The following is a 55,728-nucleotide window of genomic DNA, read 5'->3' on the forward strand; positions in this document are numbered from 1 at the left end:
TGATTAAGGTCCAGTGTAATTGTTTCACTGTATGCATACATAGATAAGGACGTTATCAATATCACAATTAAAAAATTTTTCATCTTTATCTCTCCTCACATAAAAATAAAATATACTATAAATTAATTTACCATCTCCTTCAAAAACTTCTTTTTAAAATTCTCAATTAAATTTTTACATATATATTGTAAAAAAAATATACATAATGGTTCTTAACCGTTAAAATTTGTGATACAATATTATAAGATTAAATCTAAAGGAGTGAAAAAATGGATAAAAAATACAGAATGATAGAAACAAATGATTTAGGAAAAGAGATCTCTATAGAGTATCCTGATGCATTTATTGTAGAAAAATTTACACCTCTTATAGAGAGAATAGAAGCAAATAAGCCGAAATTATTAGAACCTTTAAAAAATCTCAGAAATGAAATAGGAGAAGACGATTTCGAAAAATATTTTAATACCCTTCTTGATATTAAAAAATTTGAAAATAAAATGATGATAACAACAGACAGAAATATCAACAGAAGTATTATCACAAGACAATTTATGGATAATATACACAGATGTTTTGATGTTGATTCTGTAAGAATAATAGTTCAGTAATAAAGATTTACTTTCTTTAAGTTTTAAAAATTGATCTAGTTTACAATCTCATTATAAATAAATTTAAATTTTCTCATGGTTGTTGATCAAAATAAGAGTAAAAAAACCGGAAATCCGGTTTTTTTTTTACTTCAAGAAGCCGCCGATTGTTACCTGTTCCATCAAATCGGTTATTTCATCTAGTTTAAACATTTTTATGTTTTTTCTGAGTTCATCATTAGACTTTAGTTTTGTCTCACCGAAATACTCTTCTCCAGTAAGAAAAGTATATATAAAAATTCTAAGGTGATTTGACAGACCTCGTGCAGAAAGTTTTATCTTCTCCTGCATAGATTCATGCAGCTCATCTTTATGCATTTCAAAAAGTTTCTCGAAATACTGGGTAGATGTATAGCAAAGATTGTACTTTAATGCCTTTATTTCTTCACTGTCCTTTAAATTATTTGAAAATAATACTTTCAATCTGTAAAGAGACATATCCGGGGCTTCAAAACAATCTTTTAAATATTCCCTGCATATATATCTGTATTTCTTTTTCAGCGAAAGATCCAGATTAAGGATTTTTTCAAACTTTTCACGCCGCTCTCTAACGTCTAAATTCAGTATGTGTACAAAAATTTCTTCCTTGGATTTAAAATAATTATAAAAAGTTCCTTTAGAAATATTGCCTGATCTGGATATATCTTCTATTGTTGTCGCTGTGTATCCTTTATCGACAAAGGTTTTTCTTGCTGCCTCTACTATAAGATCTCTTTTAACTCCATTTTCAACAGTTTCCATGACTTTCTCCCTTTTACATGAAATAAAGATTTTCCTGTTAAACATTTCTTTGATATTAATATACCATTAAAATTTTTTAATGTAAAGAGGCTGTTCATTCACTAAAGGACTATATTATAATTTAAACCAATCTTCCATGACATCAATAATATGATCCATTTCTTCTTCTGTAGCTATATAAGGAGGCATAGTATAGAGGTGTCTGTAAAATGGTCTGAGCCACACTCCTCTATCAGAAGCAAATTTTGCGAACCCTTTAAGACTCTTCGATTCTTTTACCTCTATAACTCCAGTTACTCCAAGGATTCTAACATCCTTAATTTTATCAGATTTTATGTTCCCTAGTCTTCTTCTCAGCTGTTTCTCAATTGCTGCTATTTTTTCCAGGTAGTTTTCTCTTTCAAATATCTCCATACTTTTCAGTCCAATTGCACAAGTAAGTGCATTTCCCATATATGTAGGTCCGTGCATAAAGGCATCTCTTCCTTTGTCTGAGTAAAAAGCCTCAAATACCTTTGTACTTGCAATTGTTGCTGCATGGCCTAAATAACCTCCAGTAAGTGCTTTTCCAAGTATAACTATATCAGGTGCTATGTTGGTATGATTCATAGCAAAGAGTTTTCCAGTTCTTCCGAAACCTGTTGCAACCTCGTCAAAAATCAGCAGTACATCATATTTATCGCAGATCTCTCTGGCTCTTTCTAGATACTTAGGACTGTAAAAATTAAATCCTCCTGCTGCCTGTATTAGCGGTTCCACTATAAAGGCCGCTACCTCACTGTGTTTTTCCTTTAGAAATTCCTCTAGTTTAGCTATATCTCTTTCAACGTTTTCCTCTGAAGCATCATAGCCTCCTGTTGGTCTGTCTATATGATAGGTGTCTCTAAATAAGTTTGAAAAAGCTCCGTGGTAAGCAGGATCATCTCCTACCTCCATTGTTTTAAATGTATCTCCGTGATATCCACCTTTAAGACCTACTATTTTTATCTTATTTTCATACCCCTTATTTGAAAAATATTGGATAGCCATCTTTAAGGCCACTTCCACTCCGACAGATCCACTGTCTGAAAAGAATACGTGATTTAATCCTTCTGGAGTTATCTCCACCAGTTTTTTTGCCAAATTTTTTACAGGATCATGAGTCAGTCCCCCCAGCATTACATGGGAAAACTTTTCCATTTGCTCCACAGCTGCCTTATTCAGCTCATCATTACTGTAGCCATGACACGCACACCACCAAGATGCTACACCGTCTAGCAGTTCTTTCCCGTCTTTTACCTTTATCTTCATTCCCTTAGCCCATTCTACATGAAGATTTTCATCTTTTGTTTTCATTTGAGCATAAGGATACCATAAGCTCATATCTTCCATTTTGACCATTAAAATTTTCCCTCCCTAGATCTAGATTAAAATTATCAATTTGATATTAGATTAAATACATCATTCATTGTTATAAAAAGTATAAGACCTATGAGCACTATCATCCCTGCCATATGAAGTCTTTCTTCAAGTTTTTTATTGACTGTTACTCCTATAAGCTCCAATACCACAAATACTATCCTTCCCCCGTCAAGAGCTGGAAATGGAAGTAAATTAAATATTCCTATATTTACCGAAAGTAAGGCAGTCAGCCATACAAGAAGTGAAGCTCCGCCCTTTGAGGCCTCACCCACGACTTTTATCATCCCAACTGGACCGGTTATATCGTCAGCCTTTACCCTACCTGTAACAAGGAGTTTTAGTCCGCTTATTATTTGAATAAATAAATCCTTAAAAACTCCTCCTGCGACTTTAAAACTTTCTATAATCCCATATTTTTCAACACTGTATTCAGGCAGTATTCCTAGTAGCGGCTGGTCTCTACCAGGTTCATATATAGGTTCTACCAAAAAGCTCTTCTCTTCTCCGTCCCTAATAACTTCTATCTTTAAAGGGGTCTCCCCAGCTTCTTCCTTAATTATCGTACTTATATCATCCCAGTCAACAATCTCCCTGTCATTTATTTCAAAGATTCTATCTCCCTCAAGAATAAGCTCATAAGCATTAGAGGTCTCCATTATGCCCCCTATTACTGCCTCCTCACTTTGAATCATCTTCCCAGTGGAAACCACCATAAAATATATTATAACCAAGGCAAGAGAGAAGTTCATAAATACCCCTGCAAAAAGAACTATGAAACGTGAAAAAGGGGATTTAGTGTTGAAGCCGTCTTCGACTTCACTATCCACTTCCATCCCCTCTATATTCACAAACCCACCTACCGGAATCGCTCTCACCGAATAAGTAGTTTCAATCCCCTCGTAAGAATAGAGCTTTGGCCCCATCCCTATGGAAAACTCCGAAACAGGCATCTTAAAAAACTTTGCAGCCATAAAATGACCTAGCTCATGGATAAATATTATAATCCCTAGTATAATTATTGTTATCAAAACATTCATAAATCCTCCAGAATAAAACGTCCTAAGCAATAAAAGTATTTCATTTATTTATTTAAATTTTCAAGCATGAAATCGTCGCTCTTTGTCTCTGGTTTGTAGTCATATTGAGGTACAAACTGTTCTTTGTAAAGAGGTTCTACTCCCTCTTCAAGGTTGACTTCCGAATAAATAACTTTTTCTTCATTTGCAGGCCTTCTTGAAAATCTTTCTTCATCCCCAGCTGATTCTTTTATCTCGATAGAACCACAGGCCACTAATAACAAAGTCATAAATAAAACAGTCAATTTTTTCATCTATAACACCTCCCTTTAGAAGATTATTATAGTATCTCTTTTACAGCTTCAAAAATCTCCTCTGAAATTTCATCTATTTTTTTTAGTCTGCCTTTTTCAACACACATTATCTCTTTCCATTTGTATGTCTTTGCTATATCACATGCATTTTGATGGGACATCTTGAGATATTCCACATCTTTTTCATGTATATCCTTAGCATCATCACCTGTTATCTTATTTTTTCTATCAGACATTAGTTTCTGAGCCACATCCACTGGCATATTTAAGAAAAATACAAGGTCTGGCTTCGGTATTTCCATCTTATCATATTCAAGATCTTCAAGCCAATCTAGATATTTTACTTTTTCATGTGGATCTGTAAATTTAGAAGCCTGATGAACCATATTTGATGTAGTATATCTGTCTGTTATCACCACTCCAGCCTCCAAATAAAAATCTTCCCAGTCTTTTTTAAAAGAAGCATATCTGTCCACTGCATACATTGTAGATACAGGATAAGGATTTACCTCATTGGCCTTTTTTCCAAACTCCCCTGCCAGATACATCTTTACTGGTGCTGAAGCAGGGCTGTCATAATTTGGAAATGATATCTTTTTTACCTTTATCCCTTGCGATTTTAATTTTTCATATAAAATCTCAGTTTGAGTCTGTTTCCCGCTAGAGTCAGTCCCCTCTATTACTATCAGTTTTCCCATCTATTATCCTTTCTGATTTTATTAAACCTCCACGAGTGTATTCTACTATATTTGAATTAAATTACTATTAAAATAATTTAATAATTTTATGCAAAATTAGCCATCACCCAGTTTCTGGTTTCTACATCTACTTTTTTTATAGTATCAAAATTAAGTGTTTCAACAGGAATATGCCTGTCCATTGCTTTTCTCAGTATATTATATATTTCTAAAAATTTAATTTTTCCTTCTAAAAAAAGCTCTACTGCAACTTCATTGGCAGCATTAAAAACCGTAGGCATAGATTTTCCTATTTTTCCTGCCTCAAAGGCATATTCAATCCCCTTAAATACTTCGTGATCTGGTTTTTCAAAAGTAAGCTGTGCCATTTTTTCCAAATCCAAACTGCCAAAACAAGAGTTTGCTTCTCTCTCTGGATAGGTAAAAGCATATTGTATCGGAACCTTCATATCAGGTGCTCCAAGTTGTGCCATAACCGTTGTGTCACGAAATTCAACCATAGAGTGAATTATACTCTGAGGATGCACCAGTACCTCTATACTCTCATAAGGTACCTTAAAAAGCTGATGTGCCTCTATAACTTCTAGTCCTTTATTTACAAGGGTAGATGAATCTATTGTTATCTTTTTTCCCATAGACCAGTTGGGATGTTTAAGAGCCTCTTCCACAGTGACATTTTTTAGATCCTCTATGCTTTTACCTCTGAAGGTTCCTCCGCTGGCTGTTATTATCACTTTTTTTAGCTCTTCTTTTCTCCCACCGAGCATAGACTGAAATATAGCCGAATGTTCACTGTCTACAGGTATTATCTCTGCTTTTCTATACTCTTCTAATAGTTTGTTTATGAGGTCTCCTGCTGCTACCATTGTTTCTTTGTTGGCAAGAGCTATTCTTTTTTCTTTTTTTATAGCTTCTATTGTAGCCTCTATACCTACTGCGCCACTTACTGCAGTCAAGACTGTGTCTGCTTCCTCTAGTCCTCCTAAGATTTTTAATCCCTCTTCCCCTCTATAAGTCAACAGGTCAGGATATCTTTCTCTTATGGCCTCAAAGCCTTTTTCAGTTCCTACAGACACATACTTAGGGGAAAACTCCTCTATCTGTTCTAATAAAAGCTCGTGGTTCCTGTGGGCACTCATTGCCAGTACCTTAAATTTTCCTTTGCTGTTTCTTATTACTTCAAGGGCATTTCTTCCTATACTGCCTGTAGATCCAAGAATTGTTATCATTTTCATTAATTTACCCCCTAATGAAGAAAATAGGCAGCTTTGGCTGCCTTTGGTTTTTAAACAAATAATATTTTAAGTAGATAAAACATCGTAGGCACAACAAATATCATACTGTCAAATCTATCCAATATTCCTCCGTGTCCTCCCAAAAGATTCCCTGAATCTTTTATCTTGAAGTCACGTTTAAAAAGTGACTCTCCGAGATCACCTATTTGTGCTGTCACACTTACAAAAACGCCTATTGCCACAACCCCTGCAAAAGGAAGTGTACTGTCTTTGAGATACAAAAAATATCTTATTATTACAAGAGTTAAAACTGTAAAAAATATTCCTCCGATCGTACCCTCTATAGATTTTTTCGGACTTATTTCACTGAGGCCTCTCTTAAAGAACTTTCTTCCTGTGGAAAGTCCTACAAAATAAGCCGAAGAGTCACAGACCCATACCATAAGCTGGGCAGTCAGTATCCATAAGTTTCCCTGTGGCAAAAAGCTCATGGCAATTATATGAGAAAAAAGAAAGGATATATACATAACTCCTAGAAGCGTCCCCCCTATATCTCTGCTTGCTTCTTCAGAGGAATTTTCAAATACTCTGCTTATTATAAGAAGCATTACTCCCACTGATATTATAAGTGGTAAAAGCTCTCCAAAAGGATGTCCCTTCATATGTAGATAAGTGAAATTAGGGATCAAAAGTCCTAGACCCATACCTAATTTTTTTAAAGGTCTTTTCCCTGATTTTTCCATCATATTAAAAAATTCATAAAGGGCAATTCCTATTATAACATTTGCAAAAAGTAGAAGAAGCAGCCCTCCACTCAATAGTATGTAGATCAAAATCGGTATTCCAAGTATAGCTACAATTAGTCTACTTTTCATTTTTTAATCCTCCAAATCTCCTATCTCTTTTCATATATGTATTGAGGGCTTTTTCCAATTCCGACTCATCAAAATCCGGCCAAGTTAGCTCTGTAATATAAAGTTCTGTATATGCTATCTGCCATAAAAGAAAATTTGATATTCTGATCTCTCCACTAGTTCTTATGAGCAGTTCAGGATCAGGTATATCCCTATACATATATTTAGAAAAACTTTCCTCGGTCACTTCAGTTACTCCATCTTTTAGTATTTTATTAACTGCATCTACTATTTCTGATCTTCCTCCATAATTGAAGGCTATGTTTAGGGTTATTTTGTCATTCCCCTCAGTCAGCTTTTCTGTCTTTTCTATCTCCTCAATAAGCTCTTTGTTTACTCCCTCTTTTTTACCTGAAACCATGAGACGTACACCATTTTTCATCATAGTTTTTTTTTCGTTCTTCAGATATTCCTTAAAGAGTTTCATAAGGGTATCTACCTCATTTTGAGGCCTCTTCCAGTTTTCTGTAGAAAATGCATATACTGTGAGATATTTTACACCTAGTTCCCCTGCATGAGTCAGAATTTTTTTTAGGGTCTTAGCTCCTGCTCTGTGACCCATCGTTCTTGGAAGACCTCTTTTTTTAGCCCATCTCCCATTTCCGTCCATTATTATAGCTATATGTTTTGGTATTTTTTTTTCCGAACCTGACACAAAATTACCGCCTTTTTTTTAAATTACATTATATTCTATCATATTTAGAGGGTTTTTTCCACAGGCATTAGCCTTTGACAAATACAAGATACCATACCCTTTATCTGTTCTGTATCTTTTTCACTTTTTCTGCTGAAACTTTACCTTAAACAATATTAGCATTATAAACTCAATTCAATAAATTTTATAACAAAAAGAAAAAGAAGTCTGGCTTTGCAGGCTAGACTTCTGATTATTTACAAACTCAATATTTTTTAAAAAACTGTGTCTTTTTATACAGTAGTTATCTCTTTTTCTTTCTTTTTAAGTAACTCGTCTACTAGTTTGATGTGATTATCAGTTATTTTCTGAGTATCATCTTCAAATGATTTTAACTCATCCTGAGTTATGTCTCCATCCTTTTCTAATCTTCTGAGGTGGTTGTTGGCATCTTTCCTTATATTTCTTATGGCAATCTTACCATTTTCAGCTTCTGTTTTTGCCAATTTAACATACTCTTTTCTTCTTTCAGCTGTTAATTCAGGTATTTGAAGTCTTATTACTTTACCATCGTTATTAGGAGTAAGCCCTAGATTTGATAGCATAATTGTTTTCTCTATCTTTTGGATTATGGATTTATCCCAAGGATCGATTACTAAAAGTCTGGCTTCTGGAGCTGATACATTGGCCACCTGATTTAAAGGCATCTCAGATCCATACTGCTCTACTTTTATTCCGTCTAACATTGATACGTTTGCTCTTCCTGCTCTGATTGAAGCAAACTTGTGTTTTGTAGATTCAATAGCCTTATCCATTTTTTCTCTACAGTCATTCATGATTTCTTGTGCAGACATTTATTACCTCCCATATAATATCAACTATTTATTTTCAATTTTTTTTACAGATATATCAAGGTTTATCCCTCTATTACTGTTGTTCCTATATCTTCACCAGTTATAACTCTTCTTATATTCCCTTCTAATAAGGAATTAAATACAATAATTGGAAGACTATTTTCTCTGCAAAGGGATATTGCAGTGGCATCCATTACCTTGAGATCTTTATTTAAAACCTCTGTATAAGTAACAGTTTCATATTTCATGGCGTCACTATGTTTTACAGGGTCTTTATCATAGATTCCGTCTACTTTTGTGGCTTTTATTACCACGTCAGCATTTATCTCTATGGCTCTTAATGCAGCTGCCGTATCTGTTGTAAAATAAGGGTTTCCAGTTCCCGCTCCAAAGATTACAACTCTTCCCTTTTCCATATGTCTTTGGGCTTTTCTTTTTATAAAAGGCTCAGCAATTTTAGGCATCTCTATTGCTGTCTGCACCCTTGTTTGTACACCTATTTTTTCAATGGAGTTTTGAAGTGCCAAAGAGTTTATAACAGTGGCAAGCATTCCCATGTGGTCTCCCGTTACTCTGTCTACACCTTGTTCTGCACCTGAAAGTCCTCTGAAAATATTTCCTCCGCCAATTACAATAGCTACTTCCACTCCGAGGTCTACGACTTCTTTTATCTGTCTTGCATAAGATCCTATTACTTCTGAAGAAATTCCAAATTCCTGATCTCCCATCAATGCTTCTCCACTAAGCTTTAAGAGAACTCTCTCGTATACAGGTTTCATCTGTTAACCTCCCAGTTATTTTAAAAAAAGGGGATGCAGCAGCATCCCCTATAATTTTTAACTATTATCCGTTAATTTGAGCTGCAACTTCTGCTGCGAAATCAGATTCTTCTTTCTCGATTCCCTCTCCAACTTTCATTCTCTTAAATGAAAGTACAGAGATATCTCCTGCAAATTTCTCAACAGTTTCTTTATTTTCTGCTCTTACATATATTTGTTTAACTAGACAGTTTTCCTCGTAGAATTTATTCATTTTACCTATAAGGATTTTTTCTATAATTTGAGCTGGTTTTCCTTCAGCTTCAAGTTGCTTTCTAGCAATCTCTTTTTCTTTTTCAAGGTCAGTTGTAGTTACTTCAGATGAAGTTAAGTACTTTGGATCAAGTGCAGCTACGTGCATAGCGATTCCGTTAGCCTTATCTTTGTTTGTATCTGTAGCCTCTCCTGACATCTCTACGATTACTGCTAATTTTCCACCTAAGTGGCTGTATGTAGCAACAAATCCATCAGTAGTAACCTTTTCGATTCTTCTAAGGTTCATGTTTTCACCGATTTTAGCGATTAATTCAGTTATTAAAGTTTCTACAGTTTTTCCATCTATTTCTACAGCCTTAAGCTCTTCCACAGTATTTACATCACTGTTAAGAGAGATCTCAACAAGTTTATTTCCAAAGTTTATGAAAGATTCGTTTTTCGCAACGAAGTCAGTCTCAGAATTGAATTCTATCAATACAGCAGTTTTGTTATCATCTGAAACACCGTCAAAAACAAGTCCTTCTGCTGCTGTTCTTCCAGATTTTTTAGCTGCTTTAGCCATACCTTTTTCTCTTAGGTAGTCGATAGACGCTTCCATGTTTCCATCTTTTTCTATAAGTGCTTTCTTACAATCCATCATTCCAGCACCAGTTTTTTCTCTTAGCTCTTTTACCATCTTAGCTGTGATAGCTGCCATTTAATTTTCCTCCCTAGTGAGTTTTATTTCTTTTTGATTATATAAATCAATACAAGAATTGAGTACCGATTTCAAGTACTCAATCCGTTATTTTATATATTGAGTCAGCTATTACTCAGCTGATCCTTCTTCTATTACAGTTTTCTCTGCAGCTTTTGCTCTTTCAGCTTCAGCTCCTTGATTCCCTTCGATAACTGCGTTTGCAACGATTGTAGACATAAGTTTTACAGATCTGATTGCATCATCATTTGCTGGGATAGGATATGTAATTGGCTCAGGGTCTACATTTGAGTCAACCATAGCGATTACAGGTATTCCTAGCTTAACCGCTTCTGTGATTGCAAGAGCTTCTTTCTTTACATCAACTACAAATATAGCTGCTGGAAGTTTTTTCATGTTCTTGATTCCAGAAAGGTTTTTAGAAAGTTTAGCAAGCTCTTTTCTTAATTGAGCAGCTTCTTTTTTAGTATAAGAATCGTCTAAAGTTCCGTCTTTATCCATAGTTTCAAGCATTTTAAGTCTCTCTATTCTAGCTTTGATAGTTTCAAAGTTAGTTAGCATTCCACCTAGCCATCTATTATTGATATAGTACATTCCAGCTCTTTCAGCTTGCTCTCTGATAGAATCTTGAGCTTGCTTTTTTGTTCCTACGAAAAGTACCGATCCACCGTCAGCAGCTATTCCTCTTAATATTGAATAAGCCTCTTCGATTTTTTTAAGTGATTTGTGTAGATCGATTACGTGGATTCCATTTCTCTCTGTAAAGATGTACTTAGCCATCTTAGGGTTCCATCTTTTTGCTTGGTGACCGAAGTGTACTCCAGCCTCAAGTAGTTGCTTCATAGTTACTACTGCCATTTTTTTCCTCCTAGATAATTTGGTTTTTTCTTCCACTGACCTGAAAACTAGGACATCTGCTTTTGCAGACACCATCCCTAGAAATAACCAGTGTGTGTATTTAAACAACGCTTCAGTATACCATCAACTGTCTCTTTTGTCAATGATTCCAATAGATTTTCAAGTTAATTTCAATTAAAACTATTAATAAATTTGAATTTTTCAGGGATTTATAATATCCTATATAAAACTGGAAAATTTATGATAAATAAAAAAATAATTTCTTATCTGTTTTTCAAGGAGGGGGATATGAATAAAGCACTTTTGATTGTTGACGTTCAAAATGATTTTTGTGAAGGAGGAAGTTTAGAGGTAAAGAACTCCTTAGATATTATTCCTGTTATAAATAAATTGATTGATAAATTTAAACAGCTGTCGTATCCGGTTATAGCCACAAAAGACTGGCACCCTTCTAACCACAAGAGCTTCGCTTCAGTTTCCGGAGGTAGAATCGGCGAATTGGGAGAACTAAATGGAATACCTCAGATATGGTGGCCTGATCACTGTATTCAGGGAACTAAAGGTGCAGAACTTCATCCTGATTTAAACACTGTTGATACAGTTATACATAAGGGATCCGATCCTGAAGTTGATTCTTACAGCGGGTTTTTCAGTGCTTCAGGTAAACCAACTCTTTTAGAAGAAGTTTTGAAAAAACAAAAAGTTGATACACTCTATATAGTGGGATTAGCTACTGATTATTGCGTTAAATTTACGGTTTTAGATGCCTTGTCTCTGGGATACAAAGTGATCGTCATAAAAGATGGCTGCCAAGGAGTAAATATAAATCCTGAAGATTCAAAGCTTGCTTTTTTTAAAATGAAGGAAAAAGGAGCAGAAATTATTTCCAGCACGAAACTCGAAATTTAAACAAAATAAATCCGGGTTAAAAAACCCGGATTTTTTAATACTTTACTATCTGTTTTTTCTTTTGAAAAAATGAGGTGAATCTCCCCACTCTCCGTAAGCTATTTCATCTCCTACAGACTTTACCCTTCCAGCAAGACACCCTTTACACTGATCTGCTGTGTCATCAATACACGGCTTATCATTATATAGTTGGTATTTTGCCCTGTACTCGTCCTTTGTGGTTATTGGCATCAGAACATTTGCCCCGGCCTTTAAGCCTTTTTCTCTGCCTAGGGGATCTAAACCTTGGAGTGCCGTTGTGGCAGCTATATTGATATCTTTTAAATATATTCTAGAAAGAGCTATCATTTTTAGTCCCAGAGAGACACGTTTTTCTTTGGACATAACCTTATCTCTATATTCTTCTCCCATTGGAGTTTCGTCAGAAATTATATAAGGTCCCATCCCTATCATATCTACGTCCAATTTTTCATAAAAGAGCAAATCTTCCACTAGATCTTCAGTGCTTTGACCAGGAAGACCTATCATTACCCCTGTACCAACCTGAAAACCTATATTACGTAATTCTTTTAGACATATAATTCTATTTTCAAAATTGTGTTTACCATCTTGAGGGTGCATTTTTTTATACAGTTCTTTATTGCTTGTTTCAACTCTCAATAAATATCTATGTGCCCCGGCATCAAACCATCTTTTATAGGTTTCTCTGTTTTGCTCTCCCAAGGAAAGGGTTATCCCCAGTTTTCCACCTGAAAGTTCTTTTATCTCTTTTATTACATCTTCTACAAATAATATGAACTCTTCATCTTGTCTTTCTCCAGACTGAAGGACTAACGAACCATAGTTATTTTCATATATCCACCTAGCACTTTCAAGTATATCTTTTTTATCCATAAAAAAACGCTCTACATTGCCGCTGCTTCTTCTTATACCACAGTAATTACAGTCTTTTATACAGTTATTACTAAACTCTATAAGCCCTCTATAAAAAACCTTTTTCCCGACCTCTTTTTCTTTAATTTCATAAGCCTTTTCATATATAAGATTGAGGTCCTTAGGATCTTCTGTATTCATTAGATACAAAAGGTCTTCTCTAGTGAGCTTTTCTTTATTTAAAATCTCAGCTGTCTTCATATTTCCTCCATATCTTTCATCGTTTAGTTTATTATATCACAATCTTTTTGATTTTTGACTAGTTTTATAAATAATTTTTTTATCACATACAAAAAAGAAAAAAAGAGAGACCTAAGTCTCTCTTTAAAAGCAATATTATACTAATTCAATAATTGCCATCTCTGCTGAATCGCCTCTTCTTACACTAGTTCTTATGATTCTAGTATATCCACCGTTTCTTTCAGCATATTTTGGTCCAAGTTCAGCAAATAATTTTGCTACAACAGCATCATCTCTTAAGAAAGCAAAAGCTCTTCTTCTAGCAGAAAGATCTCCTTTTTTACCAAGAGTTACCATTCTCTCAGCAAACTTTCTTAATTCTTTAGCTCTAGTAACTGTAGTTTCTAATCTTTCTTCTCTTAATAAAGATATAGTTAAGTTCATAAGCATAGCTTTTCTATGGTCTGCTCTTCTACCTAACTTTCTATATGACTTATTATGGTTCATTACTCAGCAATCCTCCTTATCCTTAATTATTCAGAAGATCCATTCTGCGATAAATCGAAGCCTAATTCCTTCATTTTATCGAGAATCTCATCTAGAGATTTTCTTCCAAGGTTCTTAATTTTTAGAAGTTCATTAAGAGATAGTATAGCTAGTTGCCCTACTTCCTCGATACCAGCTTTCTTTAGACAGTTAAATGATCTTACTGTCAAGTCAAGCTCTTCTATCTTTAAGTTAAGAACATCTTCATCTTTAGAAGAATCTACTTCTTCTACTTCTTCTTCCTCTAGATCTCCTCTTAAATTCTCCATTCCGTTTCCTATATCTAAGAATGGATCAAAGTGTAATCTCAGAAGTTCTACTGCATAAGAGATAGCATCTCTTATAACAATACTTCCATCAGTTTCAACATTTAGAGTAAGTTTGTCGAAATCAGTCATTCTTCCAACCATAGTATCTTCTACGCTGTAAGAAACTCTTTTTATCGGAGTATATATTGCATCTACAGTTATATAATCTACAGACCAATCTTTTCTCTCGATATCTTCTGCAACAACAAAACCTTCACCTGTATCCACAAGAAATTCCATGTTTATCTCTTTTTCTGTAGTTACAGTACAGATAACCTGGTCTGGATTTATGATTTCCAACTCAGAATCAGGATTGATATCTGCTGCTGTAACTATTTTTGGTCCTTGAACAGAAAGATTCATTCTCTTTTCACCAGAAGTTTCAGTTTTTACAATTACCTCTTTTACATTAAGTATTATATCGGTAACTGCTTCTTTTACTCCCTCTATGATAGAGAATTCATTTAATACTCCGTCTATTCTTAGGCCTTTTATAGCCGCTCCTGGAATCGAAGATAATAAAACTCTTCTCAGGGCATTTCCAATTGTGTGTCCATAACCTCTATATAGTGGCTCAACAATATATTGAGCCTTAAAGTCATTTTCTTTAACTTCGGAAATATTAATACTTCTTGAGTGTTTTTCAATTTTTAACATTTAATCAACTCCTATATAAAGGATTTATTATCTAGAGTAGAACTCAACGATCAAAGCTTCGTTTAATTCAAAATCTAAGTCGTCCTTTGTAGGGTTTTGTAATACTTTCCCTGTAAAACTAGCTTTATCTACTTCCAACCAAGATGGAGCATTTGAGGCTTCTACAGCACTCTTGATTATTTCAACATTTTTAGAGTTTTCAATTACAGATATAACGTCTCCAACTTTTACTCTGTAAGATGCGATGTTTACTTTTCTTCCATTTACAGCGATATGTCCGTGAGAAACTACTTGTCTAGCTTGTCTTCTAGTCTTAGCGATACCAAGTCTATAAACTACATTGTCAAGTCTTCTTTCAAGGTACTGTATCAGGTTAAGACCTGTAACCCCATCTCTTCTATTTGCTTCAGCATATAGTTTTCTGAACTGCTTTTCCATTACACTATATATGAATTTTGCTTTCTGTTTTTCTCTCAACTGAATAGCATACTCAGTTGGTTTTCTATTTGCATTTGGTCTAGGTCCTCTCTTAGAAGATTTGTTTACTCCTAAAACAACTGGATCTATACCAAGAGCTCTACATTTCTTTAAAACGGGCTGTCTATTTCTTGCCATTTCTCTAATATTCCTCCTTTATAAAATTCTACACAAAAATGAGCTTCTACCTTTTACGATAACTCGATAAGTAGAGAAACTACACTCTTCTTCTTTTAGGTGGTCTGCAACCGTTGTGTGGAACTGGAGTTACGTCAGAAATTTTAGTAACCTCTAATCCCGCAGCCTGCATTGATCTTATACAAGCTTCTCTTCCTGAACCAGGACCTTTCGTTTTTACTTCGACTTTTTTCATTCCATTTTCAATAGCTACATTTGCAGCTTGCTCTGCTGCAATTTGTGCAGCAAATGGAGTTGATTTTTTAGTCCCCTTAAATCCTGATGTTCCACCTGATTTCCAAGTAATTACTTTTCCTTCAGTGTCAGTAATGGTAACAATAGTATTGTTGAAGTTTGAGTGTATATGAGCTATTCCATTAGGAATATTTTTTAATTTTTTCTTGATTTTAGCTACTCTTTTCTTAGCCAAGTTAAGCTACCTCCTTACTATTAAACTGTCTATCTGAATATAATCCACGTTTACTATCTCTTGATAGGTTTCTTTGGACCTTTTACTGTTCTAGCATTTGTCTTCGACTTTTGTCCTCTTACTGGAAGATTCATCTTATGTCTAAGACCTCTATAGCACCTGATGTCCATAAGTCTTTTTACTGAAAGTCTTACGTCCTTTCTAAGGTCCCCTTCTACTTTTACTGTGTCAATTATAGCTCTTACTTTGTTTAACTCTTCCTCAGTCAAGTCTTTTACTCTAGTGTTGAAATCTACTCCAGCTTCTTTTAAAACTTTCTGAGAAGTTGATTTTCCGATTCCATAAATATAAGTTAAAGCTATCTCGATTCTTTTGTTTCTAGGAATGTCTACTCCTGCTATTCTAGCCAACGTTTCTTCCTCCTATTCCGAAAATTTATATATTTGTTGATATAACAATCAACTAAACACTTTCTTCGGCATGCCCTGAAAAATCAGGTCGTGGCCCTACGGCTCAACATGCCTTTACAGTACCTGATATCAGTACTATAATTACCTTAAAAAAATTCAATCAAACAACAAATTATCCTTGAACTTGTTTATGCTTTGGATTTTCGCAGATACATCTGATTTTTCCATGTCTCTTGATAACTTTGCATTTTTCACAAATTTTCTTTATAGATGCTCTTACTTTCATTTCTTTCCCCCTTCCACATCCTGATTATGACTTCTTCCTGTATACTATTCTACCTCTTGATAAATCATAAGGTGAGATTTGTACTGTTACTTTGTCCCCAGGTAAGATTTTGATATAATGCATTCTCATCTTCCCAGAGATGTGACCTAGAATTACATGGCCGTTTTCTAACTCTATCTTAAACATGGCGTTTGGTAGAGATTCTAGAACCGTACCTTCTAATTCAATGACATCTTTTTTCGACATAATTCCTCCTACTAGACAGAATTTCATATTATTCTAACACTTTCACCATAAAAAGTCTAGTCTTTTTTGTTTTTTTAACTAGTCCAATTGACTCAAAATCACTGGTTTTCCTTCGATTATAGCAATAGAGTGTTCAAAGTGGGCTGATCTTTTTCCATCTTTGGTTACAGCTGTCCATCCGTCACCTAAAATATTCACTTTATACGAACCGCAGTTAACCATTGGCTCGATTGCCAGCACCATTCCATTTTCTATTTTCAAACCTCTGCCTTTCCTCCCAAAGTTAGGAATAGCAGGGTCTTCATGCATAGATTTTCCGATTCCGTGTCCACAAAAGTCCTTCACAACAGAAAAACCGTTGGACTCTACAAATTTTTGTATGGCGTTGCCTATATCTCCGAGTCTGTTTCCTACCACTGCCATCTCTATACCTATTTCTCTGGATTTTTTAGTAACTTCAAGCAACCTCTTGGACTCTTCATCTATATCGCCTACAGGAAAAGTTATTGCCGAGTCTCCGTAAAATCCATTTAATTCTGTAACAACGTCTATACTTACAATGTCTCCGTCCGTTAAAATCTTGTCTTCACGAGGTATCCCGTGTACGACTTCTTCATTTACCGATATACATGATCCTGCAGGAAATGGATTTTCAGGTCCTCCTACCCCTATACTGGCAGGAAAGGCTCCCTGAGATCGTATATAATCATCTATGATCTGATTTATCTCTAGTGTAGAAATACCAGCCTTTATATGCTTTGGAAGAATTTCTTCATATAGACGGGCTATTATTTGGTTAGCTTCTTTTATTTTTTTTATTTCATCTATAGTTTTATAAACAATCATATTTTAGTCCTTTCAATCCTAAGGGAACTAACCAAGGATAGAAACTATATCCTTCGTTACCTCAGCTACGTCCTTTGTACCGTCAAGTTCTGCAAGGACACCTTTTCCCTTGTAGAAGTCAAAAAGAGGAGCTGTTTGTGAGTGATACTCTCCTAGTCTTTTTTCCACAGTCTCTGCAGTATCATCTTTTCTGGTTATAAGTTCTCCGCCACAGAAGTCACATTTTCCTTCTTCTTTAGAAGGATTAAATTCCACATGAAATGATGCTCCGCAACTTTTACATACTCTTCTTCCTGTTATTCTTCCTACTATCATCTCGTCTGGTACATTTAAAGATATAACCTTATCTAGAGATATGCTCATCTCTTTCATAAGTTCTTCTAATGCCTCTGCCTGGGCAAGAGTTCTAGGAAATCCATCAAGAATAAATCCTTTTTTGCAATCTTCTTCTGCAAGTCTGTCTCTTATTATCCCTATAATTGTTGAATCTGGAACAAGTTTTCCTTCATCCATATATTTCTTAGCTTCTAGTCCCATTTTTGTTCCGTCTGCAATTGCAGATCTCAGTATATCTCCAGTGGAAATTTGAGGGATTCCGTATTTTTCGATTAAAAATTTAGCCTGGGTCCCTTTCCCTGCTCCTGGAGCACCAAATAACATAATGTTCATTCAGACACTCATCTCCTCTTTATTTTTATTTTTACACAGTTGTTATTATACTATAATTCCCTTTAAAATGCACTTTATTTAAAGCTTTTATGGGAATTACTGATTTTTTTTTTGATTTTTTTAAAAGCCAAGTTTTTCAACTTTAAAGCTTTATATTATATAAAAAAAGACACGGAACAAGCCGTGTCAGTGGTTTTATAAAAACCCTTTATATTCCTTCATTACAAGGTGAGCGTTTATCTGCTGTACAGTATCAAGTGCAACTCCCACAACGATTATGATCCCGGTTCCTCCGAAAAATACAGGAAGTCCCATTGAACTGAATATCGCTATAGGTAGTACTGACACCGTCGCAAGAAATGCTGCTCCTCCCCAGGTAATCTTTGTGACAACATTTTCCAAATATACAACTGTCTCTTCTCCAGGTCTTATTCCCGGAATAGTTCCTCCGCCCTGTTTCAAGTTGTCTGCAACTTTCTCAGGATCAAACATAATAGCCGTATAGAAAAATGAGAAAAACATAATCAAAGCTGCATAAGTTATTAAATAAACAGGATGAGTTTGAGTAAATAGTCTTCCTAACATTATTCTTCCAGGCATATCTGCTGGCAAGGAATTTACAATAAGAGATGGAATCATCATAAGCACTGAAGCAAAGATTACCGGCATTACACCAGCAGTATTTATTTTTAATGGAAGGTAAGTGCTTTGAGCCACTCCCCCTTTACCACTAAATCCTCTTCCTACATAGTGAACAGGTATATTTCTCTGTCCCAGTTGAATTATTACTATTCCTGCAACTGTTATAAGTGCAAAAGCTGCCACGATCACAAGTATCGGAATAAGGAACTTACTACCCTTCATATTTTGTACTGTTTGTACAACTGTTGATGGCATTCTAGATATTACATTTAAGAATATCAAGAGCGAGATTCCATTTCCTACACCTTTTAAAGATATCTGTTCTCCCACCCACATAAGAAACACTGTTCCTGCTGTAAGTGTTGTCACAGTTGTTGTTACAAATCCGAATCCAGGAGTTGTAACAAGACCTGCAGACTGAAGCCACATACATACACCAAATCCTTGTATCATTGCGACTACAATAGTCAGATATCTGGTCCACTGAGTGACCTTGTTTCTTCCTGATTCACCTTCTTTTTGAATCTCCTCGAGCTTAGGAATAATAACTGCCAGTAAACTCACCACGATGGATGCATTGATGTAAGGCATTACCCCAAGCGCAAAAATGGAGACTCTTTGAAAGGCTCCTCCTGAAAACATATTTATATAGCCAAGAAGGTCATTCTGAGCTGTCATTGATGATAACCTGTCAATGTCCACACCAGGAGCAGGGATGTGAGTCCCTACTCTGGCTATTAAGAACATCAACAGAGTGAAGATAATCTTTTGTTTCAGCTCAGGTATTTTGCCTATGGCATTTACCTTTTCATTGAATCTTTCTAACAAAGTCAAAACTCTTCACCCCGCCTTTTTACTAAAAATCATAACTATGGTGAATTTTTATTACTTGTTGTTTCCAGCGATGTCAGCAAAAGTCTTAACTTCTATGATTTCTACTACTCCACCTTGAGCTTCGATAGCTTCTTTAGCAGATGCAGAAATTTTGTGAGCTTTTACCGTAAGTTTTTTCTCTAAAGATCCTTTTCCAAGAACTTTTAGACCAGCCATCATTTTTTTAACGATTCCAGCTTCTTTTAAAGCTTCTGGAGTCACTACAGATCCTTCTTCGAATCTGTTTAATGTATCAAGATTAACAACTGCATAATCTTTTCTGAAAAGTGAGTTAGAGAATCCTCTCTTAGGCACTCTTCTGATTAAAGGCATTTGTCCACCTTCAAATCCAGGATGAACATAAGAACCTGATCTTGACTTTTGTCCGTTATGTCCTTTACCTCCAGTTTTACCAGTACCAGAAGACTCTCCTCTTCCGATTCTTTTTCTGTCTTTTCTAGGTACAGAAGGCTTTAATTCGTTTAACTTCATTCTTTTGTTACACCTCCTCTACATTGAGTAGGTAAGATACTAAATGAACTTTCCCTACGATATCAGGTGTTGCTTCTAGTTCTACAACGTTATTTATCTTCTTAAGCCCTAGCGACTTTACAGTTGCTATATGGTTAGGCTTTCTTCCGATCATGCTTTTTACAAGCTTAATTCTAAGCTTTGCCATTATACTTACCTCCTAGCTTAAGATATCCTTTACTTCTTTACCTCTTAAAGTAGCGATTTGCTCAGCTGTTCTAAGCTCTCTTAAACCTTCTATAGTTGCTCTAGCAACATTCCCCTTAGTTCTAGATCCTCTGATCTTTGTAAGGATGTTGTGTAGACCTGCCAACTCTAGAATTTCTCTACAAGCAGAACCTGCTATTACCCCTGTACCTTCATGAGCTGGAGCCATCCAGATTGAAGTAGCTCCCCATTTTCCAATGATTTCATGAGGAATAGTAGTTCCTTTAAGAGATACAGTGATCATATTTCTTTTTGCCGCAGCTATAGCCTTCTTGATTGCATCAGGTACGCCGTTAGCTTTTCCTAGTCCTATACCTACTTTACCGTTCTCATCTCCAACCGCAGCTAGAACTGAGAAAGATATAGTTCTTCCACCTTTTGTAGTTTTAGAAACTCTAGATATAGTTAGTATCTTTTCTTCAAATTGTTTTTCTTCTCTATTTACAAACTTAGACAAGTGATATCCTCCTCTCTACAAGAATTAGAATTTCAGACCTGCTTCTCTTGCAGCTTCAGCAAGAGCAGCAATCCTTCCTGTGTATACATATCCAGATCTGTCAAATACAATGTTAGTTATTCCTTTAGCCGTAGCTCTCTCAGCAATAGCTTTCCCTACTAACACAGCAGATTCAACATTTCCTCCGTGTTTAACATCTGATTTGATCTCTTTATCGATTGTTGATGCCGTTACTAATGTAGTTCCGTTAACGTCATCGATAAGTTGAGCAAAGATGTTATCGTTAGATCTATATACAGAAAGTCTTGGTCTCTCAGCTGTACCAGAAATTTTATTTCTGATAGATAATTGTTTTCTTTTTCTTACAGCTTGTCTGTCAACCTTTTTAAACAACTGACTTACCTCCTTTTTGTCAAGCTACCTTACGATTTTTTTCCTTCTTTTCTTCTAACAACCTCGTCCGAGTACTTAACACCTTTTCCTTTATACGGCTCAGGAGCTCTCTTTGATCTGATCTCAGAAGCAACCTGTCCGACTACCTGTTTCTCAATTCCGTCTATATGAATAACTGTATTTTTTTCTACAGTGAATGTTATCCCTTTAACTTCGTTGATAAGAACTGGGTGAGAGTATCCTAAAGATAACTCTAGTCCTTTTCCTTTTGCTGCTGCTCTGTAACCTACACCTACTAGGTTAAGAGTTTTTCTGAAGCCTTGGCTTACTCCTAATATCATGTTATTGATAAGGGCTCTTGTAGTCCCGTGGAGTGCTCTCATTTGTGGAAGATCGTTAGGTCTTTCTACAACGACTTCATTGTTTTCAATTTTTATAGTCATTTCTTTTGAAAATTCATTAGTTAAAGTCCCTTTTGGTCCTTTTACAGCAACTTGATTGTCTTCGTTAACTGTAACTTCAACACCAGCAGGCACTAAAATAGGTTTTCTACCTACTCTTGACATTTATTGTGCACCTCCTATGCTTATATTACCAAACGAATGCAAGTACTTCTCCACCTACGTTTTCTCTTCTAGCGACTTTATCAGTGACAATTCCCTTAGAAGTAGAAACTATGGCGATTCCTAAACCAGACAATACTCTTGGCATTTCCTCTACAGAAGAGTAAACTCTTCTTCCAGGCTTAGAAATTCTCTTAATTCCTTTAATAATTCTTTCTTTTCCTGAATATCTAAGATAAACTCTGATATTCTTTTTATTTCCATCAGTTATTACTTTAAAGTTAGAAATATATCCTTCTTCTTTAAGAATCTCAGCGATTCTTTCTTTTGCATTCGAGTGAGGAACATCTGCCTTTTCATGCATTACTGCATTGGCATTTCTTACTCTTGTTAACATATCAGCGATTGGATCTGTTAAATACATCTACGAAAATCCTCCTTCCTATCAATTACCAAGATGACTTTTTAATACCAGGGATTAAACCAGCACCGGCTAATTGTCTAAATTTTACCCTCGAGATTCCAAATTCTCTCATGTACCCTCTTGGTCTACCGTCTAATTGACATCTGTTTCTTTTTCTAACAGGTGACGCATTTTTTGGTAATTTATTAAGCTCAAATGCAGCTTCCATATCACCGTCATTTACTCTTTTTTTCAATTCTGCTCTTTTAGCAGCGTATTTATCGCAAAGTTCAGCTCTTTTGACGTCTCTAGCGATCATTGACTTTTTAGCCATTTACTTTAACCTCCTCACTAATTACTTTTTAAAAGGCATTCCGAAAGCCTTAAGTAATGCTCTTCCTTCTTCATCCGATTTGGAAGAAGAAACGATAGTGATAGACATTCCAAGTAGTTTATCAACTTTATCATAATCGATTTCAGGGAAAACTAATTGATCTCTAAGACCTATAGAATAGTTTCCTCTTCCGTCAAAAGCATTTGCAGAAACTCCTTCGAAATCTCTAACCCTTGGAAGCACTACGTTTACTAATCTATCTAAAAAGTCGTACATTCTTTCTTTTCTTAGAGTAACTTTTACACCGATAGGCATATCTTCTCTAAGTTTGAATCCTGCTTCAGACTTTCTAGCTTTTCTAACTATTGGCTTCTGTCCAGAAATAATTGTAAGATCACTTAGGGCTGCGTCGATAAGCTTTGAGTTTTGAGTAGCTTCTCCTACACCCATGTTAACTACGATTTTTTCTAGCTTAGGGCATTCCATTACATTTTTAAGTCCTAACTCTTTCATAAGAGTAGTAACTATTTCTTCATTGTAAAACTTATGATATCTAGAAACGTATTTAGACACTTACGTTATCCTCCCTTCTTATAAAACTTCTCCTGATACTTTTGAGTATCTTACTTTTTTTCCATCCACAAATTTAAATCCAGTTTTTGTAGGTTTTCCAGCTTTCTCATCAAACAGCATAACTTTTGATGAGAAAATAGGAGCTGGTTTAGTTACAACTCCACCTTGTGGGTTCATTGGAGTTGGCTTCATATGCTTAGTTACTACATTTATTCCCTCTACTACAACTTTACCTTTTTTAGTAAAAACTTGTAGTACTTTTCCAGTCTTACCTTTATCTTTTCCTGAAATCACATAAACAGTGTCTCCAGTCTTAACGTGCATTTTATTAGGTACGAATTTTATTTTAGGTCTAGCCACGATTGATAGCCTCCTCTCTGATTATAATACTTCTGGTGCAAGGGAAACTATTTTCATAAAGTTTTTAGCTCTTAGCTCTCTTGCAACTGGGCCAAAGATTCTTGTAGCTCTTGCTTCTAAGTTGTTGTTTAATACAACTGCAGCATTATCATCAAACTTGATGTAAGAACCATCTTCTCTTCTTAATTCTTTTCTTGTTCTAACTATAACCGCTTTTACTACATCTCCTTTTTTAACGTTTCCGCCAGGTGATGCCTCTTTAACTGATGCCACAACAATGTCACCGATTTTACCAAATCTTCTTCTAGAACCACCTAGTACTCTGATTACCATTATTTTTTTAGCACCAGAATTATCAGCAACATTAAGGATAGTTTGTTGTTGTACCATTAAAATATCCTCCTCTCACAATAATTGGGATTATTTAGCCTTTTCTATAATCTCAACTAGTCTCCATCTCTTATCTTTAGATAATGGCCTAGTTTCCATAATTTTAACTTTATCACCAGTTTTAGCTACATTATTTTCATCGTGAGCTTTGAACTTATTTGATGATTTCATTCTCTTCTTGTAGATCGGGTGTAATTTCATTGACTCTTCTAAAACAACGATGGTTTTGTCCATCTTGTCAGAAACAACAATACCTTCTCTAACTTTTCTATCGTTTCTCAAAATTCTAACCTCCTTCTTAGGACTTATCTATACAATGAGATTATCTTTCGTTTAAGTCAGTTTTAATTCTTGCAATGTCTCTTCTAACTTGTCTGATTTTAGCAGTGTTAGTAAGTTGACCTAATGAAAGTTGGAACTTTAGGTTGAAAAGTTCTTCCTTAAGCTCTTTGCATTTAACAACTAAGTCTTCAGTTGATATCTCTTTTATCTCTTTAGCTCTCATTAGTTTCACCACCATTCTCTCTTTTTACAATTTTACATTTGATAGGTAGTTTCATAGTAGCTTTTCTTAATGCCTGCATAGCCTTTTCTTCAGTTACTCCTGCAACTTCAAACATAATTCTTCCAGGTTTTACAACTGCTACCCAACCTTCAACGTTTCCTTTACCTTTACCCATTCTTACCCCTGCAGGTCTTGCAGTAATTGGCTTGTCAGGGAATATCCTGATATAAGTAGTACCCTCTCTTTTGAAAGTTCTGTTTATAGCTACTCTACAAGATTCAATCTGTCTATTAGTAATCCAATGAGGCTCCATTGCCATTAGTCCAAAATCTCCAAAAGCAACAGTATTACCTTTTTGTGCTTTACCTTTCATTCTACCTCTAAACATTTTTCTGTGTTTAGTTCTTTTAGGCATTAACATGGTTACTTGTCGCCTCCTTCCTTCTTACTTGGAAGAACTTCTCCATGGAAGATCCAAACTTTAATTCCAAGCGCTCCGTAAGTTGTTTGTGCTGTCGCTGTTGCGTAGTCAATGTCAGCTCTTAGTGTGTGTAGAGGTACTTTACCTTCCACTACCCATTCGCTTCTTGCTATTTCAGCACCATTAAGTCTTCCAGAAGCCATGATTTTTATACCTTTAACTCCTGCTCTCATAGCTCTCATTACAGCTTGATTGATCGCTCTTTTATAAGCAACCCTTCTCTCAATTCCAGTTGCGATGTTTTCAGCAACAAGAACTGCATCTGTATTGAACCCTTTCTCTTCTTGTACTTTTATTGTAAGCTTCTTTCCAGTCAGTTTTTCTAACTTTCTCTTAAGAGACTCTATTTCCGCACCTTTTCTTCCGATAACTATACCAGCTTTTGCTGTATGAATAAAAACTACCACGTGTGAAGGTGAAGTTCTTTCTATTCTGATCTTAGAAACTCCTGCGTGAAAATAAGTCTTCTTAATAACTTCTCTGATAGTTATATCTTCATGGAAGTACTTAGCATATTCTTTTTTATCTGCATACCAGTTAGAGTCCCAAGTTCTTGTTATTCCAAGTCTTAACCCTCTAGGATCTACCTTTTGTCCCACAGTCTTACCTCCTTAAACTACTTTTCAGATACTGCTACTACAATATGTGCTGTAGGTTTTCTGATTATATCAGCTCTTCCCATAGCTCTTGGCATGATTCTTTTAAGAACCGGACCTTGATTTACCATTATTGTAGATACAACTAATTTTTCTTCATCCATATCAAAGTTATTAGTCGCATTAGCAATCGCTGATGCTAATGTTTTTTTGATAACCGTCGCAGCTTTTTTGTTTGCGAACTGTAATATATCTAACGCTTCTAAAGCTGATTTACCTCTCACTAAGTCAGCTACTAGTCTAGCTTTTTGAGGAGATAGTCTTACATATTTGGTCGTTGCTCTAGCTTCCACTAGTCGCACCTCCTTTATCTCTCTAATATATTGATAACTTTACTTACTTCTTCTTTTTCTTCCTATCTACACCGTGACCATAGTAAGTTCTTGTTGGAGCAAATTCTCCCATTTTATGTCCTACCATCTGTTCAGTCACGTGTACTGGTATATGTTTTTTTCCGTTATATACTCCAAAAGTCAAACCGATGAAGTTAGGAAATATTGTCGATCTTCTTGACCAAGTTTTAATTACTGCTTTTGTATTTTCAGAAGCGATTGCCTCTTCAACTTTTTTCATTAAGTGGTGGTCACAGAAAGGTCCCTTTTTTAACGATCTTGCCATTACGTGTTAGCCTCCTCTCTCGAAAATTACTTTTGGTTTCTTCTTCTTACGATAAATTTATCCGAAGATTTCTTTCCTCTAGTTTTGTATCCAAGTGTCGGTTTACCCCAAGGAGTAACTGGTCCTTTTCTACCAACAGGTGTTCTTCCTTCTCCACCACCGTGAGGGTGATCAACCGGATTCATTACAGATCCTCTTACATGAGGTCTTCTACCCATATGTCTGTTTCTACCAGCTTTACCGATGTTAACTAGTTGGTGTTCAGAGTTCCCTACTTCACCAATAGTAGCCATACACTCTTTGTGGATAAGTCTAACTTCTCCAGAAGGTAGCTCTACATGACAGTAAGTTCCTTCTTTTGCCATAAGTCTTGCAGCTGTTCCTGCAGATCTTACTAGCTGTCCACCTCTTCCAATTTGAAGCTCTAGGTTATGGATCTGTGTACCCACAGGCATATCCTTAAGTTTCATAGCATTTCCTGGCTTAACTTCAGCGTTTGAACCAGCCATTACTACGTCACCCTTCTTTAGTCCTTTAGGTGCAAGTATGTATCTCTTTTCTCCATCAGCATAAAATAGTAGAGCTATGTTAGCTGTTCTGTTTGGATCATATTCAATAGATGCTACTCTTGCAGGTATATCTAGTTTGTTTCTTTTGAAATCTATTAGCCTGTAAAGTCTTTTGTGTCCTTTTTGTCTATTTCTAGCTGTTCTGTGCCCGTAGTTATCTCTACCATAAGCAGATTTTAAAGGTACAGTTAAAGACTTTTCAGGTCTTACCATGTCTAACTCTTTGTTGACAATTTTAGACATATGTCTTGTACCGTTAGTCATAGCTTTCATTTTTTTGATTGCCATTTCTCTTTAACCTCCGAAAAAAAATTTTCGATAATTAGACCTATAATTATCTTTAATCCGTTCATCTAAATCCTTAAATTATAGATTAAACATTTTGAAAGTAAGTTATTGTATTACCTTCAGCAAGCTTTACTACAGCTTTTTTCTTAGCCTGTGTATTGTAAAGTTTTGCTCCGTGTCTTTTCACAACAGATTTAACGTTGAGAGTAGCTACAGATTCAACCTTTACGTTAAAAATTTCTTCCACAGCTTTTTTGATTTGAATTTTATTTGCTTTAGGTGTTACTTCAAATGTATATCTGTTGAACTCTCTTCTTAGAAGTTCAGTTTTTTCTGTGATGATTGGTTTCTTTACTATATCATAAACAGTCATTATCCAAGCACCTCCTCAATAGTAGCTAGTGCTTCTTTTGTTATGATCACCTTATTTTGCTTAAGAAGCCAGTAAACACCAAGTTCATTTGGTTGAAGAACAACCGCATTTTCAAGGTTTCTAGCTGATAGATACAAATTGAAATCTGCATCGTTAGCAAGATCATTAACAACAAACAGTTGCTTCGTGTTAGCTTCTAAAGCTTTTGTCAGAGCCATTATAGTCTTTGTTTTAGGTGCTTCGATAGCGCCATCTAAAACTACAATGCTTCCTTCTGCAACTTTAGCAGATAAAGCTGACTTAAGTGCAACCTTTCTAACTTTTTTGTTAACTTTCTTTTCGAAAGATCTAGGCTGAGGTCCGAATGTAACTCCTCCACCTACCATGTGAGGGGCTCTTGTAGAACCTTGTCTAGCTCTACCTGTACCTTTTTGTTTGAAAGGCTTTCTTCCTCCACCTCTAACCATTGCTCTCGTTTTCGTAGCAGCAGTTCCTTGTCTGGCAGCTGCTAGTTCAGCAGTCAACACTTCATGAAGCACCGCTTTGTTTGGCTCGATTCCGAACACTGTATCTTTAACTTCAAGAGTTCCAGTTTGATCTCCTGCTAAGTTATATATGTTTAAAACTGCCATCATTTTCCTCCTTCCTCAAATCTACTAACCAGTTATTTTTTTATAGCTGGCTTCACTACAATGTAACCGTTCTTCGGTCCAGGAACCGCACCTTTTATTAGTAATAAATTGTTTTCTACATCAACTTTTACTACTTTTAAGTTCTGAACTGTTACTGCAGCGTTTCCATATCTTCCAGCCATCTTTAGACCTTTCAATACTTTTGAAGGGAACGATGATTGTCCGATAGAACCTCCAAGTCTGTGGTTTCTAGAAACCCCGTGAGTGGCTCTGTTTCCTGAGAAGTTATGTCTTTTCATAACACCTGCAGTACCTTTACCTTTAGAAGTTCCTTTGATATCTACAAACTCGACACCATCTAATATGTCAACTTTGATTTCTTGTCCTAATTCATATCCCTCTACTGAATCAGCCTTGAGCTCTCTAACAAATCTTAAAGGTTTAACACCAGCCTTGTTAAAGATACCCATCATTGGTTTAGTAGTGTTCTTTTCTTTCTTTTCGTCAAATCCTAATTGAAGAGCAGTGTACCCGTCTTTTTCCTCAGTTTTTTTCTGAAGAACAAAGTTAGGACCCGCCTCTACAACTGTTACTGGAACAAATTTTCCATTTTCGAAAATTTGTGTCATTCCAATTTTTTTAGCTAAAATTCCTGCCATTCTTTTACCTCCATCAAATAATATATTGGTTGACAACTTCTCCTCGTGGTTCCACGACTTAACTTTTAAAAAAAGTACCGCCAACTTGTATTATTCTGTAAGGATAACTATAAGTTTCAAAAGAATTTTGTCTTTAAAAACCCCAATTACCCGATAATCAGCTGATCCGCGCTCTTTTTCGTCAGAAATTAAGCTTGCTTAATTTCGATTCCAACACCAGCTGGTAAGTTAACCGCTGTTAATGAAGAGATTGTCTTCTGGCTTGAGTTTTTGATCTCTACCATTCTTTTATGCACTCTCATTTCGAACTGCTCTCTAGCATCTTTGTTCACGTGTACAGATCTAAGTACTGTGTACTTTTTAATCTTTGTTGGTAGTGGCATAGGTCCTGCGATTTCCGCCCCAGACTTTTTAGCAACTTCAGCAATTCTCTTAGCTGATTGATCCAACAATGCGTGATCATAAGCTTTTAAATAGATTCTTAATTTATTAGAAGCCATCTATCTCTTGCACCTCCTGTAAAATTTATCAATAGGTCAGGGATGTCAAACATCCTCTGCTCACACACTTTAGAGATTATATCACACTCTCCAAAAATAACAAAGTCTTTTTTGAAAAGAATAATTAAGTTTTCAACTTTTATCTCAAACAATGCTCCAAAACAAATTTTATCGGGGAAACACGAGCTTCCCCGATAATTTTCATTTTAATATTTTATTATTTAGTGATTGTAGCAACTACTCCAGAAGCTACTGTTCTTCCACCTTCTCTTATTGCGAATCTTAGTCCTTCTTCCATCGCGATTGGGTGAATCAGTTCTACTGTCATCTCTACGTTATCTCCAGGCATTACCATCTCTACTCCTTCTGGTAAGTTGATTGCTCCTGTGATATCTGTTGTTCTGAAGTAGAATTGTGGTCTGTATCCTGTAAAGAATGGAGTATGTCTTCCTCCCTCTTCTTTTGTTAGTACATATACTTCTGATGTGAATCCTGTATGTGGAGTGATTGTTCCTGGCTTAGCAAGAACTTGTCCTCTTTCTACGTCTTCTTTCTTGATTCCTCTTAGTAGTGCTCCGATGTTATCTCCGGCTTCTCCTTGATCAAGAAGCTTTCTGAACATCTCTACTCCTGTACAAACTGCTTTTTGTGTGTCTTTGATTCCGATTATTTCAATCTCTTCTCCGACTTTGATTATTCCTCTTTCTACTCTTCCAGTTACAACTGTTCCTCTACCTGTGATAGTGAAAACATCTTCTACTGGCATTAGGAATGGCTGATCTACTGCTCTTTCTGGTGATGGAATGTAAGAATCTACTGCATCCATAAGTTCTTCGATCTTAGCTACCCATTGAGCTTCTCCGTTAAGAGCTCCTAGTGCTGATCCTGCTATTACAGGAATGTCGTCTCCTGGGAATCCGTAGTCTGATAGAAGTTCTCTTACTTCCATCTCTACTAATTCTAGTAACTCTTCGTCATCTACCATATCTGCTTTGTTTAGGTATACTACGATGTAAGGTACTCCTACCTGTCTTGAAAGAAGGATATGCTCTCTTGTTTGAGGCATTGGTCCGTCTGCTGCTGATACTACTAGGATAGCTCCATCCATCTGAGCTGCTCCTGTGATCATGTTCTTTACATAGTCAGCATGGCCTGGACAGTCAACGTGAGCGTAGTGTCTGTTTGCTGTTTCATACTCGATATGAGCTGTATTGATTGTGATTCCTCTTTCTCTCTCTTCTGGTGCCTGGTCAATGTTTGCAAAGTCTACTTTCTTTGCTAATCCTTTGTCAGAAAGTACTTTTGAGATTGCTGCAGTTGTTGTTGTCTTTCCATGGTCAACGTGTCCTATTGTTCCTACATTTACATGGGGTTTTGATCTTGAAAATTTTTCCTTAGCCATTTCAATCCTCCTAAAAAATTAAAATAATAATTATTGTGTATTTCTTAATAGGCACCCACTTTTAGGTGGGCACCTTCTGGATATATAGTCCTTTAAGTAAAAAAGAATTACTTCCCTCTTGCTTCTTGGATACTTTTTTGAATGCTAGCAGGTACCTGAGCATATTCAGAAAATTCCATTGCATAAGTAGCTCTTCCTTGAGATTTAGATCTAAGATCAGTTGCATAACCAAACATTTCTGAAAGTGGTACTTTTGCATCAATGATTTTAGCTCCATTTCTATCTGTCATTCCAGAAACCATTCCTCTTCTAGAGTTAAGATCTCCTATAAGGTCTCCCATATACTCTTCTGGAGTAGTAACTTCAACTTTGAAGACAGGCTCAAGAATTACAGGGCTACATTTAGCAGCAGCCTGCTTAACTGCCATAGAACCGGCAATTTTAAATGCCATTTCTGATGAATCGACTTCATGATATGATCCATCATAAAGTTCAACTTTTACATCTTCCATTGGGTATCCTGCTACGACTCCACTTTCAAGAGCCTCTTTACATCCTCTTTCCACTGCAGGGATGTATTCTCTAGGGATAGCTCCACCTGTAACTTTATTGATAAACTCAAATCCTTTTCCTGGATTTGGTTCTACTTTTATCTTAACGTGTCCATACTGACCTCTACCACCTGACTGCTTAGCGTATTTAACGTCATGGTCGATATTAGTAGTGATTGTTTCTCTGTATGCAACTTGAGGTTTTCCTACGCTAGATTCAACGTTGAATTCTCTTTTCATTCTATCCACAAGGATTTCTAGGTGAAGCTCACCCATTCCAGATATGATAGTTTGACCTGTTTCTTCGTCAGTTTGAACTCTGAATGTAGGATCCTCTTCTGCCAATTTACCAAGGGCAATTCCCATTTTCTCTTGGTCAGCTTTTGTCTTAGGCTCAACCGCTACTGAGATAACAGGCTCAGGGAACTCCATTTTCTCAAGTATGATTGGTTGACTCATATCACATAGAGTGTCTCCAGTGGTAGTTTCTTTCAGACCAACCGCTGCTGCGATATCTCCACAGTAAACTACACTTAACTCTTCTCTGTTGTTTGCGTGCATTTGTAGGATTCTTCCTACTCTTTCTTTTTTACCCTTTGTCGAGTTAAGAACTGAAGTTCCCTTCTCTATGATTCCTGAATAAACTCTAAAGAAAGCAAGTTTCCCTACAAAAGGGTCAGTCATAATTTTGAAAGCAAGAGCTGAGAATGGCTGCTCGTCTCCAGGCAATCTTTCCATCTCTATTTCATCATTTTTAACGTCAGTTCCCTTTATAGCTCCAATATCAAGTGGAGAAGGCATAAGATCAACCACTGCGTCCATTAGAGGTTGAACACCTTTGTTTTTAAATGCTGTTCCACAAGTTACAGGAACAATTTCATTTGCTATAGTTGCTTTTCTAAGACCAGCTCTAAGCTCATCTTCGCTGATTTCATCTCCACCGAAGAATTTCTCCATAAGATCATCATCAGTTTCAACTATAGATTCAATCATAAAGTTTCTAGCTTCTTCAGCTTTGTCAGCCAGTTCAGCTCTGATATCTACAACTTGAAAATCCTGTCCAGTTGCAGTATCTAAAGGCCAAATGATCTCTTTCATTTGAATAAGATCTATGATCCCTTCAAAATTTTCCTCTGCTCCGATTGGAAGCTGAATAGGAACTGCATTTGATCCTAATTTTTCTCTGATATCATTTACACACATATCAAAGTCTGCACCGACTCTATCCATTTTGTTGAAGAAAGCCATTCTAGGAACTTCGTACTTATCTGCCTGTCTCCAAACTGTTTCAGATTGAGGTTGAACTCCATCAACAGCTGAGAACACAGCTACTGAACCATCAAGAACTCTTAAAGATCTTTCCACCTCTACAGTAAAGTCCACGTGCCCTGGTGTGTCTATTATATTTATCCTGTGATTTCTCCAGAAACAAGTTGTTGCCGCAGAAGTGATAGTGATCCCTCTTTCTTGCTCTTGTTCCATCCAGTCCATTGTAGCCGCACCATCGTGTACTTCACCAATTCTATGAGTTATCCCTGTGTAAAGCAGGATTCTTTCAGTAGTGGTTGTCTTACCCGCATCGATATGGGCCATGATACCAATGTTTCTTGTCATACCTAAAGAAACTTTTCTAGCCATCTGGTTTTGCCCTCCTTAAAAGATATAATCCTAAATTAAGATATTACCACTTATAGTGTGCGAAAGCTCTGTTTGCTTCGGCCATTTTATAAGTATCCTCTTTCTTCTTAACAGTTGCACCTTCATTGTTTCCTGCTGCGATTAATTCAGCTGCAAGCTTTTCCATCATACCGTATTCTTTTCTCTGTCTTGTGTATGTTGTTAACCATCTAAGTGCTAGAGTTTGTTGTCTCTCTATTCTCACTTCTACTGGTACTTGGTATGTAGCTCCACCTATTCTTCTAGATCTAACTTCTACTTGCGGCTTGATGTTGTCTATAGCTGTTTTGAATACTTCGTATCCTTCTTGACCAGTTTTTTCTTTAATTAGGTCCATCGCTCCGTAAAAGATAGTTTCTGCAAGTGATTTTTTTCCATCTAACATTATCGAATTGATAAATTTAGTTACAACTTTATCTCCATACCTAGAATCAGGTAATACATCTCTCTTTACTGCTGCTCTTCTTCTTGACATATCTTATTTCACCTCCCGAAAATTAAGCTTTTTTAGCTCCATATTTTGATCTTGATTTTTTTCTGTTTGCAACACCAGCAGTATCTAAAGCTCCTCTGATAACTTTATATCTTACCCCTGGTAAATCTTTTGTTCTTCCACCTCTTACAAGTACAATCGAGTGTTCTTGTAAGTTGTGTCCTTCACCTGGAATATACGTAGTAACCTCGATTCCATTTGTAAGCTTTACTCTTGCAACCTTTCTAAGTGCTGAGTTTGGCTTCTTTGGAGTACTTGTGTAAACTCTTATACAAACTCCTCTTCTTTGTGGGTTACCGTGTAGCGCCGGTGACTTTTTAGCTTCTTCTAAAGTCGCTCTTCCTTTTTTTACTAATTGATTTAAAGTAGGCATTTTACCCTCCTTCCGAATTTTAAATTAAAAATTTAATTATAACTTGAACATTATACTGACTTTGTTTCAAAAAGTCAACACTCAAAAAAACACTCAGTGTTTTAAGAGAAAAATTATAGATAATCTTCAAAAAATAATTTCCCAGATACTTTTTTGTTGTCCAAAAAATATTATAACATATTTTTTATTTTACAACTATATTTTTTGTTTTAATTTTTACTCTGAAATTTCAGATAGTTCTTCTTGTACTGCTTCCCACTCTTCCATAGTCTTTGTTATTTTATCATCTATTAGATCTAGTTCTTTTTGGATATCCATTAATGTCTCAAGATTATTTATTTTTCCTGCCTCATGATATCTTTCTTCCAAGATGCTTTTTTCCAATTCTAGCCCCTCTATACCCTCTTCAAGTTTTTGACCTTTTCTCTCTAAAGATCCTATCCTATTTTTTATTTTTTTCTGTTCCTCATAATCAATATTCCCCTGGGTATCTTTTTCATTTACTTCAGAGTTACTCTTATAGGCCTCATAGTCTCCCTTAAAAAGAGTGCTGCCGTCTTTTGTAATTTCATATATCTTATTGACTACACTTTCTAAAAAATGTCTGTCGTGGGAAACCACAATTAAAGTTCCGTCATACTCTTCTAAAGCGGATTCTAGTATCTCCCTAGAATATATGTCTAGATGGTTGGTTGGCTCATCTAAGATCAGAAAATTTGGCTTATCCATAATAAGCCTCATCAGAGCAACTCTCGCTTTTTCTCCACCACTTAGAGTTTTTATTTTTTTAAAGGCATCATCTTCTGAAAACAAAAAACCTCCACATATGGATCTGGCCTGTTCTTCACTTAGAGGATAATTGTTAAGAAGTTCCTCTATAACTGTGGCATCTTCATTTAGTCCTTCATGTTTTTGATCATAATATCCTATTTTTATTCTTTCACCCCAGAGGATCTCACCGCTGTCTTTATTTTCCAAGCTGTTTATTATTCTCAGTATAGTAGATTTCCCAACACCGTTTTTACCGATGAGTCCTATTCTGTCTCCCCTATACACCTCCATGTTCACATCACGGAAGATCTCCTGTCCGTCAAAACTCTTAGAAAGATTTCTGATTTTTACAACTCTGTCTGTGCTGACGTTTTCCACCTGAAATTTAAGCTTCATTTTCCTGATACTGACAACAGGATCGTCCATTTTTTCCATTCTGTCTAAAATCTTTTCCCGGCCTCTGGCCTGCTTGGACTTAACTCCGGCCTTATAACGTCTTATAAACTCCTCGGTTTTTTTTATTTTATCCTGCTCTTTTTCATAGGATTTTATGGCTCCTGTGAGGTAGGCTTCCTTCTGTATAGTATAGTCTGTAAAGTTTCCTCTGTAGATATTTATAGTTTTTCTCTCAAGCTCAAAAACCTTATTTATCACATTATCTAGGAAATATCTGTCATGGGATATCAGTATAAAAGCCTTATTATAATCTTTCAAAAACTTCTCAAGCCACTCTATAGCATTTAAGTCAAGGTGGTTTGTAGGCTCATCTAGTATAAGAAGCTCAGGTTCTTCAAGGAGTATTTTTCCCAGAGCTATTCTTGACTGCTGCCCCCCTGAAAGATCTCCTATGACATTTTTCCAGAGGTTTTCCGGAAAATTCAGCCCTGTGAGAATCTGCTTTACCTTATACTCTACTGAGTAACCCTCTTCCTGTTCATACCTTGTTGACAGCCTTGCAAGTTCTTCCATTATTTCATCAAAATTATTTATATCCACAGCCAGTCTTTCATTTAGTTCCTGTATTCTTTCATAATCTTTCTTAAGGTGAGAAAAAACTGACATGAGCTCATCAAAAACCCTGTTTTCTTTGTTCAGATCAAAATTCTGTGAGAGATAGCCTATCTTTAGTCCGCCTTTTTTTGATATGGTACCCTGAATTTTAGTCTCTTCATCCGTATCATGGTGCTCCTCTTCCAGAAGTATTTTCACCAAGGTGGTTTTCCCGGCACCATTTAAGCCCACCAGACCAATCTTGTCCTTTTCATCTATTGAAAAGCTTAAGTTTTTCAGAAGAGTTTCCCCTGAAAAACTTTTGTGTATGTTGTTTATCTGCAATACAGCCATTTTTTTCTCCTAACTTTTAATAGGTTTTTCATTCTTTAAAATTATATCATAAACTATCATCTGTTCCAAGCTTTTGCAACCTGTACTAAATCTTTTAAAGCCGATTATGCTGCAATTAAAAAAGGGGCTTTCGCCCCTGAAACTATATTATTCCTTTTCTTATTTTAATATTCATTGAGATTCCGAGACCCAGTATGGCCCAAAATGTCGGCGCTACAGAAACTGCACTGTCATTAAACATTCCAGCCATAAGATATCCTATAACAGCTAGGCTGCATCCCAATCCCACAACCTCATATATATCCTCATAGCTGCTGTTAAAGTAAATCCTCAGGGAGTCTAGGCAATAACAGATCACCAGAAGGAGAAAACCAAAAAGGGAGATCCATCCTGTGTTTATACCTATCTGCAGGTACAAGTTGTGAGGCTTGGATACAAACATATAGGGGTTTCCATAGGATAATATTTTTCCAAAATAATCATTCTGTGGAAAGATTATTGGATAGGTGTCAGGGCCGAAACCGAGAAATCCAGACTTCTTTAACAGTGGCAAGCTTCTAGACCAAATATAGACCCTTGAAGTAGCCTTTCTCTGGTATCTGTCCCAGTTTTCTATCCTCTCTGGAGAGACTATCTCTTCGGGCTTTCTAGACCAACCTATAGTCTTGAATTTCTGGTTCTGAATCACCAAAGGAAATTCAATTCCATCATACTGAAGTTCTAAAATTCCATTTTCCTTATTTTCAAAGGAGTACTTCTGAAATTCAGGATCTTCTAGGCTTATCATATTTTTTTCAATATTTGAAGGTATTAGAGTTCCGTTTTCTCTGTAAAAAGACAGCTCTTCTTTGCCAGATTTTAATACAAGCTTCTTATCATAGCTGCTCACCTCTAAGGTATTTCCTATACTCTTAACCTCTCTCAGATTAACTTTTTTATTTACTTCAATGTTTTCTATATTGTCCCCTACAGCACCAGAGGATAAGAGGTTCAAAGCCAAAAACACAGCAAATGTGATAAGAGGAATTTCTAAGAGGAACATTTTTCGCTTCCAGATCTCTTTCCGACAAAGTACAATAAATACTATAAAGGAGGCTATAGTTGCATAAATACCCGCTCTAGACCTCCCTGCTAGAAGCAGAGCTAGATTAGCAGCATAGAAAAACATGAAAATATATCTTGTAAACTTGTCTTTAGATTTTAATATAAGCGGAAAAACAAACATGCAGATCATGACCCCATAAGATCCACTGTAGTTTGAATTTCCAAGACTAGCCTTCACATTATGAAATTTCGGTGAAAATTTTATCACCTGAGCCATATTAATATAACCTTCTGGATATGCCACCTTGTCTAAGAGACCTTCCTGAGGAATTGCAATTTTTGCTAAAAAAGGGATTTTGTAAATACTCATTCCCATAAATTCCGTTATTCCTGCAAGAGAAACAAAAAAACTTCCCATCAATAATATATAGATGAAATACTTCACATCTTTTTTTTCCCGTACAAAATTTATAACAAAAATCGAAACCGCTATATAGGAAAGCAATACAAATACCCCTTCATATCTGTTCCCTCCTCCACTAAGGGCGATAGGAAGAAAAGGAGAAAAAAAGGTAGATAATACAACTCCCAATCCATAAATAATAAGTCCCACATAGTAATGAGTTTTTTTAAGGTTTCTTTTTAAAATCAAAACAAAAAGCATAGATAGACCCAGAACTATTAGTACCCTAGATTTTTCATAGTGAAACATATCCCCTATAGCTTCTCCTAGAGGATGTGTCAGATACATCAAAGTCCCTGGTTTGGTGGGCAAAACCTTGAGTCTTACTAAAAATGGTAAAAATGTCAGCAGTGCGGTCAGTAGAGCAATCTCTATTTTTTTCTTCATAGGTCCTCCAAAAATTTTTGTTATTCAGACTCTTCTAAAAAAACTCTATTTTTCCTACATTTATAATTGATAAATATTTTACCTCTTTTATAAATTAAGTTTCAAATTTAAAAACCTAGCCCAGCTTTTCCAGAAGAATAACACAATAAGATTTGATCCCAAGTTCTTCTCCAGTAAAGCCAAGGTTTTCCTCTGTAGTAGCCTTTACACTCACACATTCTCTGTCTATATCCAGTTCTTTTGCAATGTTTATCCTCATGTCTTCTATATATGGTTTAAGTTTCGGTTTTTGAGCTACTATAATAGAATCTAAGTTTACTATGCTGTACCCCTTTTCTTTTATCAACTTATTTACATGTCCAAGAAGAACCATGCTAGATATACCCCTATACCTTTCATCATTATCTGGAAAGTGCTGACCTATATCCCCTAGAGCCAAGGCCCCTAGCATAGCGTCCATGATAGAATGTACCAGCACATCTGCATCTGAGTGCCCGTCTAGTCCTTTTTCATGAGGTATTTCTATTCCTCCTAAAATTAACTTTCTCTTTTCTTTAAATCTATGAACATCATAACCATTTCCTATCCTTAACATAGTTCCTCCTTCTGTTATTCTTTAATCCCAGTATTGAAAAAGAGGCTCTGAGGCCTCTTTTTTATTTCCACTCATGGTATATTCTCTCATAAAATTCCAGTATTTCTTCTTTTGTAACTGTGGATGTCCCCATTCTACCAACTACCACCCCTGCTGCAGTGTTAGCTATCTTAGCCGCCTCATACCAAGAGGCACCTGCTGCTGCAGAAAGTGTAAATACAGATATTACAGTATCTCCCGCTCCAGTTACATCATATACTTCTTTAGCAAAAGTCGGTATGTTTTCCACTGTATCTTGGAAAAGGCTCATACCTTCTTCACTTCTTGTAAGAAGAAGGTTGTCAAGCTTAAGTTTTTCCTTTAATTCTTTCCCGAGTCTTTCTACATCACCTATAGGATCAGCTCCCATGCACTCTCTAGCCTCTTTCATGTTTGGTGTCATCGAGGTAGCGCCTATATAGTTCATTGCATTCTTCGGTTTTGGATCTACAGTAACTATTATATTATTTTCCTTAGCCAGGTCTATTATTTCTTTTACAACCCTTTTAGTAAGAACTCCCTTGTCATAGTCAGAAAGTATAATAGCATCAATTTCTTTTATATTCTCTTTTACATTTTTTATAAGCATATCTTCCTGAGCTGTTGTGAGATCTTTTCTATCTTCCCAGTCCAGTCTCAGAAGCTGTTGATTATGAGCTATTATCCTTCTTTTTACAATGGTGGGTCTGTCTTCTGCTTTTACTATTCCGTCAGAGTTTATGTTTTTTCTTCTAAACTCGTTTGTTAGCCTCTCTCCGTTAGAGTCATCTCCTATAATTCCAAAAGAAAAAATCTTTGCCCCCAAGTCAGCCAGGTTATTCACCACATTTGCTGCCCCACCAAGTACAAATTTTTCGCTTTTTACATTGACAACAGGTACAGGAGCCTCAGGGGATATTCTGTCTACACTTCCTATTATATAATCATCTAGCATCATATCACCGATCACCGCTATTTTTATCTCTTTAAATCTATCGAGGATTTTAGTTAATTTCAACTTATTTACCATTATTCACTCCCTCAAAAAATAGTTTGCAAGTAATTATAACACGCTGTTATTGAAAAAAACAAGTTAGAATAAACCCTTCTAACATAAAAACTAACTTTATATAGTAAGTTTTATAAATCTATAATTTTTTTTACTTTATTCTTTAAAGAAATGCCTTCTGGGTACTTTTCAGTGGAAGAAATAAAATCTCAAGACAAATTCAATAATTTATAACAATTAAAATTAAACTATAACACAAAAAAAAGCTGAGATAAAATCTCAGCTTTTAATATTAGTCATTAAATATATTAGGTGACCCTAAGATTTGAGGTGTTTCAGGAACAGCTGGATAAATATTTCTATGGTCTAAAATATCACTATCCATTGTATGAATTTCTGCTCTGTTAAATCCCTTAAGATCTATTTGATCCTCTCTGTTTTCATCTGTTATTATCTCTGCTCTTATCTTTATATATATATCTCTTAATTCACTTTCAACAGCTTCGTTTCTAAATAGGAATCCTACAAATGGTAGGTCTCCAAGTAAAGGAATTTTACTGGTCACATTGCTCACATCTGCTCTTTTCATACCTCCTATAAAGAGGCTTTCTCCACTTTTAACACTTACAGTGGTATCTATATTTCTCGAAGCTTTTGAACCTCCGTCTTCATTATATGTTGTTGCATCACTGTCTGCACTGGTTGAAACAAGGTTAAAGTTGCTGACCTCTGTGCTCAATGTTAAAAGTATTGTATCCCCTCCGTCTGCTCCGGTTCTTATTATAGGTTTTACATTAAACACTAAACCGGCTTCTTCAAACATCGGAGTAGTCGTAGTATTACCATCGTCATCCTCTTCCTCTTCATAACCTACTATTACCTCTTCAGTAGTGCTAAACTCAGCCTCTTCTCCATTCAGAACAACTACTGAAGGTACTGCACTTATGATCATATCCTGGTCAGACTGAAGCATATTAATAGAAACTCCTAGGACATCATCGCCACCGTTAAAGCTTTGAGCAAACTCTATAGCAGATGAATAACCTGTACCTATCCCTACATCAGTACTTGTACCGAGAAAAGTTCCTGAAGTTCCATCTGTATACGTACTAGTACCATTAGAGTCATAAGCCCAGTCAAAACCTAAAGTTTCAAAAAGGTTGTCTTTAACATCTAATACCTGAGCTGTTATCCTAACCTGTTTCTGAGGAAGATCCAAATCCTCTATAAGTTTTTTTGCAGGTAGGATATTAGATGATGTTCCTTTTAATATTATCATATTCAATTTAGGAAAAGAAGATACCTCTACCTCTCTCATAGCTGATTCCACTACTGTTTTCACGTCATCAGGCAAAGCGTGTCTGAGAGTTACCCTTGTAGTCATGAGTTCTGAGCCAGAGTCATCTCTTATTGATCCCAACATTCTGTCGTTAGGTCCTTTTTGATAATCTGCCGTCCCTTCTTTAACTTCTCCCTCTTTGTAAATCTTGTCGAGGCTTATTTCTAGGAAATTATTTTGTCCTCCTTTTACTTCAAAGAGTTCACCTTCTGTTTCATAGCCGTTTTTCTCGGCCTTCAGGATATAAACACCTGGATTTACATTTTCCATTATAAATATTCCGTTAAACTGAGTATAAATTGGATTTAGACCGCTGTTTAAAAGGGTTACTTTAACACCGTCAAGCCCTTCTTCATACCCACTTGATTTTATTGTCCCTACAAGGGTATTATCCCCTGTCATATCACCTGTCATCTTAGAGAGTACCACTACATCTCCCACAACTTTCATCTTGAGATTATTTGTAACTTTCAGAGTATCTATTATCTCTTTTAAAGTTTTATTTTTCCCAAGATAAAGATCAAGAACTACTCCTGTTGTAGAGCTGTCTCCCACTACTGTTACTCCACTTGTCTTAGACAAAATGCTCAAAGCATCTGGCAACATTACATTTTTAAAATCCATCTCTTTGCTGTATCTTACTCTAGAAAGCCTGGCATCTAGTCTAGCATCTGAATAAGCAAAGCTGGTTACTAGAAAAAACATCATTATTGTCAATAAAAACTCTCTCCTCTTCATAATTCTACCACCTACTCCTCTTTTCTAATAAGATCGATGTCCCTGTTTTTAAGTCTGTAACCCTTAGTCCATTTGCAAGGGCATGGACAAAATATCCGTCACCGTCTATTCTCATTATCTCTCTTCCCCTTACGGTGTTTCTCCTTACTTTATTATCTTTATCCTTGTAGTAAAATGTTCCGTTCCAAGCTCCGTTCTTTTGTACTAGCAGTATCAGATCTGTAAATCTACTCTCCAATTTTTTCCTCTGTTCTGCCGCATCTGTGAGCTTATTGTCAAACATACTGCTTTTTGCATCTATAAACCTTTTCATTCCCTCATCAAAATTTTGGTCCGTCATCATCTCTTTCAGAGGATTTTTATCACTGAGTACAGTTTCTATAACCTCTTCTTCAGCAAGAGCTCCAAGGGAGACAAACACAAACAAAAACACAATCAACTTCTTATTCATTTTTCTCCCCCTCCTCTTCATCGTTTTGGAAAAAATAAGTTCCTATCTTAAAAGTGGCATTTAAATCATCCTGGCCGCTTTTAGTTATGTTAGTTGCTCCGTCTCTTAACGTTATAAGTCGTTTTGAATTTTCTAAATAGTAAAATAATGTTGATACTTCAGGAGCAGGACCACTTATATTGTATGCAAAATATTTTTTCTCGTATTTTAATTCATCATCTTTTAAAGGCTCCTCTACTTTGCCTTTTTTCTTGCCTTCTGCCTCTTCTTCACTCACTGGCTTTTGTTTCTTCGGAGCTATCTCAGGAGACCCTATAGATGAAAGCCCGATACCTAGATAATCCATAAGATCCTGTATCTCTCTTTTAAAGGTAGCGTTATTTTGATGAGCTGCTTTCTCAAACTGTATCTTTAATATAGCGTATTTCTCTTTTTGTTTTTCAAACTCCGCCTCCACGTCTTCCTGTCTTTTCTGTGTCGCTATAAATTTATCCTTTACTTTGACTAAGTTAGCCTGTTCTTTCTCATAGACTTTTTTACTATCTTTAAGCTTATTAATAGGACTAATGACCATAAAGATGATCATGATGACTATTGCAATCAAGGTCATTAGATAGATTAATTTTATTTTGTTCTTATAATCCATCTCTATATTTAGCTCTTTACCAAAGACATCCATAGACCATCACTCCTCTTCATCAGAGATCACAAGGCTAAATTCAAAAGCCATAACCTTGTTTCCATCTCTCTCTTCTATCTTTAAATAATCGTGTTTAACCTGAGAAAAATCTCCACTTTCAATAAGTTTATCTTCAAAATCATAAAGATTTTGTTCTGGTGTCATTTCAGAATTTAGGTATGATATCCCTTTGATCCTGACATTTCCGCCTTCATGATGCATAGTATCTACCCATATATTTTCAGGAGCAAGAGTCTGAATAGTGTATAAAACCTCTGATATTCTTGTCTTTTTGTCAGAAAAAATCTCTTCTATAATCTCTATTTTATCTGTCAAATCAGGTATCTTACCTATCTCTACCTCTAGTTTTTTTATCTCTTCCTGGTTAAATGCTATCTCTCTCTTTGTCTCATGGATATTTTTTTCAAGATTCTTTTGTTTCATGTGGATTCCAAAGAAAATAGCTCCATTTATCAAAAAGAAAACTCCAGCGATTAAAACAGCTTTTTTAAGGTTTTGTGATACCCCTAACTTCTCTTTATATTCCGGTGTCAAAAAATTTATATCTCTCATATTCATATTCATAACTAAACCACCTCATCCATAACATTCCCAAGGAGCACAGCTATCTCTTCAAATTGATAAGGCTCTAATTTGCTTCTGTTCTCCTCTTTTGATGTTATACTGTCTAGCTCAAATGGCATAACCTCTAGTTCAAGAGATTTTTTTACATAGTCCCTCAGTCCCCTTAAAAGAGAACCTCCTCCTACAAATACTAATTCTTCTACTATACTAGAAGATCTTTCTCTAAAGTAGTACTCATAAGAAAGTCTTATCTGACTCTCCAGCTCTTTAAATGCCTCTGTCAGTTCATCCATCATAGATTTTTCAGAAACCTCCAATATCTCCTGGTCTTGCTCATGGAGTTCCAACTCTATTATTTTTTCCTCAGCTTTTTCAAAGTTTATTCCCTTATAATTTTTTATAATATCTGTAAACTCATTTCCTCCCATGAGAATAAATCTGTAAAAATTCATAACGCTGTTATTCAAAGCGTATATCTTTGTAGATTCATGCCCTACATCCACTACCATTCTGTAACTATTGACATTTTCTTCTCTATCTTCATTTGATTCTATTCTCTCTAAAAGCATAAATATAGAAACGAAATCAGGAACTATTCTCAATACTTTTACCCTCAGACTCTCCAAGAAATTGAGAAGATAGTCTATCTCCTCTCTTTTTATAGTTACACAGAGAACCTCTTCACTGTATTCGTCTAGATTGATGGTGATTTTTTCTGTTAGATACTCATACTCTGAATATCCAGGTATCATCTCTTCCATTTCTTCTGAAATGAATTCATCTCGGTTTTCCATATTCTCCTGGCCGATTCTTATAAATTTCACCTGGAATTTCTGACTAGGTAAGGATAGTGAAACTCCATGACCCTTGAACCCAAGTCTTTCTATCATCACAGACAAAATTTCATTTATCTGTGTTTCTTTATCCTCATTTTGATTAAATTTTTCTACCAGCACATCTCCCACTATGCCGCCTTTTACACTTAAAGCTTTTATTCCCCGGCTACCTATGTCTATACTTCCTCTAGACTTTTCTTTGATTAGATTATCCAACCTTTCTCTCGCCCTCATAAACTTCTCTTTCATGCTTCCCCCTCCTCTATACCTTTTTACATCTTCTCTATGATCAATTCCTCTATAACCTCTCCACTGTCTGCATAAAGACCTTCAAAATCTAGATTTGTATCACCATCTGAATCACTAAACTTTATTATAGCCTTATGCACTGCCTTCATTTTAAAGTATGCAGTTCCTATAGCAGTGCCTGTGGCACTAGTACCTCCGTCAATACGTATTCTCTTCACATAAGTAGCCCTTACAAGCCATGAAGAGCCGTAATCTGTACCTATAGCAGAGCTTAGGACATCTTTTATTTTTGATGTCGTAACCCCATGTGTATATATCGCTACAGGATCCCCGTCGTCACCACTGCCTAAGACTCCGTCCGTATCTTTAACCAACTCAAGCGTCTCCAACCTGTAACCACCTACAGTCATTGCCTCCCTAGAGTCATCATCCCATTTCCCGTCATAAACCCACAACCTGTTTATCTTGTCATCATCTTCCTGCTGCCATTTTCTGTAGGCCAAAACAGGATCGCTCGAAACTGTTTTATTGAATGTGTCTATTGCAATGTATGGATAGTATTTATTAGCCGTAGTACCTAGTCTATAATCCCAGTTAGATGCAAAATAATTTATATAACTTCCAAGTCTTATCCCTAAATAATAGTATCCTGATTTAGGTGTTGAGCCGTTAACATAATTCATGGTATCCACCGAAGACATTGAACTTACTGCCATCGTGCTTACAGCAGGATACACATCCTTATCATCCCCCCTGTCATGAAGGGAGTAGTCATAAACTTTACCTTTTCTCACAAACTGCTCTGATACATAGGCATCATAGTATGCTATAGAAGATCCCATGTCTACATCATTTGAAACTTCTTCCCCTATAACCTTAAGATAAGCTCTCTCTCCTTTTTTCCCTCCCAGATAGAATACAGCAAGGGATATCGCCGTAAAGAAGGACAAAAGCAGTACTGCCAGCACTATTGCCGAACCTTTCTTCTTCATAGCCCCCTCCTAAAAATTATCTGACATATCTATATTTATTCTGGTTACTGCCGCATCTCTTATTTTATCCAAAATATCTCTTTTTCCCTCTATACTCTCACCAGTCATCCTGTCTATATCAAGGTCTAGGTATATAAGAACTACCCCTTCCTTGTATTCAAAATATTCATGGTCATCTGTTCCGTCTCCGTCATAATCCAGATCATCTATATAATCTATAAGAACTGTTTTGGATTCGCTTTCCGATGATATATACGAGTTCTCTCCTGGATTGGTTACATACACCAGACTCCTGTCATTGATACCGTCTCCGTCACTGTCAGTAGAGCTGTCTTCTATAATCCTAAAGGCGATATAGTTTTCATCAGGGTCATTGTCTTCATTCGGAACTAGAAGTTTAAGCTCTGACACTATTTCATCATATATACCAGTATAGGCAGTCAAAACCTGTACAGCCTCTGCATTTGTCCCAGATGAATCTACAACGTAGTTGTCGTCAATTCTAGAGGCCCTAACCTTACGTTTTATTATTTCCAAAATCTTACCAAACTCATAATCGATCCTGTTCTGAAGATTTATCCTGTCATAAACCATACCGTAGTTTTTCACCATGGGAGACATCATGAGCATGACTATGGCAAGTATTGCCACTGCCACTATACTCTCTATTACGCTGAGTCCTTTTTTCAACAGGATCACCTCCATTCCTCTATAGGTGAGATTACAAACTGCATCTCCACATCTTTATCGAAGACCCCGTCTGTATTTTGTGTATATTCAAAAATAACCTTTCCAAATATAAACTTGTCCCGGGTCAAACTGTCGCTCCCATTTGTTTCATCGGTATTTATACCCCCTGTACCGAAGAGTATATTATCACCGTCTTCTCCTGTTATGGGGTTTTCATATTTATCCTCTTCTTCCCAGCCTGTTTCAGGGTCGTCGTCTCCTGTGCTGTTTTTCAGTCTCATAAGTTCCACATCTGCCAAATTCATATATACAGTAAACTGAGCCTTGCCGTCATCCATCCTTAGACCCCGGCTGTTTAATATAAATATATTATCCGAACTGCTAGGACTGCTGATACCGTAAAAATCTTTTTCAAAATCATAGTTTTCTGTACGAAAAGCAGTTTTGTCATCTGTCAAAACCAGTTCATATGTTTCATTGAAACCGCTGCCTATCATTGATTTTACTCTATCATAGCCCCGGCTCTTTATATAATCCACCACTGTCGTTGTAAGCCTAGCAGCCTCCTCTTTTGACCCAGCTATTCTCTCTCCCCTGAGAGACGTAAAGGTAAAACCAATTATAGGAAATATTCCAAAGAGAAATATTGCCATGGCTATAAGCACCTCTATAACTGAGTAACCTCTCTTTTTCATATATTCATTCCTCCCTCTGATTTGACCTTAAGTATCTTCTACTCGTCCTATTGGATTTTCCTTCAAAAAATTAAAAAATGCACCCTATAAAAATAAGAGTGCACTTATAATTCCTCCAAAAGCTATAAAGGGACCAAAGGGAACCTCAGCCTTCCTGTCTTTTTTCTTGGTGATAATTAGATATATCCCATATACCGCACCTGCCACAAAGGATGTGGTGATAAATAGATGCATCCTGTAAAACCCCAGATAGCCAACAATTGACCCTATCCCTGCTGCCAGCTTCACATCTCCGAAGCCCAAGACCTCTTTTTTAAAAAGCCTCTCACCATAGCCGTAGATCATCACAAATAAAAACCCATAGGCAGCCGATCCCATAAAAGATCTCTCTATCCCCACACCGTTAAAAAAGGAGAAGCCGTAGCCAAGTAAGAGCAAGCCCAGGGTAAACCTGTCAGGGATATAATAATGCTCCCAGTCTATCCCCGATGCGATGACCAGTATAGAGGCTGCTATAATGAGTTCCGCCGTCCATATACTCATTCCGTACCGGTAATATATTGCTCCGAAGACAAGTCCCGTTATAAGCTCTACCAAGGGATACTGCACAGATATTTTCCCACCGCAGCTGCTGCACTTTCCTCGGAGAATAAGCACATAGGATATCACAGGTATATTCTCCCACCACCTTATCTTGTGGCCACAATTTGGGCAGTGGGACGGTGGAAAGGCTATGCTTTCCTTCCGGGGGATTCTGTATATGCAGACGTTATAGAAGCTCCCAAGGAGAAGACCCATAACTGCAAAGAAAAATATATCCATAAATTTTCACTCCTTATTCTTTATGTTATAAAAATATATTACCCTGTTAGTGGTAAGGATTACAAGTGAAAAATATTTTTACCAAAAAAATTAAAGTCAAAAGATTTTGTCACGAATGGACACTAATAAAACATAAAAAAATTTACACGAATAATAATAATAATAATAAAACCTTTTGGCCACAGAGGACACAGAGGAAAAGATGGAGTTTCACAGAGAGAAGATTAAAACACTTGTCACGAATTTACACGAACTAAATGCTGAATCAAATCTTAGATTCATAGAAAACCTTTAAAAATAAGGAATAGCTTTCAAAAAAAACAAGACAAAAATTAAGTGCATTTTTAAATACATCTCACATTTAAAAATCATTTTCTCTCTTGAACCCCAATACCTCACCTTCACTCTGTGTCTCTGTGGTAAATATTTTAATCTCCATAAAACCTCTACTGAAAACATTTGAAAAATTCGTGTGTATTCGTGACAAAAAATTAAAAAGGTTCACTCTGTGCACCTCTTTCCCTTCTCTGTGAAACTCTGTGGGCTAAAATAGGTTTTATTCATTAATTATTTCATTTCTTATTTTTTATCTTTTATATCCTATGATTTTTCCCAAAAGAAAAAGACTGCCGAAACCGACAGCCTTGAAATCTTCTTAATATTCTGACCAAAGATTCCCTTTTGTATCATATATTCCAGCATCTCCACTGGTAGCTCCTAATTTCGCTGATACTGCATCAGGGTCATAATTAAGAGTTATTGATCCTCCATAAGTAATTGTACCATCTGCATCCTCTCTCGTTCCTCCAACGGGAACAACCGCATCTTCATCAGGGTCTTCCTCACCTAGTAAGTAGGTAACCAGATTATCCTCCATATATTCCGAAGAATCATCTAAACTATCAATTAGGAATGAATCCGGTGAAGTCGCGTATATATAATCAACTCCATCACCTTCGTCTGCTAGATAGACATTGATAGCAGTTCTTACAGATCCCAGAGCAGCTACAGCCTTGGCATCTCTCGCCTTAGCAACCTCTTTTCTCAGTTTCGGTGCCAGAGTAGCAGCAAGTAATAAAATGATAGCAACAACAACAACCAACTCGATTAACGTAAATCCTTTCTTTTTCATAACCTTTCCTCCTTAGTTTCCCTTTGTGTGTTTTTATTTTTTCTTTCCCTGTTTCCGTTTCCTATGACATCCTTCTACTCTTTTGCCTCTCTTCTTCCTTTTATTTTTTTTGTTTTTTATCTTCTAGATACTTCAGAAGTTTTTCCTCTGCCCTCTTTTTATACTTATCATCCTTTGAGTCTAGAAGCTCTTTCCAGTAATATATGGATTTTTCCAGATACTGCCTTTCACCGCTTTCTTCGTATATTTTTTCATAGGAAAAAGCCAGAGTATTCATAAGAAGATCATCCCTCGATTCCTTCACTATCTCTTCAAATAACTTCAAAAGTTCTCTACTGTTTCCTTTTTTTCCAGCCACTGTTCCTGCCAGATATTTTTTCAACATACTTTCATTGGGGTTGTATCTCATTCCTTTTTCAAGTATACCAAAGGCCCCTTCAAAGTCCTTGTAAGTTCTTATAAATGCCAAGATCCCCCCGGTAAAACTGTAGTTTCTCACAAAATAAGGGTCCAGATAACTTATTCTCTCAGACCCTTTTTTCAGTGCCTCTATACCCTCCTTAGGATCACCTCCTAAGAGTGCTCCCGTCTTTACCACATGCCCCATCCACAGAAAAGACCTGGCAGTTTTCTTTATCCCCAGAGCCCTTGCTGCAAAGGTGTTTCTGTCCATTCCGCTTCTTTCTTTATAACTCTTACTAAAGACTTTATAATCTTCCTCTTTTAATCTTCCCTCCATGGCAAAGAGCAAAAGTATAGCCCCTATACCCAGTATAAAATAACTTTTTCTCATGCCACCACCTACAGTCTTTTTTTAGAAAAAGATGCCGTTGCGATAAAAAGCATAGCAGTCATATAGACAGCCATATACCCTGTCAGAAGCCATAGGTTTATATGAACATTTCCCAGGTAATCTCTGTAGTTCAGCAGATGAAACTTGGGAAGTACTGTATATAATATATTTAAAATTACCTCAAAAGCTGTCCCCTTTACCTTCTGAGCCACCTCTTTTAGCTCAAGCAGACCGTGACCAGCTATATATGTGGACACAGTGAACAAGATGGCAGTGACATAGGATTCTGATACCACAGAAAACATTATCCCCACTGCTGAAAGTAAAGATAGTTTAAGCCCTATAAATAAAAGAGATACAAAAAAGCTGCTGTCCAGACTGCCCCCCATTTTCCATATAAGGGCACAGAGGACTCCCCCCATTAGAAATACATTAAAAAATATGGTATACATCATACCAAGCAAAGTTCCTGTAAGATACTCTTCCTTTCCCACACCTTTTGTCAATACTAAATATATGGATTTCTCTTTTATCGCCTTTAGTACACAGGTGGCAGACAGATAAATCACTATAAACATCACCATGAACTCAGTGAAAAAAAGCCCTGTATCCCTTATAACCTCTACCCCCTCGTAAAGGGCTAACTCGTCCAAAAGCATAGTAGCAAATATCAGTATTCCTCCAAACATAATTATCCCGTTAAATATCTTATTTGAAATATTTTCCTTGAAAGAGTATTTCGCCATTGTCAGTATCTTAGTCAAGGTTTCTACCTCCTATTCTCTCTATAAAATATTTTTCCAGGGAAAACCCATCCCCTATTTTTTCCTTTAGTTTTTTCACGTCTTTGACTTCCACCAGCTGACCTTTGTGCATTATAGCCACCCTGTCAGCTAAGTTTGACACGTCATTCAGTATGTGAGTGTTAAATATTATAGTGGTATTCTTTTTCTTCAGAACCTCCATCATATCTATCACTTTTTTTCTGGCCAGTGGGTCTAGCCCAGACATAGGCTCATCTAAAAACAAAATTTCAGGCTCTCCCATTACAGACTGTGCAAGGCCAACCTTCTGAAGCATCCCCTTGGAAAATTTTTCCAGCCTGTCATTCATCCTCTCATAAATCCCTAGCTCCCTAGCCAGATCCTCAGTTATCTTTTTTTTCTTACTTTTGGGCATCTCGTAGAGTTCTCCGTAATAATTTAGCACCTCTTTCAGTTTCAGAGTCTGAGGATAATATGATATCTCAGGAAGATACCCTATTTTTTTGTAGTCCTCTCCCTTGAGATTTTTTTTCCCAAATATCCTTACCTCTCCCCTATCGGTTTTAAGTAACCCAAGCATTGATTTCATTGTACTTGTTTTCCCTGCTCCGTTTAGACCTATTATAGAGAATATCTCTCCTTTTTTCACTCCGAAGGACACACCCTCTATACCTTTCTTCCCCTTGTTACCTTTTATTTTCTTTATTATATCCTTTTCCTTGTAGTATACCGTTATGTCCTTTACCTCTATTATGTTCTCCAATTTTAAGCTCACCTCTATCTATAATGATATCTCTAAAAGTTTACCAGGTTTAAACTCTATTAGCAATAGAAAAGGAGGAGATAATTCCCCTCCTTTAGCTTGTCTAGGCTATAGTGTCTGACAGTGAGAATACAGGCAGATACATTGCCACTACTATGACTCCCACAGTGAGTGCCATTATCAATATCATCATCGGCTCAAATGCAGCCAGGGAGTCCCTTATGGTTTCCTCTAGCTCCCGCTCGTTAAAATCTGCAAGTTTTGAAAGCATTTTTACCAGCTCTCCACTTTCCTCTCCTACATCAACCATATTTACAACCATAGGAGGAAAAGAACCTGATTCTTCCAGAGGTTTTGCTATTGTATGTCCGCTTTTTATCTTATCCTTTACCTCTCTAATAGACTCTCCCATTAGTATATTCCCTACTGTGTCGGCCACTATATCAAAGGCAGACAGTATAGGCACTCCACTGTCCAAGAGAGTTTCAAGGGTTCTGCTGAACCTGGCTACAGATGCCTTTTTGAATATCTTCCCAAAAAGAGGTAGTCTCAGGATCAGACTGTGGGAATTTCTCTTCCCCTTGGGGGTTTTCTGGTATTTATACCCTATAAAGGCCAAAATTCCAACTCCCAGAAGTATCCAGTACCAGTTTTTGTTGAACCACTTACTTATCCCTATTACAAAAAGAGTAAGTGAAGGCATAGGAACTCCAGTGTCTGTGAAAAGCACAACGAAGTTCGGTATAACAAAACTCATCAGTAAAAATACTATTGTAAAAGACAGCACCAGTACGATAGACGGATATATCATTGCTGTCCTTATCTTCCCCTTTATCTCTTCGGCCTTTTCCTGAGACTGGGCTATCCTGTTTAGGATTGTGTCTAATGCTCCTGATGCCTCTCCGGCCTTTACCATACTCACATAAAGAGAGTCAAAATACTGTGGGTGCTTGCTCAAGGCATAGGATATTGATTTCCCTGAACTTATGTCCTGTCTTATCTCCCCTACTACCACCTTTAGTTTTGGTTTTTCACACTGTTTCTCTAGAACCGTAAAGCACCTCAAGAGTCCCACTCCACCCTCTAGCATTGTAGAGAGCTGTCTCGTAAAAACTGCTATATCTTTAGGTTTTACTCTATCAAATATTACACCCTTTCCCTGTTTGTCAGTAACTTTTTTTTCCTTCAACAGAGTCAGTTTCTGACCCCTGAGGAGCCTTTTCAGGTCCTCTTTATTTTCAGCTTCCATTTTTCCGCTGGTTTTTTTTCCCTTCAAACTCATTGCAGTATACCTGTATACTCCCATCGCCGACTTCCCCCCTTACATAAGAGTTACCCTTATTATCTCTTCTAAGGTTGTCTCCCCCAGAACAGCTTTTTTTATCCCTGTCTCCCTAAGTGTAACCATTCCATCTTTTCTTGCTATCTCTCTTATCTCCATTGTAGTGAGTCTACGACTCACAGCTTCCTTTATTTCATCTGTCAGAGGCATTACCTCGTATATTACAGAACGTCCGGTATAACCTGTCCCGTTACAGTGACTGCATCCTTTTCCCTTATAGAAAGTAATATTTTCATATTCTTCCGGGTCTTCACCGAGGGATTTTAGAAGTGTTTTTGGATCCTCGTGCTCTCCCTTGCAGTGTGGACATATCTTTCTCACAAGCCTCTGTGCCTGTATCATGAGAAGTGATGCCGATATTAGAAATGGTTCTACACCCATATCTATAAGTCTATGTATCGAACTCGGTGCATCATTTGTATGAAGAGTAGAAAACACCAGATGCCCTGTCAAGGCGGCCTTTATTGCTATTTCCGCCGTTTCGTTGTCCCTTATCTCTCCAACCATTATTATATCCGGGTCTTGCCTGAGAAATGTTCTAAGGGCGTTGGCAAAGTTGAGTCCTATCTCATTTTTACAATGCACCTGATTTATTCCCTTTAGCTCATATTCCACAGGATCTTCTACTGTAGATATGTTTACGTCATCTGTATTTATACTTTTAAGCATAGAATATAGTGTCGTTGATTTTCCACTTCCTGTTGGCCCTGTTACCAGTATTATTCCATAGGGACTGGATATTTTTTTTCTTATTATCTCCATGGCGTCCTCTTTGAACCCCAGTCCGTCTAAATCAAACTTCATATTACTCTTGTCTAGTATCCTCATTACTATCTTTTCTCCGTATAAAGTGGGAAGTGTAGAAACCCGGAAGTCTACTGACCTTCCTGCTATCTTTATTCTGAATCTTCCGTCCTGAGGAAGCCTTTTTTCCGCTATATCCATTCCTGACATGATCTTTATTCTAGATACCAGTCCGTAGATAAGGTTTTTCGGCATCTTTTTTATCTCCACAAGGACACCGTCTATCCTGTAACGGACCCTGATCTCATCTTCATAGGGTTCTATATGTATATCACTGGTTTTCAGTTTTATCGCCTTCATGAGAAGAGCATCCACTCCTCTTATTATAGGGGCACTTTCAGAGTCAAAACGATTTTCTATATCCTCAAGTCTTGTATCCAGAAATTCAAAATCATCATCTAAGGAGTTTTGAAGTTCAGCAAAAACACCTTCTACCTTGGCCTCGGTTTTTTTTGTCTTTTCCTCTAGGTACTCCTTTATTACGTCTGTTATATTATCCTCCAAGGCCAGATAAGGACTAACAATAAGTTTTGTCTTTAGATTTATCTCATCTATCAGATTGACATCTGTAGGATCTGCCATTGCTATTATTATCTTGTTAGATGTTATCCCTATAGGAACTATGTTTTTCCCCTCTAAATAAGCCCGGTCAAAAAAAGACATGGCCTCATTATTTATATCCTCTACACGGATTACCTTTCCCTTGACTCCTAGCTGGTCTGAAAGCTCCTTTAGAAGCTTTTCCTCACTTATATACCCCATGTCCAGAAGAATCTGTCCTATTTTTTTGTCCTGTTCCATCCCCTGATGCCTTATGGCTTCATCTATTTGTTCTTGTGTAAGAACATTTTTCTCTTTCAGCCTTTCACAAATAGATTTTCTTTTTCTTACGACCACCATGAAAGTTCACCCCTGAAGTTTAATTTATCATAAAATATATTTCTGAAATTTCTTCTAAGTATTATTTAAGATTTTATCATACTTTTCCTTCTTTCTTTGTTAAAAAAACCCCGGATACCCCGGAGTTTTTTCAATTATTTACCCCTATCCTCCATTTCTGTTATCTTAAAGGGACTTGGATCGCTGCTTTCCTTTACGTCATTATAATAGTCATCAGCTCCCACCGTTATGCTGCTAGTCCTCTGTCTGTTGCTTCCTGTTGTTCTGGATTTTATCTCCAGATCATCTAATACCGAAGCTGGAGGCGTAATTGAAGTAGCCGTACCAGGCCCAAAATATACATATTTTCTTATTACTATGCTATCTCTGAAATAATCAGTAGTTTCATTCCCGTCTGAATCCTCTGCAAATCCGTCTCCATCACTGTCTGTTCCATCACTTGTCACGTTATTATCTAGCCAGTCGCTCAGCTCTTTCCATGTATCTGAAGTCTTGTCACCTGTTTCCCTCCCAGAGGCTGTGTTGATTTCTGGAAAAATAACAGGGTATTCAGTTTCTCCTGTTGCTGTTGTTGTTGGCTTTACAACCTCAAATATATGAGTTATAACGTTACCGTTTATAAAGGAACTGGAAGTCTCATCATCATAGGGGTCGTCATATACAGGCCCCGCTATTATATTTACACCTTCAGCAGGAGTATATTCCTTATTGGCAGGGATACCGTTATTACTTCCTGTGTAACTTCCGATATCATCATAATCTATATATGTTCTGCCTTCTATTTGATCATTGGTTTGCACATCACCAACCAAATAACGTTTTTCCTCGTCTATTTTTATGTCGTCACCATTGTAATTGTAAGTTATATCTTCCAAATCATAGAACAAAACTAACTTTCCCGAACTCCATGAACTTTCGTCTCCGTTATAGGTCACCTTATACTCTAGTATTTTATAGGATCCATCTAAGCCTTCTCCTGCATTCCAAACATTATTAGTCTCGGTCGAAACCCAGTCTATACTCTTTACCCCCCCTATATCCTTGATGTATTCCAAGGCATCAGCTTCAGCTCCAGAAAGACTGCTAGGAACATAAAAACTAACCTCAAAGGATGAATCAGAAAAACCAGCACATGAAAAAACAAATATAAAAATACTCATTAGTATCTTTTTCATAACTTACCCCCTATACCCTTTCCTTTTCTTTGTCCTTATAGATAGCCCTTGAAGCCACATTTTTCTCCTTGTCTCCTTTGTCTATATAGCCGTCTCTGGCCAGTCCATCCAGGGCATTTTCAAAGGTCATCATACCGTACTCTCCCCCTGTCTCTAACATGGAATATACCTGATGCCCCTTCCCTTCTCTTATGAGATTTCCTATGGCAGGTGTGTTTATGAGCACCTCGCAGGCCAGTATCATTCCGCCTTTTCTGTTTATAAGTAACTGTTGTGACACTATCATCTGCAACAATTTAGACAGCTGACTCTTTACCTGACTTTGCTGTTCTCCAGGGAATATATCTACTATCCTGTCTATAGTCTGTATGGCATCTCTTGTATGAAGCGTGGCTATTACCAGATGTCCCGTCTCTGCAGCCCTTATGGCAGCTTTTACTGTCTCCTTGTCTCTCATCTCTCCCACAAATATTATATCCGGATCCTGTCTCAGTACATATTTCAAAGCTAAGTCAAAGGATACCATGTCCCTCCCAAGCTCCCTCTGGGTTATAATAGAGCATTCATCTTCAAACTCATATTCTATAGGGTCTTCCAAGGTGTATATCCTTCTGTTCAATCTTTGGTTCAGATAGTTCAGCATCGATGCCACAGTAGTTGATTTACCGTTTCCGGTGGCCCCTGTAATCAGTATCAGTCCGTCACTCATTGCAGTTATATCCTTTAGT

72 protein-coding genes (2 of these 72 only partly in view) are annotated in these 55,728 nt (G+C 36.5%); 2 read left to right on the forward strand and 70 right to left on the reverse strand.

The features are described 5' to 3' along the window. A protein-coding gene (locus ILYOP_RS08895; protein WP_013388199.1) for a TolC family protein crosses the window boundary here: on the reverse strand, nucleotides 1–83 show its 5' portion. It extends 1,180 nt beyond the left edge of the window; 83 of the gene's 1,263 nt are visible here — the first part of the coding sequence; its start codon is at nucleotides 81–83; its stop codon lies beyond the left edge, outside the window. A 186-nt stretch (nucleotides 84–269) separates the two neighbouring features. Here ILYOP_RS08895 and ILYOP_RS08900 point away from each other — a divergent pair, with 186 nt between their 5' ends. Further along, complete coding sequence (locus tag ILYOP_RS08900; protein ID WP_013388200.1) at nucleotides 270–608, forward strand: hypothetical protein; 339 nt, start codon at nucleotides 270–272, stop codon at nucleotides 606–608. 126 nt (nucleotides 609–734) lie between these two features. Here ILYOP_RS08900 and ILYOP_RS15210 read toward each other — a convergent pair whose 3' ends face one another. The 12 genes from ILYOP_RS15210 to rpsB all read right to left on the reverse strand — a co-directional run bounded on the left by ILYOP_RS15210 (nucleotide 735) and on the right by rpsB (nucleotide 11,043). Further along, nucleotides 735–1,388: a TetR/AcrR family transcriptional regulator gene (locus ILYOP_RS15210; RefSeq protein WP_013388201.1), complete on the reverse strand. Its 654-nt coding sequence runs from the start codon at nucleotides 1,386–1,388 to the stop codon at nucleotides 735–737. A 114-nt stretch (nucleotides 1,389–1,502) separates the two neighbouring features. Beyond that, entirely contained in the window at nucleotides 1,503–2,768 is a 1,266-nt protein-coding gene (bioA, locus tag ILYOP_RS08910; protein WP_013388202.1) for an adenosylmethionine--8-amino-7-oxononanoate transaminase, read from the reverse strand. 35 nt (nucleotides 2,769–2,803) lie between these two features. Continuing rightward, nucleotides 2,804–3,826 carry an RIP metalloprotease RseP gene (rseP, locus tag ILYOP_RS08915; RefSeq protein WP_013388203.1) on the reverse strand — a complete coding sequence of 341 codons (1,023 nt, stop codon included), beginning with the start codon at nucleotides 3,824–3,826 and terminating at the stop codon, nucleotides 2,804–2,806. Nucleotides 3,827–3,870: 44 nt separating this feature from the next. Further along, complete coding sequence (locus ILYOP_RS08920) at nucleotides 3,871–4,119, reverse strand: hypothetical protein (protein WP_013388204.1); 249 nt, start codon at nucleotides 4,117–4,119, stop codon at nucleotides 3,871–3,873. A 26-nt stretch (nucleotides 4,120–4,145) separates the two neighbouring features. Continuing rightward, nucleotides 4,146–4,817, reverse strand: a complete 672-nt coding sequence (locus ILYOP_RS08925; protein ID WP_013388205.1) for a dTMP kinase — start codon at nucleotides 4,815–4,817, stop codon at nucleotides 4,146–4,148. An 86-nt stretch (nucleotides 4,818–4,903) separates the two neighbouring features. Continuing rightward, entirely contained in the window at nucleotides 4,904–6,052 is a 1,149-nt protein-coding gene (locus ILYOP_RS08930) for a 1-deoxy-D-xylulose-5-phosphate reductoisomerase (protein ID WP_013388206.1), read from the reverse strand. 50 nt (nucleotides 6,053–6,102) lie between these two features. Continuing rightward, on the reverse strand, nucleotides 6,103–6,927 hold the full coding sequence (locus ILYOP_RS08935) for a phosphatidate cytidylyltransferase (RefSeq protein ID WP_013388207.1): 825 nt from the start codon (nucleotides 6,925–6,927) through the stop codon (nucleotides 6,103–6,105). Next, nucleotides 6,917–7,621, reverse strand: coding sequence for an undecaprenyl pyrophosphate synthase (locus tag ILYOP_RS08940; RefSeq protein WP_013388208.1), 705 nt, complete (start codon nucleotides 7,619–7,621; stop codon nucleotides 6,917–6,919). The genes ILYOP_RS08935 and ILYOP_RS08940 overlap by 11 nt, the downstream gene beginning before the upstream one ends. A 272-nt stretch (nucleotides 7,622–7,893) precedes the next feature. Next, nucleotides 7,894–8,454 carry a ribosome recycling factor gene (gene frr, locus ILYOP_RS08945; RefSeq protein ID WP_013388209.1) on the reverse strand — a complete coding sequence of 187 codons (561 nt, stop codon included), beginning with the start codon at nucleotides 8,452–8,454 and terminating at the stop codon, nucleotides 7,894–7,896. A gap of 62 nt (nucleotides 8,455–8,516) precedes the next feature. Further along, complete coding sequence (gene pyrH / locus ILYOP_RS08950) at nucleotides 8,517–9,233, reverse strand: UMP kinase (protein ID WP_013388210.1); 717 nt, start codon at nucleotides 9,231–9,233, stop codon at nucleotides 8,517–8,519. 64 nt (nucleotides 9,234–9,297) lie between these two features. Further along, nucleotides 9,298–10,185 carry a translation elongation factor Ts gene (gene tsf, locus ILYOP_RS08955; protein WP_013388211.1) on the reverse strand — a complete coding sequence of 296 codons (888 nt, stop codon included), beginning with the start codon at nucleotides 10,183–10,185 and terminating at the stop codon, nucleotides 9,298–9,300. Nucleotides 10,186–10,296: 111 nt separating this feature from the next. Beyond that, nucleotides 10,297–11,043, reverse strand: a complete 747-nt coding sequence (gene rpsB, locus ILYOP_RS08960; RefSeq protein WP_013388212.1) for a 30S ribosomal protein S2 — start codon at nucleotides 11,041–11,043, stop codon at nucleotides 10,297–10,299. A gap of 288 nt (nucleotides 11,044–11,331) precedes the next feature. On the opposite strand from rpsB, the gene pncA reads away from it, so the two are divergent. Then, nucleotides 11,332–11,952: a bifunctional nicotinamidase/pyrazinamidase gene (gene pncA, locus ILYOP_RS08965; RefSeq protein ID WP_013388213.1), complete on the forward strand. Its 621-nt coding sequence runs from the start codon at nucleotides 11,332–11,334 to the stop codon at nucleotides 11,950–11,952. Nucleotides 11,953–11,997: 45 nt separating this feature from the next. Here the strand turns inward: pncA and hydE are convergent, their stop codons facing one another. The 57 genes from hydE to ILYOP_RS09250 form a co-directional block, all read right to left on the reverse strand. Then, on the reverse strand, nucleotides 11,998–13,086 hold the full coding sequence (hydE, locus tag ILYOP_RS08970; protein ID WP_013388214.1) for a [FeFe] hydrogenase H-cluster radical SAM maturase HydE: 1,089 nt from the start codon (nucleotides 13,084–13,086) through the stop codon (nucleotides 11,998–12,000). Between the two features lie 135 nt (nucleotides 13,087–13,221). Then, nucleotides 13,222–13,572, reverse strand: a complete 351-nt coding sequence (gene rplQ / locus ILYOP_RS08975; protein WP_013388215.1) for a 50S ribosomal protein L17 — start codon at nucleotides 13,570–13,572, stop codon at nucleotides 13,222–13,224. A 26-nt stretch (nucleotides 13,573–13,598) separates the two neighbouring features. Continuing rightward, entirely contained in the window at nucleotides 13,599–14,576 is a 978-nt protein-coding gene (locus ILYOP_RS08980) for a DNA-directed RNA polymerase subunit alpha (RefSeq protein WP_013388216.1), read from the reverse strand. A 27-nt stretch (nucleotides 14,577–14,603) separates the two neighbouring features. Continuing rightward, a complete protein-coding gene (gene rpsD / locus ILYOP_RS08985; protein ID WP_013388217.1) occupies nucleotides 14,604–15,191 on the reverse strand; it encodes a 30S ribosomal protein S4 in 588 nt (195 codons plus the stop codon). A gap of 79 nt (nucleotides 15,192–15,270) precedes the next feature. After that, entirely contained in the window at nucleotides 15,271–15,660 is a 390-nt protein-coding gene (gene rpsK / locus ILYOP_RS08990; protein WP_013388218.1) for a 30S ribosomal protein S11, read from the reverse strand. A gap of 53 nt (nucleotides 15,661–15,713) precedes the next feature. Then, nucleotides 15,714–16,070: a 30S ribosomal protein S13 gene (gene rpsM, locus ILYOP_RS08995; protein ID WP_013388219.1), complete on the reverse strand. Its 357-nt coding sequence runs from the start codon at nucleotides 16,068–16,070 to the stop codon at nucleotides 15,714–15,716. 172 nt (nucleotides 16,071–16,242) lie between these two features. Continuing rightward, a complete protein-coding gene (rpmJ, locus tag ILYOP_RS09000) occupies nucleotides 16,243–16,356 on the reverse strand; it encodes a 50S ribosomal protein L36 (RefSeq protein ID WP_013388220.1) in 114 nt (37 codons plus the stop codon). Between the two features lie 24 nt (nucleotides 16,357–16,380). After that, nucleotides 16,381–16,602 (reverse strand): translation initiation factor IF-1, encoded by a 222-nt coding sequence (infA, locus tag ILYOP_RS09005; protein ID WP_013388221.1) that lies wholly within the window; start codon nucleotides 16,600–16,602, stop codon nucleotides 16,381–16,383. A 78-nt stretch (nucleotides 16,603–16,680) separates the two neighbouring features. Then, nucleotides 16,681–17,448, reverse strand: coding sequence for a type I methionyl aminopeptidase (gene map, locus ILYOP_RS09010; RefSeq protein WP_013388222.1), 768 nt, complete (start codon nucleotides 17,446–17,448; stop codon nucleotides 16,681–16,683). A 27-nt stretch (nucleotides 17,449–17,475) separates the two neighbouring features. Then, nucleotides 17,476–18,117 carry an adenylate kinase gene (locus tag ILYOP_RS09015; protein ID WP_013388223.1) on the reverse strand — a complete coding sequence of 214 codons (642 nt, stop codon included), beginning with the start codon at nucleotides 18,115–18,117 and terminating at the stop codon, nucleotides 17,476–17,478. A gap of 195 nt (nucleotides 18,118–18,312) precedes the next feature. After that, nucleotides 18,313–19,593 (reverse strand): preprotein translocase subunit SecY, encoded by a 1,281-nt coding sequence (gene secY, locus ILYOP_RS09020; protein WP_013388224.1) that lies wholly within the window; start codon nucleotides 19,591–19,593, stop codon nucleotides 18,313–18,315. A gap of 51 nt (nucleotides 19,594–19,644) precedes the next feature. Then, nucleotides 19,645–20,124 (reverse strand): 50S ribosomal protein L15, encoded by a 480-nt coding sequence (gene rplO / locus ILYOP_RS09025; RefSeq protein ID WP_013388225.1) that lies wholly within the window; start codon nucleotides 20,122–20,124, stop codon nucleotides 19,645–19,647. Nucleotides 20,125–20,131: 7 nt separating this feature from the next. Then, nucleotides 20,132–20,311, reverse strand: coding sequence for a 50S ribosomal protein L30 (gene rpmD, locus ILYOP_RS09030; RefSeq protein WP_013388226.1), 180 nt, complete (start codon nucleotides 20,309–20,311; stop codon nucleotides 20,132–20,134). 12 nt (nucleotides 20,312–20,323) lie between these two features. Further along, nucleotides 20,324–20,827, reverse strand: a complete 504-nt coding sequence (gene rpsE, locus ILYOP_RS09035; RefSeq protein ID WP_013388227.1) for a 30S ribosomal protein S5 — start codon at nucleotides 20,825–20,827, stop codon at nucleotides 20,324–20,326. Between the two features lie 24 nt (nucleotides 20,828–20,851). Next, on the reverse strand, nucleotides 20,852–21,220 hold the full coding sequence (gene rplR / locus ILYOP_RS09040; RefSeq protein ID WP_013388228.1) for a 50S ribosomal protein L18: 369 nt from the start codon (nucleotides 21,218–21,220) through the stop codon (nucleotides 20,852–20,854). Nucleotides 21,221–21,249: 29 nt separating this feature from the next. Next, nucleotides 21,250–21,786 carry a 50S ribosomal protein L6 gene (gene rplF, locus ILYOP_RS09045; protein WP_013388229.1) on the reverse strand — a complete coding sequence of 179 codons (537 nt, stop codon included), beginning with the start codon at nucleotides 21,784–21,786 and terminating at the stop codon, nucleotides 21,250–21,252. Between the two features lie 25 nt (nucleotides 21,787–21,811). Further along, complete coding sequence (gene rpsH, locus ILYOP_RS09050) at nucleotides 21,812–22,207, reverse strand: 30S ribosomal protein S8 (RefSeq protein ID WP_013388230.1); 396 nt, start codon at nucleotides 22,205–22,207, stop codon at nucleotides 21,812–21,814. Nucleotides 22,208–22,232: 25 nt separating this feature from the next. Next, on the reverse strand, nucleotides 22,233–22,520 hold the full coding sequence (rpsN, locus tag ILYOP_RS09055; RefSeq protein WP_013388231.1) for a 30S ribosomal protein S14: 288 nt from the start codon (nucleotides 22,518–22,520) through the stop codon (nucleotides 22,233–22,235). Between the two features lie 21 nt (nucleotides 22,521–22,541). Beyond that, entirely contained in the window at nucleotides 22,542–23,093 is a 552-nt protein-coding gene (gene rplE, locus ILYOP_RS09060) for a 50S ribosomal protein L5 (RefSeq protein ID WP_013388232.1), read from the reverse strand. An 18-nt stretch (nucleotides 23,094–23,111) separates the two neighbouring features. Continuing rightward, complete coding sequence (gene rplX / locus ILYOP_RS09065; protein ID WP_013388233.1) at nucleotides 23,112–23,453, reverse strand: 50S ribosomal protein L24; 342 nt, start codon at nucleotides 23,451–23,453, stop codon at nucleotides 23,112–23,114. A 21-nt stretch (nucleotides 23,454–23,474) separates the two neighbouring features. After that, the gene (rplN, locus tag ILYOP_RS09070) at nucleotides 23,475–23,843 is read right to left on the reverse strand and encodes a 50S ribosomal protein L14 (protein ID WP_013388234.1); all 369 of its coding nucleotides are present in this window, start codon (nucleotides 23,841–23,843) and stop codon (nucleotides 23,475–23,477) included. A 30-nt stretch (nucleotides 23,844–23,873) separates the two neighbouring features. Beyond that, on the reverse strand, nucleotides 23,874–24,125 hold the full coding sequence (gene rpsQ / locus ILYOP_RS09075; RefSeq protein ID WP_013388235.1) for a 30S ribosomal protein S17: 252 nt from the start codon (nucleotides 24,123–24,125) through the stop codon (nucleotides 23,874–23,876). Between the two features lie 40 nt (nucleotides 24,126–24,165). After that, a complete protein-coding gene (rpmC, locus tag ILYOP_RS09080) occupies nucleotides 24,166–24,348 on the reverse strand; it encodes a 50S ribosomal protein L29 (RefSeq protein ID WP_013388236.1) in 183 nt (60 codons plus the stop codon). Continuing rightward, a complete protein-coding gene (gene rplP, locus ILYOP_RS09085) occupies nucleotides 24,338–24,769 on the reverse strand; it encodes a 50S ribosomal protein L16 (protein WP_013388237.1) in 432 nt (143 codons plus the stop codon). The genes rpmC and rplP overlap by 11 nt, the downstream gene beginning before the upstream one ends. A gap of 2 nt (nucleotides 24,770–24,771) precedes the next feature. Beyond that, nucleotides 24,772–25,428, reverse strand: a complete 657-nt coding sequence (gene rpsC / locus ILYOP_RS09090) for a 30S ribosomal protein S3 (protein ID WP_013388238.1) — start codon at nucleotides 25,426–25,428, stop codon at nucleotides 24,772–24,774. A 17-nt stretch (nucleotides 25,429–25,445) separates the two neighbouring features. Continuing rightward, nucleotides 25,446–25,778, reverse strand: coding sequence for a 50S ribosomal protein L22 (rplV, locus tag ILYOP_RS09095; RefSeq protein WP_013388239.1), 333 nt, complete (start codon nucleotides 25,776–25,778; stop codon nucleotides 25,446–25,448). A gap of 43 nt (nucleotides 25,779–25,821) precedes the next feature. After that, nucleotides 25,822–26,103, reverse strand: a complete 282-nt coding sequence (rpsS, locus tag ILYOP_RS09100) for a 30S ribosomal protein S19 (RefSeq protein ID WP_013388240.1) — start codon at nucleotides 26,101–26,103, stop codon at nucleotides 25,822–25,824. A gap of 26 nt (nucleotides 26,104–26,129) precedes the next feature. Continuing rightward, nucleotides 26,130–26,960, reverse strand: coding sequence for a 50S ribosomal protein L2 (rplB, locus tag ILYOP_RS09105; RefSeq protein WP_013388241.1), 831 nt, complete (start codon nucleotides 26,958–26,960; stop codon nucleotides 26,130–26,132). Between the two features lie 85 nt (nucleotides 26,961–27,045). Beyond that, the gene (gene rplW / locus ILYOP_RS09110; protein ID WP_013388242.1) at nucleotides 27,046–27,333 is read right to left on the reverse strand and encodes a 50S ribosomal protein L23; all 288 of its coding nucleotides are present in this window, start codon (nucleotides 27,331–27,333) and stop codon (nucleotides 27,046–27,048) included. Next, on the reverse strand, nucleotides 27,333–27,965 hold the full coding sequence (gene rplD, locus ILYOP_RS09115; RefSeq protein WP_013388243.1) for a 50S ribosomal protein L4: 633 nt from the start codon (nucleotides 27,963–27,965) through the stop codon (nucleotides 27,333–27,335). Before rplD ends, rplW begins: the two co-directional genes overlap by 1 nt. 32 nt (nucleotides 27,966–27,997) lie before the next feature. Further along, nucleotides 27,998–28,624 carry a 50S ribosomal protein L3 gene (gene rplC / locus ILYOP_RS09120; RefSeq protein WP_013388244.1) on the reverse strand — a complete coding sequence of 209 codons (627 nt, stop codon included), beginning with the start codon at nucleotides 28,622–28,624 and terminating at the stop codon, nucleotides 27,998–28,000. Between the two features lie 188 nt (nucleotides 28,625–28,812). Continuing rightward, nucleotides 28,813–29,124, reverse strand: a complete 312-nt coding sequence (rpsJ, locus tag ILYOP_RS09125) for a 30S ribosomal protein S10 (protein WP_013388245.1) — start codon at nucleotides 29,122–29,124, stop codon at nucleotides 28,813–28,815. A 217-nt stretch (nucleotides 29,125–29,341) separates the two neighbouring features. Beyond that, nucleotides 29,342–30,526, reverse strand: coding sequence for an elongation factor Tu (gene tuf / locus ILYOP_RS09130; RefSeq protein ID WP_013387933.1), 1,185 nt, complete (start codon nucleotides 30,524–30,526; stop codon nucleotides 29,342–29,344). Nucleotides 30,527–30,633: 107 nt separating this feature from the next. Continuing rightward, nucleotides 30,634–32,715 carry an elongation factor G gene (gene fusA / locus ILYOP_RS09135; protein ID WP_013388246.1) on the reverse strand — a complete coding sequence of 694 codons (2,082 nt, stop codon included), beginning with the start codon at nucleotides 32,713–32,715 and terminating at the stop codon, nucleotides 30,634–30,636. Between the two features lie 43 nt (nucleotides 32,716–32,758). Next, on the reverse strand, nucleotides 32,759–33,229 hold the full coding sequence (rpsG, locus tag ILYOP_RS09140) for a 30S ribosomal protein S7 (protein WP_013388247.1): 471 nt from the start codon (nucleotides 33,227–33,229) through the stop codon (nucleotides 32,759–32,761). A 22-nt stretch (nucleotides 33,230–33,251) separates the two neighbouring features. Continuing rightward, nucleotides 33,252–33,620, reverse strand: coding sequence for a 30S ribosomal protein S12 (gene rpsL, locus ILYOP_RS09145; protein WP_013388248.1), 369 nt, complete (start codon nucleotides 33,618–33,620; stop codon nucleotides 33,252–33,254). Nucleotides 33,621–33,836: 216 nt separating this feature from the next. Then, nucleotides 33,837–35,735: an ABC-F family ATP-binding cassette domain-containing protein gene (locus ILYOP_RS09150; RefSeq protein ID WP_013388249.1), complete on the reverse strand. Its 1,899-nt coding sequence runs from the start codon at nucleotides 35,733–35,735 to the stop codon at nucleotides 33,837–33,839. Nucleotides 35,736–35,877: 142 nt separating this feature from the next. Continuing rightward, entirely contained in the window at nucleotides 35,878–37,629 is a 1,752-nt protein-coding gene (locus ILYOP_RS09155) for an O-antigen ligase family protein (protein WP_013388250.1), read from the reverse strand. Between the two features lie 115 nt (nucleotides 37,630–37,744). Continuing rightward, nucleotides 37,745–38,224: a 2-C-methyl-D-erythritol 2,4-cyclodiphosphate synthase gene (gene ispF / locus ILYOP_RS09160; protein ID WP_013388251.1), complete on the reverse strand. Its 480-nt coding sequence runs from the start codon at nucleotides 38,222–38,224 to the stop codon at nucleotides 37,745–37,747. A gap of 61 nt (nucleotides 38,225–38,285) precedes the next feature. Next, the gene (gene rfaE1 / locus ILYOP_RS09165; protein ID WP_013388252.1) at nucleotides 38,286–39,272 is read right to left on the reverse strand and encodes a D-glycero-beta-D-manno-heptose-7-phosphate kinase; all 987 of its coding nucleotides are present in this window, start codon (nucleotides 39,270–39,272) and stop codon (nucleotides 38,286–38,288) included. A gap of 271 nt (nucleotides 39,273–39,543) precedes the next feature. After that, nucleotides 39,544–41,328 (reverse strand): type II and III secretion system protein, encoded by a 1,785-nt coding sequence (locus ILYOP_RS09170; protein ID WP_013388253.1) that lies wholly within the window; start codon nucleotides 41,326–41,328, stop codon nucleotides 39,544–39,546. A 4-nt stretch (nucleotides 41,329–41,332) separates the two neighbouring features. Next, nucleotides 41,333–41,779, reverse strand: a complete 447-nt coding sequence (locus ILYOP_RS09175) for a hypothetical protein (protein WP_013388254.1) — start codon at nucleotides 41,777–41,779, stop codon at nucleotides 41,333–41,335. Then, nucleotides 41,772–42,458, reverse strand: a complete 687-nt coding sequence (locus ILYOP_RS09180) for a hypothetical protein (protein WP_013388255.1) — start codon at nucleotides 42,456–42,458, stop codon at nucleotides 41,772–41,774. Before ILYOP_RS09180 ends, ILYOP_RS09175 begins: the two co-directional genes overlap by 8 nt. A gap of 6 nt (nucleotides 42,459–42,464) precedes the next feature. Beyond that, nucleotides 42,465–43,043, reverse strand: coding sequence for a PilN domain-containing protein (locus ILYOP_RS09185; protein WP_013388256.1), 579 nt, complete (start codon nucleotides 43,041–43,043; stop codon nucleotides 42,465–42,467). Between the two features lie 2 nt (nucleotides 43,044–43,045). Beyond that, the gene (gene pilM, locus ILYOP_RS09190) at nucleotides 43,046–44,128 is read right to left on the reverse strand and encodes a pilus assembly protein PilM (RefSeq protein WP_013388257.1); all 1,083 of its coding nucleotides are present in this window, start codon (nucleotides 44,126–44,128) and stop codon (nucleotides 43,046–43,048) included. Nucleotides 44,129–44,151: 23 nt separating this feature from the next. Continuing rightward, nucleotides 44,152–45,120, reverse strand: a complete 969-nt coding sequence (locus ILYOP_RS09195; RefSeq protein WP_013388258.1) for a hypothetical protein — start codon at nucleotides 45,118–45,120, stop codon at nucleotides 44,152–44,154. A 9-nt stretch (nucleotides 45,121–45,129) separates the two neighbouring features. Beyond that, complete coding sequence (locus ILYOP_RS09200; protein ID WP_013388259.1) at nucleotides 45,130–45,810, reverse strand: hypothetical protein; 681 nt, start codon at nucleotides 45,808–45,810, stop codon at nucleotides 45,130–45,132. A 5-nt stretch (nucleotides 45,811–45,815) separates the two neighbouring features. After that, nucleotides 45,816–46,505, reverse strand: a complete 690-nt coding sequence (locus ILYOP_RS09205; protein WP_013388260.1) for a prepilin-type N-terminal cleavage/methylation domain-containing protein — start codon at nucleotides 46,503–46,505, stop codon at nucleotides 45,816–45,818. Between the two features lie 84 nt (nucleotides 46,506–46,589). Beyond that, on the reverse strand, nucleotides 46,590–47,327 hold the full coding sequence (locus tag ILYOP_RS09210) for a prepilin peptidase (RefSeq protein WP_013388261.1): 738 nt from the start codon (nucleotides 47,325–47,327) through the stop codon (nucleotides 46,590–46,592). Nucleotides 47,328–47,982: 655 nt separating this feature from the next. Beyond that, nucleotides 47,983–48,459: a type II secretion system protein gene (locus tag ILYOP_RS09215; RefSeq protein WP_013388262.1), complete on the reverse strand. Its 477-nt coding sequence runs from the start codon at nucleotides 48,457–48,459 to the stop codon at nucleotides 47,983–47,985. A gap of 100 nt (nucleotides 48,460–48,559) precedes the next feature. Beyond that, nucleotides 48,560–49,252 carry a tetratricopeptide repeat protein gene (locus tag ILYOP_RS09220; RefSeq protein WP_013388263.1) on the reverse strand — a complete coding sequence of 231 codons (693 nt, stop codon included), beginning with the start codon at nucleotides 49,250–49,252 and terminating at the stop codon, nucleotides 48,560–48,562. Between the two features lie 8 nt (nucleotides 49,253–49,260). Beyond that, complete coding sequence (locus ILYOP_RS09225; protein ID WP_013388264.1) at nucleotides 49,261–50,016, reverse strand: ABC transporter permease; 756 nt, start codon at nucleotides 50,014–50,016, stop codon at nucleotides 49,261–49,263. Beyond that, nucleotides 50,009–50,779, reverse strand: a complete 771-nt coding sequence (locus tag ILYOP_RS09230; protein WP_013388265.1) for an ABC transporter ATP-binding protein — start codon at nucleotides 50,777–50,779, stop codon at nucleotides 50,009–50,011. Before ILYOP_RS09230 ends, ILYOP_RS09225 begins: the two co-directional genes overlap by 8 nt. Before the next feature lie 103 nt (nucleotides 50,780–50,882). Next, nucleotides 50,883–52,085, reverse strand: a complete 1,203-nt coding sequence (locus ILYOP_RS09235) for a type II secretion system F family protein (RefSeq protein ID WP_013388266.1) — start codon at nucleotides 52,083–52,085, stop codon at nucleotides 50,883–50,885. 15 nt (nucleotides 52,086–52,100) lie between these two features. Beyond that, a complete protein-coding gene (locus tag ILYOP_RS09240) occupies nucleotides 52,101–53,825 on the reverse strand; it encodes a GspE/PulE family protein (RefSeq protein ID WP_013388267.1) in 1,725 nt (574 codons plus the stop codon). A 134-nt stretch (nucleotides 53,826–53,959) separates the two neighbouring features. Continuing rightward, a complete protein-coding gene (locus ILYOP_RS09245) occupies nucleotides 53,960–55,000 on the reverse strand; it encodes a hypothetical protein (protein ID WP_013388268.1) in 1,041 nt (346 codons plus the stop codon). Nucleotides 55,001–55,010: 10 nt separating this feature from the next. Continuing rightward, nucleotides 55,011–55,728 carry the 3' portion of a type IV pilus twitching motility protein PilT gene (locus ILYOP_RS09250; protein ID WP_013388269.1) on the reverse strand. The gene runs 341 nt beyond the window's last position, so the window shows 718 of its 1,059 coding nt (coding positions 342–1,059); its start codon lies off the right edge, out of view — the gene reads right to left on this strand; its stop codon occupies nucleotides 55,011–55,013.

This window comes from Ilyobacter polytropus DSM 2926, assembly GCF_000165505.1.
GTDB lineage: Bacteria > Fusobacteriota > Fusobacteriia > Fusobacteriales > Fusobacteriaceae > Ilyobacter > Ilyobacter polytropus.

Bases quoted from the DNA above. Each gene is read 5' to 3' on its own strand.
- rplP (WP_013388237.1), bottom strand. From the start codon at position 24,769: ATGTTAATGCCTAAAAGAACTAAACACAGAAAAATGTTTAGAGGTAGA.
- ILYOP_RS09195 (WP_013388258.1), bottom strand. From the start codon at position 45,120: ATGAAGAAGAAAGGTTCGGCAATAGTGCTGGCAGTACTGCTTTTGTCC.
- rplB (WP_013388241.1), bottom strand. From the start codon at position 26,960: ATGGCAATCAAAAAAATGAAAGCTATGACTAACGGTACAAGACATATG.
- ILYOP_RS08920 (WP_013388204.1), bottom strand. From the start codon at position 4,119: ATGAAAAAATTGACTGTTTTATTTATGACTTTGTTATTAGTGGCCTGT.
- ILYOP_RS09235 (WP_013388266.1), bottom strand. From the start codon at position 52,085: ATGGGAGTATACAGGTATACTGCAATGAGTTTGAAGGGAAAAAAAACC.
- ILYOP_RS09205 (WP_013388260.1), bottom strand. From the start codon at position 46,505: ATGAAAAAGAGAGGTTACTCAGTTATAGAGGTGCTTATAGCCATGGCA.
- hydE (WP_013388214.1), bottom strand. From the start codon at position 13,086: ATGAAGACAGCTGAGATTTTAAATAAAGAAAAGCTCACTAGAGAAGAC.
- rseP (WP_013388203.1), bottom strand. From the start codon at position 3,826: ATGAATGTTTTGATAACAATAATTATACTAGGGATTATAATATTTATC.
- ILYOP_RS09155 (WP_013388250.1), bottom strand. From the start codon at position 37,629: ATGAAGAAAAAAATAGAGATTGCTCTACTGACCGCACTGCTGACATTT.
- ILYOP_RS08930 (WP_013388206.1), bottom strand. From the start codon at position 6,052: ATGAAAATGATAACAATTCTTGGATCTACAGGCAGTATAGGAAGAAAT.
- ILYOP_RS09015 (WP_013388223.1), bottom strand. From the start codon at position 18,117: ATGAACATTATGTTATTTGGTGCTCCAGGAGCAGGGAAAGGGACCCAG.
- tuf (WP_013387933.1), bottom strand. From the start codon at position 30,526: ATGGCTAAGGAAAAATTTTCAAGATCAAAACCCCATGTAAATGTAGGA.
- ILYOP_RS09210 (WP_013388261.1), bottom strand. From the start codon at position 47,327: ATGGATATATTTTTCTTTGCAGTTATGGGTCTTCTCCTTGGGAGCTTC.
- ILYOP_RS08980 (WP_013388216.1), bottom strand. From the start codon at position 14,576: ATGTTAAAAATTGAAAAACACTCAAGAAGTATTAATATTTCCGAAGTT.
- rpsJ (WP_013388245.1), bottom strand. From the start codon at position 29,124: ATGGCTTCTAATAAATTAAGAATCTATTTAAAAGCTTATGATCACGCA.
- ILYOP_RS15210 (WP_013388201.1), bottom strand. From the start codon at position 1,388: ATGGAAACTGTTGAAAATGGAGTTAAAAGAGATCTTATAGTAGAGGCA.
- rpsS (WP_013388240.1), bottom strand. From the start codon at position 26,103: ATGGCAAGATCGTTAAAAAAGGGACCTTTCTGTGACCACCACTTAATG.
- ILYOP_RS09150 (WP_013388249.1), bottom strand. From the start codon at position 35,735: ATGGCTGTATTGCAGATAAACAACATACACAAAAGTTTTTCAGGGGAA.
- ILYOP_RS09220 (WP_013388263.1), bottom strand. From the start codon at position 49,252: ATGAGAAAAAGTTATTTTATACTGGGTATAGGGGCTATACTTTTGCTC.
- map (WP_013388222.1), bottom strand. From the start codon at position 17,448: ATGATTGTTTATAAAACTATAGATGAAATAAAAAAAATAAAAGAAGCT.
- ILYOP_RS08925 (WP_013388205.1), bottom strand. From the start codon at position 4,817: ATGGGAAAACTGATAGTAATAGAGGGGACTGACTCTAGCGGGAAACAG.
- rpmD (WP_013388226.1), bottom strand. From the start codon at position 20,311: ATGGCAAAGCTTAGAATTAAGCTTGTAAAAAGCATGATCGGAAGAAAG.
- ILYOP_RS09185 (WP_013388256.1), bottom strand. From the start codon at position 43,043: ATGAATATGAATATGAGAGATATAAATTTTTTGACACCGGAATATAAA.
- rpmJ (WP_013388220.1), bottom strand. From the start codon at position 16,356: ATGAAAGTAAGAGCATCTATAAAGAAAATTTGTGAAAAATGCAAAGTT.
- ILYOP_RS09175 (WP_013388254.1), bottom strand. From the start codon at position 41,779: ATGAATAAGAAGTTGATTGTGTTTTTGTTTGTGTTTGTCTCCCTTGGA.
- rplO (WP_013388225.1), bottom strand. From the start codon at position 20,124: ATGAAGTTAAACGAATTAAAGCCTTCTGTACCTAGAAAAGACAGAAAA.
- infA (WP_013388221.1), bottom strand. From the start codon at position 16,602: ATGTCGAAAAAAGATGTCATTGAATTAGAAGGTACGGTTCTAGAATCT.
- fusA (WP_013388246.1), bottom strand. From the start codon at position 32,715: ATGGCTAGAAAAGTTTCTTTAGGTATGACAAGAAACATTGGTATCATG.
- rpsH (WP_013388230.1), bottom strand. From the start codon at position 22,207: ATGTATTTAACAGATCCAATCGCTGATATGTTAACAAGAGTAAGAAAT.
- ILYOP_RS09170 (WP_013388253.1), bottom strand. From the start codon at position 41,328: ATGAAGAGGAGAGAGTTTTTATTGACAATAATGATGTTTTTTCTAGTA.
- rplC (WP_013388244.1), bottom strand. From the start codon at position 28,624: ATGGCAGGAATTTTAGCTAAAAAAATTGGAATGACACAAATTTTCGAA.
- pncA (WP_013388213.1), top strand. From the start codon at position 11,332: ATGAATAAAGCACTTTTGATTGTTGACGTTCAAAATGATTTTTGTGAA.
- ispF (WP_013388251.1), bottom strand. From the start codon at position 38,224: ATGTTAAGGATAGGAAATGGTTATGATGTTCATAGATTTAAAGAAAAG.
- rpsB (WP_013388212.1), bottom strand. From the start codon at position 11,043: ATGGCAGTAGTAACTATGAAGCAACTACTTGAGGCTGGAGTACACTTC.
- rpsN (WP_013388231.1), bottom strand. From the start codon at position 22,520: ATGGCTAAAAAGTCAATGATCGCTAGAGACGTCAAAAGAGCTGAACTT.
- rpsG (WP_013388247.1), bottom strand. From the start codon at position 33,229: ATGTCAAGAAGAAGAGCAGCAGTAAAGAGAGATGTATTACCTGATTCT.
- rplF (WP_013388229.1), bottom strand. From the start codon at position 21,786: ATGTCAAGAGTAGGTAGAAAACCTATTTTAGTGCCTGCTGGTGTTGAA.
- rpsD (WP_013388217.1), bottom strand. From the start codon at position 15,191: ATGGCAAGAAATAGACAGCCCGTTTTAAAGAAATGTAGAGCTCTTGGT.
- ILYOP_RS09245 (WP_013388268.1), bottom strand. From the start codon at position 55,000: ATGAAAAAGATACTAATGAGTATTTTTATATTTGTTTTTTCATGTGCT.
- rplN (WP_013388234.1), bottom strand. From the start codon at position 23,843: ATGGTACAACAACAAACTATCCTTAATGTTGCTGATAATTCTGGTGCT.
- ILYOP_RS09180 (WP_013388255.1), bottom strand. From the start codon at position 42,458: ATGGATGTCTTTGGTAAAGAGCTAAATATAGAGATGGATTATAAGAAC.
- rfaE1 (WP_013388252.1), bottom strand. From the start codon at position 39,272: ATGGTAAATAAGTTGAAATTAACTAAAATCCTCGATAGATTTAAAGAG.
- rpmC (WP_013388236.1), bottom strand. From the start codon at position 24,348: ATGAGAGCTAAAGAGATAAAAGAGATATCAACTGAAGACTTAGTTGTT.
- rplD (WP_013388243.1), bottom strand. From the start codon at position 27,965: ATGGCAGTTTTAAACATATATAACTTAGCAGGAGATCAAACTGGAACT.
- ILYOP_RS09240 (WP_013388267.1), bottom strand. From the start codon at position 53,825: ATGGTGGTCGTAAGAAAAAGAAAATCTATTTGTGAAAGGCTGAAAGAG.
- bioA (WP_013388202.1), bottom strand. From the start codon at position 2,768: ATGGTCAAAATGGAAGATATGAGCTTATGGTATCCTTATGCTCAAATG.
- pilM (WP_013388257.1), bottom strand. From the start codon at position 44,128: ATGAAAGAGAAGTTTATGAGGGCGAGAGAAAGGTTGGATAATCTAATC.
- rplQ (WP_013388215.1), bottom strand. From the start codon at position 13,572: ATGAACCATAATAAGTCATATAGAAAGTTAGGTAGAAGAGCAGACCAT.
- ILYOP_RS09215 (WP_013388262.1), bottom strand. From the start codon at position 48,459: ATGAAAAAGAAAGGATTTACGTTAATCGAGTTGGTTGTTGTTGTTGCT.
- frr (WP_013388209.1), bottom strand. From the start codon at position 8,454: ATGTCTGCACAAGAAATCATGAATGACTGTAGAGAAAAAATGGATAAG.
- tsf (WP_013388211.1), bottom strand. From the start codon at position 10,185: ATGGCAGCTATCACAGCTAAGATGGTAAAAGAGCTAAGAGAAAAAACT.
- rplW (WP_013388242.1), bottom strand. From the start codon at position 27,333: ATGACTGTTTATGATATAGTAAAGAAACCAATCATCACAGAAAAAACT.
- ILYOP_RS08900 (WP_013388200.1), top strand. From the start codon at position 270: ATGGATAAAAAATACAGAATGATAGAAACAAATGATTTAGGAAAAGAG.
- ILYOP_RS08935 (WP_013388207.1), bottom strand. From the start codon at position 6,927: ATGAAAAGTAGACTAATTGTAGCTATACTTGGAATACCGATTTTGATC.
- pyrH (WP_013388210.1), bottom strand. From the start codon at position 9,233: ATGAAACCTGTATACGAGAGAGTTCTCTTAAAGCTTAGTGGAGAAGCA.
- rpsL (WP_013388248.1), bottom strand. From the start codon at position 33,620: ATGCCTACTTTAAATCAATTAGTAAAAAAAGGAAGAGCGACTTTAGAA.